Here is a 57671-nt window from a genome sequence, read left to right on the forward strand (position 1 = left end):
CAAAGAGCCTAAAAAAATAAGCCGTCCCTGATATTAAGTCATCATCATACTTAATATTCATCGGGCGGCCTGTATTTTAGTATATTATTAATTTGAATTATAAAATTGTATCTATGGATAAATTATGCTCTTTTGACAAATCAATAAATGTATCTCCACATCGGATAACAGGCTTTGATAAAGCAAATTTATTAATCATTACAACTTCTCCTTCCCGACCGTCGCTTAGACGCACCTTATTGTGGAGATAACATTGCATTATTCTTTCCAAAAATACCATTAAATAACCGGGATCAAATTTTATAAAGCCTTCTTTTTCAAAACTTTCAACTACGTCAAAGGGGCATATGGCTTTCCTGTATATACGGTTTGACGTCATAGCATCGTATACATCAGCAATAGCCACAATTTTTGAAAAATTATCAATCTGTCCGCTCTTGAAGCCGTTTGGATAACCGGATCCGTCACATCTTTCATGATGCATCAGGGCGGCATATTTGATGCGGACATCAATGTCCATATTTTTCAGTACCTGAAAGCCTTTGATAGTGTGAAGCTTTACCTCTTCATATTCGTCTTTGGTCAACTTACCTGCTTTTGCAATAATTTCCCTTGGTACAAGCATCTTTCCGATATCATGAAAAAGACCGGCCAGTGTGACTATCCTCGTTTCTTCTTTGGACATTTTTAGCCAACCGGCAAAAACACTGCATATAAGGGAAACGTTCAGACTATGAACAAAAGTCATGTCATCATAATCTCTAATCCCATGCAACATTTCAAATATATGTATACCGCTTCTGCCTTCGTTAAGAATTCGGTCGGTTTCCTTAAGAAGGTTATCTATATCTACTTCGCTTTCACCATTTGCCATTTTATAAAAGTTATTTTCAATTTCAGATATGGTTTCGACATATGTACGATTAAATTTTTTAAATTCCGGTGTATTACGAAGCTTTTCAAGATAGGATTCTTCCTGGTTGTTAATTTCAATCGGGTCCCGTTTATAAACCGATAAACCACTTATATTATAAAAGCGAAGCTTTGTTATCATCCTTTCATCAAGTCTTGTACCTTTTGTAATAATAAGCTGGTCATTTGAGGTATAAACATCGGCTGCTACTATCATACCGCTTACCGCTTGATCTGTTCTTATTCTAATAGCTTCCACTATCTATCACCCCGATTTTATCATTTGCAAATTACCTGTAAATAAGTATACATATAAATACTAATATTTACAATAGGATTAATAAATATTGTGGATAATTCTATATTACACTGAAATTTTTTATCTATATTTAACATAAAATATGAATAATTTTTATAAATTAATTATAATATCATATAGTTCTTCCACAGTTGCCGCAATATAATCCGCACCGGCTTCTTCCAACTCTTTCCTGCTGCCAAAACCGTATAAAACTCCGATTGAAGCAATGCCTACGGCCTTTGCTCCCAATATATCGTATTTACGGTCTCCCACCATGACTGTCCTGTCCAAATCTGTTATTGCATTCTTCTCCAAGGCATATCTTATAACCGCTTCCTTGTCTGCCCTGCTGCTGTCAAATGTGGCTCCGCAAATATCGTCAAAATAATGTTCCAGATGAAAACTTTGAAGTATTTTAACGGCATATTCTTCAGGCTTTGATGTAGCAACAATAAGATACTTTCCTGCCTGTTTTAATTTAGTCAACAGACTTTCCATACCATTGTAAAGTTTGTTTTGATATATACCTTTTTCTGCATAATATTTTCTGTACTCGGCAGTTGCTTCCTCGGCTTCATCTCTGCTAAATCCGTAATATTCCATAAATCCTTCTCTTAATGGAGGTCCTATATGCTTAGTCAAACTGTCTAAATCTTCAACAAAAATATTCATGGCCCGTAATGCATATTGAATTGATTTTGTTATGCCTTCTTTAGGATTAGTAATAGTTCCGTCCAAGTCCATCAAAATGTAGTCCATATATCTTTCCTTTCATGCCTGTTTTATTTCGAGTATAAATTCAAAATGCTATTATTTAGGCTTTCTAACCTGTTTAATACTTTTTTCTACTTTCTTTCTCGGGATCATAATCTGGTGCCCGCATCCCAGACATTTTAGCCTAAAATCCATGCCTATCCTCAAAATTTCCCATTCATAACTTCCACAAGGATGGGGCTTTTTTAATTTTATTATCTCACCTACATTGAGATCCATTCTTGTCCCTCCCGTTATTTTCTAATCAATATTAGTATCCATAGTATACCATAACCGTCATAAAAATGAAAATCTATTTCCTGTCTGTCGCAAATATAAAAATGAGCAAAACAATTCGCTCCTTTCATTGAAAGGAGCGAATTGTCTTATCTATGTTAAGCAGCCGAATATTTCTGGTATGGTATCAAGGCAGTAATCTGTATGCGCTTGGTAAAATGTGAAAGGGATTCGGTTGCGAATAATCAATGATATGTATACATATCTGATCTTATTTCCCTTTCCAGATTACTGCACTGTATACCAAGTTACTTACTATATTATACTCTTTTTAATCATAAATGGTGACTTATACAAAAATAAATCAAGCCATCATTTATATATTAATTATTCTTCTCCCAGTCTATTAAGAAGCTCTTTACGCTGATTTTCATAACCCGGTTTTCCGAGAAGAGCAAACATATTTGATTTATAGCTTTCTACTCCCGGCTGGTCAAAAGGATTTACTCCCAAAAGATAACCGCTGATACCGCATGCAAATTCAAAGAAGTAGAATAACTGGCCAAGATAATATTCATTTTGCTCCGGCACGTTGACCATCAAATTGGGTACATTGCCGTCCGTATGAGCAAGCAAAGTTCCTTTCATGGCACTCTTGTTTATAAAGTCGACACTTTTTCCTGCCAGATAATTCAGGCCGTCCAAATCTACCTCTTCTTCTTCAAGTATAATTTCAGCCGAGGGTTTTTCCACATTTACTACGGTTTCAAATATAATACGCTGGCCATCCTGGATATACTGACCCATGGAATGTAAATCCGTGGTGAAATCCACCGATGCCGGGTATATCCCCTTTTGATCCTTGCCTTCACTTTCTCCAAAGAGCTGTTTCCACCATTCGGACACATAATGAAGGGAAGGTTCATAATTAACCAATATTTCTATGTTCTTACCTTTTCTAAGAAGAATATTTCTTACGGCAGCATAAAGTAAAGAATCATTTTCTTCAAAAGGAGCCTCCAGGCAGTGCTTTCTCATGCCGGCTGCCCCTTCCATAAGTTTGCTTATATCAGCACCGCTTACAGCTATAGGAAGCAGTCCAACCGCAGTAAGTACCGAATAGCGTCCTCCTATGTCATCCGGTACGACAAAGGTCTCATATCCTTCTGCGGTAGCAAGATTTTTTAATGCACCCTTTGCCTTATCAGTTGTGGCATAAATTCTTTTTGCGGCTTCTTCCTTTCCGTACTTGTCAATCAGCATTTTCTTAAAAACACGGAATGCTATAGCCGGTTCTGTCGTGGTTCCCGACTTACTGATTACATTTATGGAAAAATCCCTGTCACCTATTACATCTTTAAGATGACTCATATAGGTACTGCTGATATTGTTACCGACAAAATATATTTCAGGAGTCTTTCTGATTTCTTTTGAAACACTGTTATAAAAACTATGCCTTAAGAATTCTATAGCAGCCCTTGCGCCCAGATAAGAGCCTCCGATACCTATAACAAGCAGCACATCTGAATCATTCTTGATTTTTTCTGCGGCTTTTTGAATACGGTCAAACTCTTCTTTATCATAATTAACGGGAAGATCAATCCAACCCAGAAAGTCCGAGCCTTGACCTGTACCTTTAATAAGTTGTTCTTTTGCCAAATTTACAGCTTCTTTCATCATATCAATTTCAGCCGGGCGAATAAACTTTTTTGCCGAAAGATAATTGAAGCTGACCTTTTTTGTCATATGTCCCCACTCCTTATATTTTTTAATATAATAACAAACCGGATCTAAAGATTCAATCTTTTGTATGTTCTCAAATATAATAAATGATAATATAATACAGCTTTAATCTCAAGCAAAAAATTCCCTTAAAACATCCTCAATAAGTTTTTCTTCTTCCGGGGACATATTCATAAATAATTTACTCTCATACTTTTCATTATCTTTATCTGCGGCTTCTTCCTTATCCGCAGCTATTTCTTCAATGCTGTCTTTAATTTGTTTTTCCTCCGCAGCAAAATTATCATCCTTAAACGGTTTTTCGCCGGCTTTAACGGTATCATCTGTATACATATCTTCTTTAAGACCTTGTAAATCATCTCTTAAATCATTTATAGATTTTTCTTTCTCTTCTTTCTCCTTGTATCTTAACTCGTTTTGACGCTGCTTTTCTTCAGCCTTCTTTATCAATTCCTCTCTGCGGCGCATAAGAGCTTCTCTTTCTTCCCTGAGCCTGCGAAGCTCTTCTTCTCTGCGTTTAGCCGCAAGCATTTTTCTTTCTTCCTGCAGTCTTCTTTCTTCTTCTTTTCTGGCTTCTTCCAATTTACGTTTTTCTTCTTCTTTTCGTAGTGCTTCCAGCCGTTTTTCTTCCTTCTTTCTTCTTCTAGCCTCTTTTCGGCTTATTTTTTCGCTGCGTTTGTCAGCTTCCTTGTCCGCTTTTGAATCCTTTAACCCAACCGCATTAAGGAAATCCTTTCTGTATTGCTCCAATTTTTCAGGTTGGGTAAGTTCATGTTCCATTCTAACTTTACAGAAATTCTCAAGGTAATCCAGAAGATTTAATCGTATTACCTGTTTTTTTACCGGCAAATTTATCATTTTATCCACAAAAATTAAAACTGCGCCTGCTAAAATACCCACAGCCCCTGTGTATAAAATGTTCTCACGATCCACATCGTAAATAACCCCGAAAACAGCACTAATCGGAATGATTAAGAAGTTAAGATATAAGACTTGTCCACTTAAGTTTTCCCATGTGGATAATAATAATCCACAAAATCTATACTTTGTCATGCTTTTATCCACAAAAGTATCCACATTATTCACACCGATATTAAGTTTATAACAGGTTTCAAATTTCATTTTCATGTGCTTTAATAATTTATTCTTAGTAGTCCCCAGCTTGTCCGACTGTTTTACCAAATATATGTAAACTATATCCAAAATTAAACGGAGGACAATACCCAGACCGCATAAGCCAGAAAAACCATAGATAATATAATTTTTGTCATAAAACTCCCGAATCATAAAAACCCCTCTCTTTTCCATAATTTTACATATATTATAGCTTGTATAAAGCTGTTTGAAAAGAGAGGGATAAAAGAATCGGTAGACATAAACCTATATTAAATTTTATAAAACGATTTCATATTATAAATTTATTATTATTTTCTCAAAATACAACAATTTTCTTTTACCGGTCCGGTTCCAAATCAGGTAAACTGATATAAGTGTCCATTCCGTCATCTGCTATATCAATAGTATAGCTTTTTGTCTGATATCCTTGCTTTATAAATGTCAGAACATGTCTTCCTATAACCTTTTGGAAGCTTCCGGGTGAAACTCCTTTATATTCTCCGTTAAGATAAACCGAAACCCCTTTCGGATTCTGAATATAAATAAGATGCTCTTTATCGACAATGGGGTCCTCATCCGAAGTTTCATCAACCGGTATTTCTATGGTTTCAGCATCATCTTCCCCTGAACTTTGCTCCCTGTCCCAATTATTATATTCAATATAATCTGATTCATCTGTATTACTTCCCGGGATTTCTACAACACTTACGCTTTCCCTGCTCTTAAGTTCCGGAAGAATTATCTGAACTTTCTTTTCCGATTGATCTACTTTAAGGCTGCCGCGATAAGTAGCATATCCTCCTAAAGATACCTCTATTTTATGCTCTCCGTACATAAGCTTAACCGGACTTGCATATAAAGTCAGCTTTCCGTCTATAAACAGATCCGCCCCTAAAGGTGAAATTTCAAACACAATTTGTCCGTATCCCGGCCCCAGGTCTCCAAGGGATACTACCGTTTCTTCATTACGGTTAACGGTAACATTTTTTGTCCCGCTGTATGCCCCGTTTTCGGCAGTCAGATTATAATTCCCTTCACGAACAGTTACAATCATATTTTCAGTAATTTTTTGAACTGCTTCATAGCCTATTGTTACACTGCCTCCCAAAAAGGCGTCACAATCAATCAATCTTACCGTTCCGTGCCCTTTTATTACTTTTACAGACCATACGATTTCATCAATGCCTCTTACAGTCAATACGTCCTGTTCTGTAATATCTTCAAGACTTATAAATACATCATTATCTGTCACAATTGGGGATTCATATGTATACTTTTTGCTTGCTATTTTTATAGTCTTATCTGAAGAATCTATAAGCATATTATTAACCCCTATATATTCCCAGGCTTTTAAAGACGGCTGCAAAGCCAAAATCTTGTTTTTACTGCTTTGACAGGCAATATCAACAATTTGGCCCATCTCAAGCTGGCCTGCGGTTATAGGCTGGCCGTATTTGTCGGTAATATTTGATCCGCCTGTATAATATAAAACTATTTCTTCTTTTTTGTCTATATCAAATAATTTTATAGACTTATCCGATGTATTAACCTCTAACACAAGGGCAGTTATATTTTTGTCCGCTTGATTATATATAGAGGAATTTTCTTCTTCTTTTGTAGCCGGATTGCTGATTGTCTGTCTTAGCACAGGCTTTTTACTTTTTCCGGTTTCCATTAAAGCAATAAATAAAACAAAAGTAAAAAAAGACAGACCGATTAGCAGGCTCATAATCGGCCCGATTTTAATCATGAATTTTTTATTTTTGCCTCTTACATTATTCATTATGGTACCCTCGATCTATATTATCCTATGCATAATAATTTAATAGGTATTATAATTATATCTTAATAATCTGTCTCATACAATCCCTTCAACTTACCCATATTAAAGAATACTTTCCAATTTTCGCAAAAATACAATTCTCTTTGAATTTTGCTCCCCAACACTGCTTAGTTTATTTATATTTCTATCCGATACCCAAACCTTCTTGCCGTTAAAATAAAAATTCGTTATCTTCCAGAATTTTTCCGGATATAATAAAAGAATATATAAAATCCTAAGTTCTCCTTTAGAAATAGGCCGAATCCGGTCATAAGATTCTATTATATTATTTCCATATAAAATATCCCAATCGTTTTTTTCCATAACTTTTCTAATAAATTGGTATAAGTCAGCTATCTGCAACCCAATTCTGGCTTTTTCAAAATTGGTTGTGGCCATTGATTTACTCCACTCGGGGGATATATCGGCAGCCGATATGGATTGATTGTTCATCCATCCTGAAGGACTTGCCTTAGATAAGGCTTCTCCTTTGCTTTTTAACATAATTATATTGTGGTAATTGTAATTGCCGTGTGATACCGACCGATTTTTCACAGCCTCGTCCATAAGTTCCCGGTAAGAAGAATCAGCAAGCTTTTTTGCCGCCTCAATACCCTGGGCATAAAATTCCTCATAATAATTCAAAAAAAGAAGATCAAACTCATTCTTTTGCCTTTTGTCCCTGATGTATCCTCTGACACGCTTAAGCTCTCTGTTTCGTTTTTCAAAAGTTTCCTGCAGGTTACTTTCAATATTATGCTCAATTTGCTCAGCGGTAAAATCCACACCGTTTAATATGCTGTGAATCTTTGCAAGGTTGGCAGATGCCATCTCCACCTGAGAAAGCTCTTTAAGGTTGCATTCCTCACCCCAAAACCAGTTCTTAACTATGTAACGGCACCCGGATTGGTCCTCTGCTATAATGTCATCATCTATAGTTTTGACATACAAATCAATATTATGAAATCCGTGCATATAAAGATGTTCTTTAACAGTATGTTCGAACATTGCACGGTTCCTTGAACCTTCATAGCATTTAAATAATTTAAGGCCACAATCGGTTTCAAGCAAGTAGGCGCCCCTTGCCCTATATATGTTATACACCTTTAAAGGATATTTCTTTAATGCCTCATGACATTTTTCTTCCACAGCAAATCCACCCCCGCAAACTGATAATATCCGTCTACTAATATTATGATATGTCTAATAAATTCATGAATAAAACAAATAATTTTACCGGATAAACTCTAAAAAATTTTATTTTAATTAATTAATCCTAAGGGATGCATACGGTTAAAAAAATTCAAAATACGAGATTTATACCCGGAAATACGAATTTGTACCGGAAAACTTTAATGGCAGTTAACTTAAGCACAATAATAAACTAAAAAAATGTCACAGCCTGTATTTAAAAGACATATTAGCCAAATACAAGCCATGACATTTCTCAGCTCAAACTTAATATTTACGCTCCTATATATTTTAGCTTAAAGCCTCTTTATTTACCGCCCATATTTTTAGCCATATTAAGCAGTGTTTCCTTATTATTAAGAGACGGGTCCTCAATTACGGCTTCCAATAATTGATTTAAGATAACTCCCATTTCCTTTCCCGGCTTAAAACCTGCTTTTATGAGATCCTTTCCGCTTATATTCAATTCTTTGAGACTGACACACTCGTTTTTTGATATTATTTCGGTATAAAGTTTTTTTGCTTCTTCAAGTTCTTTTAACATATCATCAATGATGTCCGGATTTTTTCCGCATATATCAGCATACATCACTTCAAACAAAAGCGGCATATACTCTTTTCCGACCTTTGATGTGGCTTTTCTTATTCCTTTAGGGGTAAGAGAAAAACGGTAATCGTGCCATCTGATAAGATGAACCACCGCTTCCAATGTGTCGTTGTCAAATTTCAAATTTTTCATTATTCTTTTGGCGGTCTCAGCCCCTTTTTCCTGGTGACCGTGGAAATGATGCTGCCCGTCCTCTCCGACGGTGATTGTTCCGGGCTTTTCAATATCATGAAGCAGCATAGTCCAGCGAAGTATAGTCCTCTCCCTGGGGGCTAACCGGCTTTCGCTTATTTTTCCCGCCACAGCACTTACGGTTTTTATGGTATGCTCTCCGACAGTATAAATATGATGGATGTTTTTTTGGGGTGTTTCCATCATCCGGTCAAATTCGGGCATAATTACTTTGCTGATGCCCAGTTCGTACAAGAGTCTAAGCCTGTCTGGATTGTCCGATACCAGCAGTTTGGTTAGTTCCATTCTTATCCGTTCGGCACTGATGTTTCTAAGTAAACCTGCCTTCTCCCGAATGGCTTTTTTTGTATTTTCTTCTATCTGAAAGCCCAATTGTGCACTAAACCGCACTGCCCGCAATATCCTTAAGGCATCTTCTTCAAATCTTTCAGAAGCATTGCCTACGCATCTGATAACTGCATTTTTTAAATCCTCCATGCCTCCGAACAAATCCACAATTCCGCTATGGGGATTATATGCCATGGCATTAATCGCAAAATCCCTTCTCTTTAAATCTTCTTCTAGTTTTGAAGTAAAGGATACTTCCTTCGGATGACGGTAATCTTCGTATTTTCCGTCAATACGGTAGGTGGTAACCTCATAATGGTCCTTATCCAGAAGAACCGTAACCGTACCGTGCATTATGCCGGTATCTACGGTTCTTCTGAATAGTTTTTTTATCTCCTGGGGCTTGGCTGACGTTGTTATATCCCAGTCTTCCGGATCTTTTCCCAGGATCATATCACGAACGCATCCACCGACGGCATAAGCTTCGTATCCATGCTCGTTTAAGGTATTTATAATATAATGGACTTTTTCGGGAATACGAAATTCCATGGTTACCTCCCTATAAGTGCTTAGAAATAACGTATCAAAACATAAAGGGCTATAGCTTTCTAGGAAGCCATTATTAGTAAGCCTTGCCCCAATAAGCCATAACTTTTGCGGGCTTGCCGCAGCATACGCAATGGTCGTCTATATGTTCCTGCTCAAAAGGCATGCAGCGGGAAGTAGCACCGGTTTTCTCCTTAATGGTATTTTCACAGGCTTCATCCATACACCACATAGCCTTGATAAATCCCGGTTTCTCGTTAATGATCTGTTCAAACTCTTCCATATTCCTTGCAACATAAGTATGAGCATCCCTGTGTGCCCTTGCCCTTTCAAGCATATCTGACTGCATCTTTTCAAGCACTTCTGCAGCCTTGCTTTCTATTTCATCCAAGGATACAAATATTTTTTCTCTGGTGTCCCTTCTTACGATAACTGCCTGATTTGCCTGAATATCTTTCGGTCCTATTTCTATTCTTATAGGTATTCCGCGCATTTCCTGCTCACTGAATTTCCAGCCGGGGCTCTTGTCGGAATCATCCACTTTGACTTTAAAGTCCTTACCTAGTCTGTCTTTAAGTTCATAAGCTTTATCAAGGACACCCTCTTTTTTCTGGTTAATAGGTATAATCATAATCTGAACAGGAGCAATTTTCGGAGGAAGCACCAGGCCGCTGTTGTCACCGTGAACCATTATAATGGCACCTATAATTCTGGTTGACATACCCCAGGATGTCTGATGTACATACTGCAATTGGTTGTTTTTATCCGTATATTGAATATCAAAGGCTCTTGCAAAGCCGTCTCCAAAGTTATGGCTGGTACCCGACTGCAATGCCTTGCCGTCATGCATCAGGGCTTCAATAGTATAGGTTTCCTTTGCTCCCGCAAACTTCTCTTTTTCGGATTTTTTGCCCTTTATCATAGGAATAGCCAGTACGTTCTCACAAAAATCCGCATAAACATTCAGCATCTGAATGGTTCTTTCCTGGGCTTCTTCTGCAGTTGCATGGGCGGTATGTCCCTCCTGCCATAAAAACTCCATGGAACGTAAGAAAGGCCTTGTGGTCTTTTCCCACCTTACTACGGAACACCATTGGTTATATAATTTAGGCAGATCCCGGTATGATTGAATTATATTTGAGTAAAATTCACAGAACAAAGTCTCGGATGTGGGCCGAACGCATAATCTCTCTTGAAGAGGTTCAGCTCCTCCGTGAGTAACCCAGGCAACTTCCGGTGCAAAACCTTCCACATGATCTTTTTCTTTCTGAAGCAGGCTTTCAGGTATAAACATAGGCATATAGACATTTTCCACACCGGTCTTTTTAAATTCCGCATCCAACTGCCTTTGGATATTTTCCCATATGGCATATCCGTACGGGCGAAGAATCATGCAACCTCTAACGCTGGAATATTCGACCAGTTCGGCTTTTTTTACTACGTCCGTATACCACTGGGCAAAATCCTCTTCCATTGAAGTTATTTCTTCAACCAATTTCTTTTCTTCTGCCATAATTTTCTCTCCTTTGATTTATTTCAAATTTTATTATCCTCCATACATCAATGCTTATAATTTTATGTAATAAAAAAAGCCCTTCATCCCGCAAGGGACCGAAAGACTCGGCGGTACCACCCTTATTAGCATAATCATATGCTCACTCTTTACCGTTAACGCCGGTTCTACGTTGTACTTGGGGATTCAAATCCTTTCATACAAGGCTCCGAGGCCGGTTCGAAAACCATTGCATAAGAAGCTCACACCAATTGCTTCTCTCTCTGAAATGCATGTATTTTCTACTTTTCCTCTTCAACGCCGGTTTAATGTACTTAATTTTATTCCAGTTTTGCCCCTTTGTCAAGGGTATAAGACATGGGCTCCTTTTCATTCTGCATTCTTATTACCGTAATGATAATTATTAAGCCTATGGGCCCTAATATAAAGCCTGCTACTCCGAACAATTTTAAGCCTATATACATAGAAATCAAGGTATACAAAGGTTTTATCCCGATTCTGCTTCCGATCAGCTTGGGTTCCAAAACTTCACGAATGATTTGACAGATAAGATATGTTGTTATCAAAACAGCCGCAGCATAAATATTACCGTTTATTAATGTAATTATACTCCAAGGTATAAGTATCATACCGGTACCAAGAACGGGAAGGGCATCAAGCAAAGCGACCCCAAGCCCCAACAGCAAAGCATACTCATTTTTTATTAATATAAGTCCCGTTGTAATACATACCGCAACCAGTGCCATTATAAGAAGCTGTGATCTGAAATAAGCCGCTCCTGCATCGGCCAGCCTTGCGGTTACTTTGGTTAAATCTCGATATATATCCGTATTTTTATATTTGCTTTTAATCTCAGGCACTTCCTTGATAATCAAAGCAGCCGATATAAATATAATCAGTAGGATTCCAACAAAACCAACCGCTCCTATAACAATATAAAATGTTCGGGTGGTAATACCGGGGATAACATCCGTCTTTACCTTATCCACTATCCTTAGCATATGTTCATCTACGACTTTACGAACACTGCCTGCAGCCAAACCGAACACCTCATCGCAACTGTTGCAGATATTATCAAGTTTACCCGCCAGAATGCTTAAGTAAGCCGGTATGTTTCTGAAAAAATTAATGGCTTGCTTTATAAAAATATTTCCAATATAAAACAATGCGACAGATAACAGTACAAACAGTGCAATTAAAGAGACCGAACCAGCGACAATTCTAGGTATTTTAACTTTATTATATAAAAATTCGGTAACAGGCCTTACGATCCAACTTAATATATATGCAACGATAAAAGGTAAAATAAGAGGCAAAATAAAGCGGAAACCCAAATACACACCCAGTACAATAATTGCAAGATTTATAAAAAATCTTGTTCTATCATTCATTCCCTCCCATAATTTCATATTATCACCCCTTAACGGATACTAACGGTAAAAGAGAAATATAAAATTTTAATTTCTCTTTTATCATTAGTTTTTGTTATAAGTTTTTTTATATCCTCGGGGATAATTTGAAATAAAAAGGGAATATTAACTTAATCAGAATTTATTTGAGTAATTTGCTTATTGTTTCATTAACTTAATTTACCGTTCTGATTAATATTTAGTCCTTTACAATTTCTATCTGAACAAAACATGCCTTCAAACCAGGCAAATTTTTTATATTATCAAAATTATCTACAATTATATAACTATCGTCCTGCCGTTTAACTTTTATAATTATATCCTTGTCATAAAAAACGGGCGTTTTATTATTTTCTAAAGCAAGCGTATTTTCATTTTCGGCGGAAATAAAAGAACCTGCTTTCTGATTATCATCAAATTTCAGACGGTTTGGAGATACCAGCATTTTCGGCCTATACTGGGGATTTTCATAAAAGGCTTTGGCTTCTTCCATTATTATATCGGCAATTGTCTGAGGATCGCAGTATGTGCTGTCTATAACAAGATCATAATTCGAAAAATCCATATAATTCAAATTATAAATATCTTTATAACGTATGCTTTCTGTTTTTGCCCTCTCTGCAATCAGCCTTTTTGCTTCTTCAACCGACGAATATTTTTCGACCGCTCCTCTTTGGTCATTCATTATACGTTCGGCCGCCACATCAAGACTTACGGAAACAAAAACTTTAAATGAATGCTCAACAAAATGCCATGCAAGCCTTGAATCAAAAATAATGTTTTTATCTTTGTTTTCCCTGGAAATCCTGGCAGTTTCATCATCAATCATATGATCATATTTTCGGTCGCTCATCATAAGCTGATTAAGCTCAAGGGTACTTAAGTTCATCTGTCTTGCAAGCTCTCTTTGAATTTTTCCTGTCGAGTATACCTCAAAATTGTATTTTTCGCTAAGCAGCCTGGCTACAGTGGATTTCCCACTTCCCAAATTGCCTGTTATTGTAATATGCATAAGCTTACCTTCCTTTTAGTTAAAATTCATTAATGTATTATATATAAATTCTTTATAAAATACAACATACAGTCAAATCCATTTTACTATTGCATAGATGTGCAAAAATTTTGCTACTCTGCCGGACTTAAATATGCATGAAAAACTTTTCTAAGAGCTTTTAATTCTATCATCTGTATTCTATATGTAACTTAAATTCTATTTTTAATTTTAATAGCATCTAAATTATAAAAAATAATAACTTCTAAGTCAGTAAAAAATAAGAGCCGAAAGGCATTTTATTTAATTTAACTTTCGGCTTCTTAACTTTCTAATTCATTGTAACCAGATCGGCTTTAAGCATTTCTACCTCATCTTTATCATGGGTAATTATTATAACCGTCTTTCCTTCCGTCATTTTTTTAACATAGCCTATAACCTGTTTTTTTAACTCAAAATCCAATCCTTTAAAGGGTTCATCCATTATCAGCACATCATATTCCGCTAAAAGAGCCCTTACTATGGCTACCCTTCTTCTCATTCCTCCGCTTAAGGAAGAAACCGGTTTCTTCTCATAATCCGTCAGACCAATTTTATTTAAATTCTTATGAATATAATCCTCAGTAAAATCTTTGCGGCAGACCAGAAAAATATTTTTGACAGCATCCCAATGCTCAATAAGCCGGTCTTCCTGGAAAACCGCCGATATTTTTTTGCCTTGAAGCCCTTCAATATGCCCGGAATCGGCTTTTTGGAGGCCCATCATTATATTGGCAAGAGTCGTTTTTCCTTTCCCAGAGGCTCCCATGAGGCAGGTTATTTTTCCGTTTTTAAATGCCATGGAAACATTGTTAAGAACCTGTTGTCCATTGAAACTTTTATTTAAATTAACTACCTTTATATCCATGGTCCGCCCCTTTCTTAAGGTTTATTTGCATACTTTTTATCATGCCCGTAGTTTCCGATAAGTTTAACTACAATCTTTTCAAACAATACGCTTATTATAATTATAACAGTCGTCCAGGCAAAAAGCTCCTTTATCATCAGATAAAGCTTAGCTTCATATAAGTTTAAGCCTATGGAATTGGCAGGCCTTCCGATAACTTCCGCTGCTATACCCGATTTAAAACTAAATCCGAGTCCTACCGAAACAGCGGATTTTAAAAATGGCAAAAGGGCAGGTAAATATATGGCCTTTATCCGTTTCCATCCGCTCAACCTAAATACCTTTGCCATCTCAAGCAGTTTTATATCGGTACTTTTTAATCCATATAAAAGATTGGAAAAAGATATAGGCAATACCATTAAAAAGGCAATCAATACAGAAAGATTTTTAGAACTTATCCATACCAGAGCCAAGATTATAAACGAAGCAACAGGAGTTGACTTGATTATTTTCATTAATGGCGATATCAGTTCATATATAAGCTTACTTTTATAAGAAATCACCGCCAAAACAGCTCCCGAAACAATTCCAAGAAGAAAGCCGATAAAAATTCGTATAAATGAATTAAGAATACTAAGCCAAAATACCTGTTTTGCAGCTAAATCAATTATAGAAAGAAGCACTGAAAAAGGAGAGGGCAAAAACAGTTCCTGGTTAATTATTCTGCAGGCCGCTTCCCATATGAATATCCAAAAAATAAATACAAAAAATCTAATGACAAGTTTATTAATATGCTTTTTGATTGGTTTAGTTTCATGCCCGCTTTTCCGGCCAGCTTTTTCTTTCTTCAACTGCCTGCCCTCCTTTTAAATTAAAACGTTAAAATATTCAAATCCTAATTTTTAAAAAACCGGTGTATAATCAGAAAAATCCAAAATAGATTTTTTCTGCCGGAATTTATATTATAATAACTTCAAATAATTTTTTGTAATTATTGGATATAGTAAAAATCCTCGGCAGGTAATGCTCCGCCAACTGAATTTGGATTTTGTTCGAACAATATATTCAGGTATTTTTCTGCCATTTCCTTCATTTCAAAACCGCTTACAAAAGTTATATTGCAGTAAGGAATGGCTTTCTTTGCAACCGCTTCTTTAAAAAGGCCGAACTTTTCCACCAGTTGTGAAGCAGCGTCCACATTTTCGTTTACGAAATCCGTTGAAGCCTGATATTCCTTTAAGAAATCATTTACGGCTTCAGGATGATTCTCAAGAAAATCTTTGTTTACTACCAGGACTCCGGTAACTACGCCGTTCCCGTCATTTAATACTTTCCATTCCTCATCAATATTTATTGCAATCCGCACCTTGTCGTTATTCATCATTACAGTTGTAACATAGGGCTGAGGAAGCATAGCTATGGCATTATCAGCCTCGCTTAATATTGCGGCTACTTCCGTAGCTTCTGTCTTATATTCAACCGTAACATCCTTTTCCGGATCAATACCATAAGAATTTAGCAGGTAATTTAGGGTATATTGGGGTGTAGTTCCGTATCCTGTGGAGTATATAGTCTTTCCTTTAAGATCTTCCACCTTTTCTATAGAAGTTCCGGTTTCAACTATATAAAGAACACCCAATGTATTTACTGCTGCAAGCTTAATCTGGCCCTTAGTCTTGTTGTAAAGTACCGATGCCAGATTGCAAGGTACGGCGGCGATATCAAAATCACCCTTTATAAGTCCTGCACTGATTTCATCGGCTTCTCCTGCAATAGTAAAATTATAATTATGAAGAGCATTGTTATTTTTGGCATCTTCCATAAGTTTTACCATACCTATTCCGGTAGGCCCTTTTAATGCGGCAACATTTATATTAAGTTTCTCTTTAGTTTCCTCATTTACTGAAATATTTTCATTATTTGTATCTGCTTCTTTATTTTCCTCATTATCAACATCTGTTTCTTTTGTATTATCTTTCTTGTTGTTATCTGTACTATCTTCAGTTTCGTTTACGACATTATTCTGATTTTTAACATCTTTAGAATCTTTTTGACAACCGGTAAATAAAAGGATTAGCAGTATGGTTGATAATACCATCATAAATACAAGTTTTACCCGGTTAGAAATTATCTTTTTTCCAATCATATTATGCCTCCGTTCCTATTTTTTTGAAAATATGGTTTTTACACTGACTCCCTTTAACATTCCCAGCTTGCCTGCAAGGGAGCTGATTACATCCTGTTCGGCATGGAGTACTATGCTTATAATACATATATTTTTCTCGCGAAAAGGAATTCCCATCCTGCCTATGATATGTTCACCGTATTCATGCAAAATTTCATTCAGCTTTTGCACCGAGTCCATATCTTCCACAATAATTCCTATGTGGGCAATCCTTTTATCCATTGTTTCACCTCCGAAAAAAACCCTATGCACAGGCTTTTTGGCCTGCCGGCATAGGGTATAATAATCAGGCTCATATAAGTTCCTTATACTTGGAGCTTCCCCCTAATATAAGGCTTATTTATAAAACTCCTATGCCTTTCTGTCAGGAAATCCTTCTAGATTGGCATAGTTATTCTAGCATTTTGTTAAATTTATGTCAATATTAATCAAAACTTAGTTATAAAAATATGTATAAACCGAAATTATTTAATCATACCTTAAACCGGTATCCAACTCCCCAAATAGTTTCGATATATTGGGGTTTGGAAGTATTGCTTTCAATTTTTTCACGAATTTTCTTTATATGCACGGTTACGGTAGCTATATCACCGATAGATTCCATATCCCAAATCTTCCTGAAGAGTTCTTCTTTGGTAAACACCCGGTTGGGGTTTTCGGCAAGAAAGGCCAGCAGATCAAATTCCTTAGTGGTAAAGATTTTTTCTTCACCATTAACAAAGACTCTTCTTGCTGTTTTATCAATCTTAAGACCCCGTATTTCTATAACCTCGTTTTCTTTTTGTCCGGAGCCGATTAACCGTTCATATCTTGCAAGATGGGCTTTGACTCTAGCTACCAGCTCACTGGGACTAAAGGGCTTGGTTATATAATCGTCAGCTCCCATACCTAAGCCTCGGATTTTGTCTATATCCTCTTTCTTGGCGGATACCATAATAACCGGGATGTTTTTCTCTTCCCTGATTCTCCTGCATATCTCAAAACCGTCCACATTAGGTAGCATTAAATCCAAGATTATCAGATTAAATTCTTCTTTTAGAGCCCGTTCTACCCCAATATCTCCCGTTGTTTCAACTTCAACTTGAAATCCGGATAGTTCCAGGTAATCTTTTTCAAGTTCAGCTATAGCTATTTCATCCTCAATAATTAGAATCTTTTTCATTTTAATCCTCCTGACTGGGATAAGGTATCCTGATTATCCGTACTGCTCTTTTTTAATGTAAAGCTGATAGTCGTTCCTTCATGCCTTCTACTGCAAGCCCAAATCTTTCCCGAATGATCTTCAATTATTTTTTTTGCTATGGCAAGCCCAAGGCCGCTTCCTCCGGTTTTGGTACTTCTGGAAGCATCCGCCCTGTAGAAGCGATCAAATATATACGGCAAATCTTCTTTCGCAATACCCATTCCGTTGTCTTCTATATCTACCTGAACAAACTCACCTCTGTCATTTATGGTTATCTTCACTATGCCTTCAGGCTTGTCCATATATTTTACAGAATTTCCGATTATGTTATGAATAACCCTCTTTAACTGCTCCGCATCGGCAATTACCTTAACATCATTCTCCACAAAATTTTCGTAAATAACTTTTATATTTTTAACTTCAAGTTCCAGTTTCAGATCTTCTACACAGTCTTCAAAATAGTCATTAAGCCTGATGTTGGTAAAGGAATAGGGAATGGTGTTGCAGTCTATCCTGGTATAAAAAGCCAGTTCATCAACCAATACAGATATATCATTGGCTTTCATATATATGGTCTTAAGATATTTTTCCTGCTTTTCTTTAGTATCCGCAACACCATCCAAGAGTCCTTCCGAATATCCTTTAATGGCAGTAAGCGGTGTCTTTAAATCATGGGATATATTGCTGATTAATTCTTTAATATCTTCCTCATATTTAATCCGATCTTCAATCAGTTTCTTTAATCTTAGTCTCATATTCTCAAAGTCATCACAGAGCTGTCCGATTTCGTCATTCGAATCGGATGTTACGCAGTAATTAAGATCCCCTTCTTTAATGTGATGGGTAGCAATCCTTAAGACATTCAAGGGCTTAATTATACTTCTGTAAATCCAAAATATCAGCAATGATGCGGTAAAAAAAAGTATGATTATAAATGATATGGCGCTCTGAATGGCTACGGCTTTTATCTGCGGCATAAGTACATCCAGGTCTGTTATTACATAAATCGTACCCTTGCTGCCGTCTGTATACTCAAAATCCTGTACTTTGACCAAAAAAGGATTTTTTCCGCCCAGATAAATTCCTCCGTCAACTTCGGTGCTGCCGGTACCGTATTCGGGCAGAAGGCCGCTAATTATTTCAAACTTTTCTTTGTTTCCTATATATATAAACTCTTTTTCTTTACGAACTGCAAGAAAGGAATGTTTGGTCCTAAGCAAAGAATTAAGCTCTTCATAATAAGATGGATCACTTAATTTTTCGGGTATATTATGGGAATACAACTTAATCTCATTATATACGCCCCTGGTTATACGGTTAAAAATCTGTATAGGATTTGTAATTACCTGTATAGTCTTGGCCTCCACGTCATACGATGAATTGATGGAATACATCTGAAAACGCACAATTGTACCGGCCGTAACAGAAATTAAAACCATAGGCATGGCTATCATTATGAGAAATGCAATTATTAATCTGGACTTAAGTTTCATTTATCCACCTGTTTCTAATAAGGGCTTTCTCAGATTAGTATAACACAAACAGACCTATCTTGCATCTTAAGTAAATATAATATTTATAAAGTAATTATTAAGTTATTAATTTTTCAAATATACTTTCAGTTCCTCCGCCTTATCGGTTCTTTCCCATGTAAAATCAGCATCGTTTCTTCCGAAATGACCGTAAGCAGCCGTCTTTTTGAATATAGGCCTTCTAAGATCAAGCATTTTGATAATACCTGCAGGGCGAAGGTCAAAATGCTTTCTTACTATTTCAACCAGCTTTTCATCAGGCAATTTGGATGTACCAAAGGTATCGATCATTACCGAAGTCGGCTCAGCAACACCTATGGCATAGGAAAGCTGAACTTCACAGCGTTTTGCCAGGCCTGCGGCTACAATATTTTTTGCCACATAACGGGCAGCATATGCCGCGGAACGGTCTACTTTTGTCGCATCTTTACCGGAAAACGCACCTCCGCCGTGCCTTGCATATCCTCCGTAAGTATCAACTATTATTTTTCTTCCGGTTAATCCGCTGTCACCGTGAGGCCCTCCTATAACAAACCTGCCGGTAGGATTAATATAGAATTTGGTTCTTTCATCCACAAGCTCTTTTGGAAGAACTTCGTCGAAAACATATTTCTTAATATCTTCCCTAAGCCTTTCCATTGTTACGATTTCATCGTGCTGGGTTGACAAAACGACCGCATTAAGATGTACGGGTTTATTGTTTTCATCGTACTCAACCGTAACCTGCGCTTTGCCATCCGGTCTTAAATAATCAAGAATCTTTTCCTTTCTAACCTGGGAAAGCCTGCGGGTTAATTTATGAGCCAGAGAAATAGCAAAAGGCATATAATCTTCGGTTTCATCGGTTGCATATCCGAACATCATGCCCTGATCCCCTGCTCCGATGGAAGCAAGTTCATGATCGTCAGCTAAATTTTCCCTGATTTCCAAAGACTTGTCCACTCCCATAGCAATATCCTGAGACTGCTCATTAAGTGACACAATCACTCCACAGGTATTGGCATCAAAACCGTATTCCGATCTGTCATAGCCGATTTCACGAATAGTATCCCGTACTATTTTTTGAATATCTACATATCCCTTTGTAGTAATTTCACCCATAACAAGCACAAGCCCGGTTGTTATGGCAGTTTCACAGGCGACCCTGCTCATAGGATCCTGCTTAAGAAGTTCGTCCAATATGGCGTCTGATATTTGGTCGCAAATTTTATCCGGATGACCCTCGGTTACCGATTCAGATGTAAATAATCTTTTCATAATATTCCTCCGTTTTTAATATTTTTCATTGAATATAATTATTTGTGAGTAAGAGGGCTTAACGGTTAACAGCAAACAGATTTTGAATTATCTATTAAATAAAATTTTATTTAATAAAACAGGTCCGCAACAAGCGGACCGGATAATACAAAACCAATCCCTCTTATTGTTCGATTTCTCGCTCCGGTTGGCACCTTCCATACCAATGGGGTTGCCGTGGCTTCATCGAGCCTTGTCTCTCCGCCACTCTGAATAAGAGAAATTATAACCATATTCAATTATCTGTACTTAAGATAATATAACGTTATGTTTAACTAGTCAAGTATTTTTTCGACCATTTTTCCATTTAATTCTAATATTTTTCATTATATAGCAAAATTATTTTTTTGATTTTTATCTTTTTTGTACTAAATTTATAGATTTGTAAGAAATATTGCCTATATTTTGTATAGATGATTGACGTTTTAATACATATTTTATATACTTTTATTAAGTTTAAACAGCAATTTACTGTCAGCGCATCCGGTTTTGATGTAAAATTGCTTATATTTATAATATAAACTAAAAAGTTTATTATATAAACTGTAAGTTTTGCTCATCAAAAAATTTAGAAAGGAGCGCCAGTTATACATATCAATGGCATGTGAATCTCTATGAACACAGTAAAGATACTTACATCGCAAGCAGTTCCCGGTATGGTTGTTTCGGAAGACATATACACAAAAGATCTGCATCTTATAATTTCCAAAGGAACCGTCCTTACTGATAAAATTATCACGAGGCTGAATTTCTATTCCATAACCGATTTTTATATTTACTCCGATGAGAACCTGGTTAAAGTAGAAACAGATTATTTTGAAAATACCTTTTACACCGAGCTTAAAAAAAGCGAGTCTTTCAACCGTTTTTACCAGGCTTATCATAACAGTGCCAACCGTATAAAAGATTCCATGGACAGCATTATGGATAATCATAATGAATTTGATGCAGACAAATTATTGTCCGAAGTCCGAAATATATTGTACCATTGCAGCACAAATATAGAGCTTTTTCATATGCTCCATTGTATGAGAGAGTATGATGACACCACTTATATTCATAGTTTGAACGTAGCATTAATTTGTAATATTATCGGCAAATGGCTTCATTTCTCCTCGGAAGATCTTGAGGCTATTACCCTTGCAGGTCTGTTACATGATCTGGGTAAACTTTTTATCCCTAACGAAATAATTACAAAACCAAGTAAACTTAATGACTTTGAATTTTCCATGATAAAAACCCATACTATCAGAGGATATCAGATTCTAAAGAATAAGAAAATAGATGAAAGGGTTAAAAATGCCACCTTAATGCATCACGAAAGATGTGACGGCAGCGGATATCCAAACGGTTTATTAAGCCATGAGATAGACCCCTTTGCAAAATTGGTGGCGATTGCCGATGTATATGATGCCATGACCAGCGCTCGGGTTTACAGAGGACCTTTATGTCCTTTCGAAGTAATAAACCTTTTTGAAACGGAAGGTTATTTAAAATATGATACAAAATATATTTTAACCTTCCTGGAAGGAGTCGTTCAAACTTATATTAATAATACGGTACGACTAAACAACAAAATGGAAGGGCAAATAGTATTTATAAATAAGTTTGACCTTTCAAGGCCGGTAATTTTAAGCAACGGTCAATTCATAGATTTGTCAAAGCAACGAGATTTATATATAGAGGCATTGATCTGATATTTTTCTATTGCCGGCATGCCAGCTATATCAATTGCATAAAGGCAGCGCCTTTGTCAATACTTCTTCCTTAAAAGTACATATATCATTAAAAATATAAATAAGGTTCTATAATAAATGTTGGGGTAAGTGAATCATTTAGTTCACAACCCCAGCATTTTAGTTTATAATAAAAAAACCTCCCAGTGCCAGTCAATAAGTAGACCACCAGGAGGTAAATAAATATGCTTAATAAGCATATCACATCTTTATTAAATTTGGAAGGTATTTTTGTAAAAAAAATCAACCACGCAGATAATTATTTAAAAATTTATATTGAAACAAAAGCCACAACACAGATTTGCCCTTGTTGTCATCAACAAACTAAACAGATACATGATTACCGTTATCAAAAAATTAAAGATTTACCTTTACAGTTCAAAGACTGCTATCTAATTCTTAAAAAAAGGCGGTATCGTTGTAAGTGTGGAAAACGTTTTTATGAAAAATATCCCTTTTTAGCTAGATATCAGCAACGAACCACTCGTCTTACTCAATACATAGCTAATGAATTACGAAATTCGGTTTCTATAAAAGCTGTTGCTGAAAAATCTAATGTATCTCATTCAACGGTCACTAGAATTCTGGATACTATTCATTATTCTAGTTTCCCTTTGAAAGATGCTATTGCTATTGATGAATTTAAAGGTAACGCTGAAACAGGTAAATATCAATGTATTATTGTTAATCCTAAAAAGAATTACATTATGGACATCCTACCTGACAGAACTCAATCTCATCTTTCTGCTTATTTTAGAGAAATGAATCGTAATGAAAGGCATCGGGTAAAATTCTTTGTTTGTGATATGTGGCAGCCATATGTTGATTTAGCTTATAGTTATTTTCCTAATGCTGTAGTAATTATTGATAAATATCATTTCATAAGGCATGTAACCTGGGCAATAGAAAATGTACGTAAAAGAATACAAAAATCCATGTCTCCTACTTTGAGAAAATACTACAAAAGAAGCCGTAAATTAATTCTTACCAGGTATTATAAGTTAAAGGATGAAGATAAAAAAGCCTGTGATCTTATGCTGCTTTATAACGATGATTTAAGGAAAGCTCATATGCTTAAAGAATGGTTTTATGATATTTGTCATAATGAAAAGTATTCTATTCAAAGAAAAGAATTATTTGAATGGATAAAGAATGCAGAAAACTCAGGCATTAAAGAGTTTAAAAAATGTGCAGCAACTTTCCGACATTGGTCAAAAGAAATACTAAATGCATTTAAATATGGCTTAACCAATGGTGTAACAGAGGGATTTAATAATAAAATAAAGGTACTTAAGCGTATATCATATGGTATAAAAAACTTTGAAAGATTTCGTACACGTATCTTACATTCTTGCAATTAAATAAAAATAAATATGACTGGCACGAGGTTTATTTGTCATGCCCAAAAACAGGTATTGGTGAGTCAATTATAAAAATAGGCTCTAAGCCTAGTGTTTTAGCATGATTCAAACATATCATACCCCAACACTTGACAAAGAGCCATAAATAAAAAGGAAGTTTGGACTTAATTGCCAACCTTCCTTTTTGTTTTAAAAAAGCTGTGCCAATTTTTCTATCAGCACAGCAGTTACAATCCTATTAATATTATTAGCTGACCTTTAACTTAAACTTCCTGATGGCTTTGGTATCTCTTGCATCAACTTTTGCAATAGCGGCACCTAATTTCTGCATTTTCCTTTCAAAGTCCTCATAACCTCGTTCAATATATTCTACATTCTCAACAATCGTATATCCTTCCGCCATAAGGCCTGCCATAACAAGGGCGGCTCCACCGCGTAAATCGGAAGCACTCACGATTGCACCGGTAAGGCGCTCTACACCTGTTATTATTGCCGTATTGCTTTCTACCACTCTGATATTTGCTCCCATTTTTGTCAATTCGTCTACGTATTTAAATCTGTTCTCAAAAATACTTTCAGTTACAATGCTGGTTCCGGTAGACAAAGTTAATAAAGTAGTCATCATAGGCTGCATATCGGTTAAAAATCCGGGATACGGCAGGGTCTTTACCTGAGTACTGTTAGGCCTTTTATCGGCAATTACTCTGACCGCATCATCATACTCTATAACCGTAACGCCTACTTCCAAAAGCTTTGCAGTAAAAGCTTCCAGGTGTTTGGGTATAACATTCTTGACAAGAACATCTCCCATAGAAGCTGCCGCCGCAAACATAAAGGTTCCTGCCTCTATTTGGTCGGGAATTATAGAATATTCGCTTCCATGGAGTTTAGGAACACCTTTTATCCGGATAACATCAGTTCCGGCTCCTTTGATATTTGCTCCCATACTGTTAAGGAAGTTAGCTACATCAACCACATGAGGTTCTTTTGCGGCATTCTCGATTGTAGTCTGGCCCTCAGCCATACAGGCTGCCAACATAACGTTTATTGTTGCTCCTACACTGGATTCGTCAAAATAAATAGAAGCACCTTCCAGCTTATCCGCCTTTGCACAAATTAAACCGTGCTCAATTTTTACATCTGATCCCAGAGCTGCAAACCCTTTGATATGGCGGTCTATAGGTCTGCTTCCAATATTACATCCTCCGGGCAATGCCACCTGAGCTTCCTTATATTTTCCCAGCAAAGCTCCTACCAAATAGTAGGAACCCCGTATTTTTCTTACATACTCCGAATCTGCCTTTACAGTGTTGATTTTTGATCCGTTAATTTTTATGGTGTGCTTATTGATTCTTTCAACCTTAGCACCCAAATCTTCAATAACATTAAGCAGTATATCTATATCACTAATATCAGGAACATTTTCTATCTTAACAGTTTCGTCTGTCATAATTGCCGCTGCAATAATCCCCAAAGCCGCATTTTTATATCCGCTTATTTCAACTTCGCCTCTTAAAGGTTTTCCACCCTTTATAATATATTGCTCCATAGCACACCTCATAATTTTTTGTTGTTCTGCAAATATATAATTAATTAATAAAATTTGTTAAATTTTTATCCGCTATTTTGATTATACCACAATGTGGGTTTTTGTAAATCGTTTTTTATGTTTTTAATTTTACTTAAAGCGTTAAATTACTCCATAAAATGCCACGTCTTTTTTTATTGTTTTATATTTATATTTTAAATCATGTTCCTTTTTATATTCCTTTTATTATGTATAAAAGAAAGGAAACCGACTGAAAAAAGAAAGAAACATTACCATTTTATTGTATATGAAAATTTTTCATGTTATAATAAATTTAAAAAAACATTATAGATAAAACAGGTTAACTGCAAAAGTACATTCATACGGTTTTACTGACAAGGAGATGATATTATGCCTAATTACATAACTATTGAATCTGTCAGCGGAGGCGGTAGAAACCTTATTAGGCAGGATTTTAGACAAAGAACAAACCAATTTGTATGGCGGATAAAATTTTCAATTCCTCTTAACCCTTCTACCGTGAACAATAAAAATGTATACATTACCACCGAAAACAATACTCCGTTGTTAACTAATATTCGTTATGATTCGGTAAACAATTATATTGAAATAGAACCATTGGAACCTTATAGTTCCAATGAATCTTATATATTGCACGTCACAACCAATGTAGAATCCAAAAACCGCAAAAGGCTCCCAAACGAAATTACATTACAATTTAAGATATAATATGCATGGTAAAATCCTCAGGTAATAAGGTCAGATATTCAGTATCAGCAACCATTTCCTCGGCTTCATGCCGGGGAATTTCTGTTCCAATTCTAAGATCAGCGGCTGCTATGGCATTTCGTATATATTCGGAGAATTTTTCAAATCTTTTATCCTTATCCTCAACATTTATGATGTTATATAATCCGTTTTTTAACGGTACTAAAGCCGAAGGGTGTAATTTATATCCTCTAAGAGCGATACCGGCATATGCAAATCTCATCAGATCGTCTTCCGAATAAGGTGGTATATGTATCCTGTTATTTATGGATTCTATAATTTTGGGGCATTCTCTAAATAAATTGTTTATATTCTCATTGCTGTCTTCAAATATTACAGCAATATCCCCACTTAAAATTTCTGCCAGCTCCAATACTTTTTCAATAGCAGGCCGCTTAAGCTCACCGGCCCTTTCTATAAGCAAACAGCATTTTCTTAATTCTTCTTTTCTCTCCGTTATATCGGTTTCCGTTAACTTCTGAGCCGATATTTTTAACAGTTTGGACGATCCAAGTTTTCCTGCCTTACTAAGGAAGATGGCTATTTCCTTTGCCAAAGTTGTTTTTCCGGACAAAGGTTCACCGGTTATTATCATTTGCATATTATGGTTATTATCGATAATCAGCTCCAGGCTGTCAGCCAGTTGCTTTTGCAGATCCTTAATATGAATAAAATTACCGAATAAATATCTTAAATTCACATTCAAACGTTCCGATAAATTATCAAGCCGACTTAGGTCCTCGTTAGTTTCGTTCAACTCAAACAAGGCTTCAATTTCTTTTTGCACATCAGCTTGTGCATAATCAGTATCTTTTTCAATTTTATCATAATTGTCCAGTAAGGAATCTACTTCCTTACGCATATTGTCGGTTATCTCACTTAAAACATGATCATCTATTTCATCCTCTGTCGTAGCTTTGCTTTCAACAGACAATTGTCCACTGCTTAGTTCATTTTCTGCTTCATAATCCACATAAATACTGCTATCTTCAGACTTTTCGTTAACTATATTAAGGTTATCCGTATCAATTATTTCACCGTTTCGGCCTTCATATTCAAAATCGTCTTTTTGCTCCTTATTTGCCCTGCTTTTTAGCTTCTGTATTATTTCATCCTTGTTAACTTCACCGGAATAATATGCTTTTAAAATTTTGGCCTTTTCAACATAACTGCCCTCACCAAACATAAGAATTATTTCCGAGCATTCCTGGATACACTCTTTTTCCATGCCTGCCTTATAGTAAAGCTTTGCCAGTTCATACGTCCACTTTTCCAAATAAATATGCTCTTTTAGTTTCTTTAAAGAATTTATCAATACGTCGTACGGTTCTTTCTTTAATTTGTCAATCTTATACCTGTATATATAATAATTGTAATCATTGGGAGCAATCTCTCTGTATTCATTTAGAAATTGTTCGGCTTCCGCAATATTCTTTCTTCCGATAGCAGCAACTACCATCTGATCCAGTACTCGTCTGTTTCTTGATTTTTTATATACACGATAAAGCAGGTCCATGGCTTCATCGTATCTTTCATTATGAATGAATATATCGGCAAAAAGGCTTAGGTCAGCTATATTTTTTACCTTTTTTAACTGTATTGTGTCTAGAATTTTCTGAGCAGAGTCATAATCTCCGTTTTGAACTCTTCTACGAATTTCTTCTGTCTTTATGATAATTCCATAGCTTCCCATTATTCTTCCTCCTTATTAATGGATTAAGCTCTGCTTTACTCCTTTATTCATTACTATACTATCATTTGTGACAAATTTACTCAAGATATAAAGACAAAATAAGAACCTTAACTACAAAAATTTTAAAGATAAGAAATACTGCCGCCTTGCGATCCTGTTAACGCAATAGCGGCAGCCCTGTGATACAGTTTACTTAACGTTCTGCTTTATTTAAGCAACTGCTTTCGTTACGTTTCTTTATAATAATCCAATGTATCTGTCAGCTCTTTTGTAAGCTGAATACTGTCTTTCTGGAGCATCCGATATCTTCCTTCAAGCTCTTTTATTTTCTTTAAACGGTTTTTATTAAACCTTGCAAAGGCTTCTTCAAATACAGGCTGAATAGTCAACTGTTCCCTAATCTTTTTAGAAAACGGACAATAAGTTGCCAAAATTTCCCTGACAGGTTTATTTAACTTTATAGCTCCGCCTGATTCAAAGATAATCCATGTTTCATAATCTATGACAAATATTTCTCTGCTGTTATTTCTGCCTTTTTGAATTTGCAGTTTTATTTTTTCCTTTTTTTCTTCTGACAGATTTTTATTCTTTTTATAGAATTGTATATAGTCCGAATACTCAGACGTCAATGATTTATATTTGATATCGTTCCAGGCAACACCTTCTATGGTTCTGCACATCTCCCAGCGGAATCGGCCGCATACCCGAACCATTTGCAAGAAAAGATCTCCCTCAAAAAGCACCGGGAAAATAAACCTTCCGGGACTGCCCCTTCTTCTTCCCGTAATGTCCTGCCACATTATAGCATTTGTTCCTATCGTCGGCATTAAAATAATATCCGGGAATACTCTTTTTATTATATACTCTTTTTCTATGTTTTTAGATTTGTCGGTATATAAAAGCTCCCAGTCAAAAATGGAAAAATCTATATCTAAAAGCTTGTTTAAAACATCTTTTATCTTTCCGGCAGACAGATAAGCTTTATCCGGTATACTTGATAATGCATCTTTGTGAAGCACAGGAACAAAGACAGATATTTGCCCGCTGGTCAGCCTGTTGTTATAGCGGAACATATTCTGAATTTCATATTCCAGCTTTCTTTCATTATCGGTACTGTATTCATTATACTGTTTATCAGTAATCATTCCTCTGCTCTTCATCGATAAGAGCATCTCGTTATATTCCTGGTCAAATTCATTCTTAGATGGCTCTTTCTTACCTTCATAAATAAGCGTAAGCCATTCTTTTATATTGTAGACATTATCGCAAGGATCATCCTCTTCCAAAAAATAAAGGGATAAAATCTGATCCTTGGTCAAAAGTCTCTCATCCGCATATCCGTATTTTAAAAACATATCAATAATTCTAGGAACATGTTTATCATGATATGCCTTCAAAAACACAGCTTTATACAATACATAGTATGTCTCCGTAAGCTGCTTTCTTATTTTTCTGGCATAGTCATCAGTCGAGAACTTGTCCTTCAAATTTATAAAGTCCATCATGATGCTTTGCATCTGATTTGTTGTATCCTCATCTATTTCCGCATAATCAAGGATTTGCCGGTAAGAATCCGTAAGCTCCTCTAAAACTTTTTCGGCTTCTTCCACTGAATATTTTATAAAGGTTTGAACACTCAACTCCTTATCTTTTGTACCGGTATTTATAAGATGATAAATTTCCTCGATTCGCTTGCGGTTTACGGAAAAATCCCTGCCTAATCTGGTTTTTAAAAATACTTCCAGATTATTTATGTTGTTTATAATATTATCAAGTATGTCTAAAAGCTGCTTGCTGTTGCCGTCCGCATTTACAATTTCAATGGCATGGGAAGCAATCAGGCCGAAAAGACTTTTGTCGCTGTCATCAATTAAGTACTCTGTCCATAAGATAAGTTTCTTTGTGTATGACTTCAAAACATCATTCAACTGGCTGATAAGGTCGGACTGCTCTTCTATCTGGTATAGGGTTATTATATTGCTGACACTATAATATGATTTCATTACATCTATAGGAATCTTTGCATATTCCATATAAAATTCAATTTTTTCATTATCCAGTTCCCGTTCTATTTCCAGGTTGGTCAGATCGTCGACCCACTGCGGTTTTCTTACCGTATATCCAAGTCTTGAGGCAGATTCATAATAAACCTTATAATTGTCGGTAAGTAAATTATAAAGCTCACGTCCGTACCTTATAATACCCTGATAGGTTTGACCCAGCTCATAAATAATTTTGCTTAAGGAGGCTACCATAAAGCCGTTGTAGTCTTTATTTATGGAAAGTATCTTTTCCAAGTCCTCCTTGTGCTCAACCGCAAATAAATATATTATAACATCATCCGACGCCATATATGTACTTTGATATACACCGTGCAAAACATCATTTACTGCAAGAAAAGATCCCGGCCCCACCAAATATCTTGCACCGTCATGATAAACCTGAATATTTCCTTTAACCAAAAGTGCGATACTGTTTAGAGGCTCTCCTTCATTATAAATGACGGTTCCTTTTGATAATTGATTAACTGCATTTAATTTCATCTTTTGCATCAAATGAACCTCTCCAATTCCTGTAGTATGTTTATAGTCTTTTTCTTATTATATACTAAAGGCAAATTAATAAAAAGCCATTTTTTATGCCAACTGCATAAAATAGTACAAAATTCTTATTATAAAGCAACTTTAATACACAATTTTGGCATTATTTGCATATATAACCAACAATAGATTAAAATTTTAGAACAAATAAAACAATATTTTTACTTTATAAAAAAGTTGCAACTTTTTCCCCATTGTATATTATCCGTTTGGGTTCTAAAATTGCAACGGTTTTTATGCGGTATTATTTAAAGCTAAGTTGCCTATATTCTTGCAACATTGGTTTCGTAAGCAGCCTTAATTACGGCCTCTGCAACTGCCTTACTTACCCTTTTATCCAATGCATTTGGTATAATATACTCTTCGTTTAGTTCTTCGTCCGTCACTAAAGAGGAAATGGCATAAGTTGCGGCCACCTTCATTTCTTCATTAATAGTTTTTGCTCGGCAGTCCAAAGCTCCTCTAAATATTCCCGGAAATGCCAGGACATTATTTATCTGATTGGGAAAATCCGAACGCCCTGTTCCGACTATCCTTGCTCCTGCTTCTTTTGCCAGGTCAGGCATAATCTCCGGCACGGGATTTGCCAAAGCAAATACGATTGATTCAGCTGCCATAGATTTTATCATGTCTTTGCTTAGTACATCCGGAGCAGATACCCCTATAAATACATCCGCATCTTTTATGGCATCTTCAAGATTACCCTTTTTTCTTGCCTTATTGGTAACCTTAGATATTTCCTTCTGGGCAGGATTTAATTCTTCCATCCCTTCACAAATAATACCGAAACGGTCAACCATAATAATGTCACTTAGCCCTAAATTTATCAAATGCTGGGCAATAGCAATCCCGGCCGATCCGGCTCCGTTAATAACAACTTTAACTTTTTTAATGTCCTTTTTTACCAGTTTCAAAGCATTTATTAACGCCGCCCCCACAACTATAGCGGTTCCATGCTGATCGTCATGGAATACCGGAATGTCACATATCTCTTTAAGTCTTCTTTCAATTTCAAAACAACGGGGAGCGGATATATCTTCAAGATTTATGCCTCCAAAGCTGCCCGATATCAAATATATCGTTCTTACGATTTCGTCAATATCTTTGGTTCGCAGGCAAATTGGAAAGGCATCTATATCGGCAAACTCTTTAAACAGGGCACATTTTCCTTCCATAACAGGCATACCGGCCTCCGGCCCTATATCTCCCAGCCCTAAAACTGCAGTTCCGTCCGTAATAACTGCGACCAAGTTACCCCTGCGGGTCAGCTCAAAGGACAAATCATAATTTTTTTGTATTTCCTTACAGGGTTCGGCAACCCCAGGTGTATAAGCTATTGACAAATCCTCCTTTGATTCTATTTTTGCCCGGGATATTACTTCAATTTTTCCTTTCCATTCATAATGTTTAGCAAGAGACTTATTTTTTATGTCCATAAAGCCGCCTTTCTATTTTTACAAAAGATACTGAAGATCTATTATTAAATTAGATTAGTTCTCTTCAAAGGGAAATACATATCTGCTTAATCCTAATTCATTGCGCAATTGTATCAGTTCTTTTTGAACAGATTCATTTATAGGGACTCCGCTTTCTTTACGTGACAGCCAAACCAGATGTTCCTTTTCTCCAGCCGTATAAATCCTTTCCTGACCGGGTGCTTTTTTGGAATTTCTTAATTCTCTTAAAATCTCACCGCAGGTCTTTTTAAATTCTTCCAATCCCATAAAAGCCTCGGGATCTATCGCAATAAAGAAATGGCCAAGCGGCATCGGAATTTTTTTGCCTTCTTTATCTATACCTGATAAGGCGCGTAAAAATTGCCCCTGTTGTAAAGCAGCAGATAAAATTTCCACCACCGTTGCATACCCGTAACCTTTATAACCGGCAAGTTCTTCTCCTATACCTCCGAGAGGTGCCAATGCGGCATTTTGGTTGTCTAAATCCTTAAGAATTTGTTTTGAATCAGTTTTTGCTTTTCCGTCCCTTCCGATAACCATGCCTTCCGGTGTATCTTTGCCTATACGGGCATAGTACTCTATTTTTCCTCTTTGGGTAATAGAAGTGGCACAGTCAAGCAAAAAAGGAAATTCCTCGTCTGTAGGCATACCAAAAGTCAAAGGGTTGGTACCCAGCATATTCTCAACCCCAAAAGTCGGTGCTATTGATGGTCTGGCGTTTGTACCTGTTATACCAATACAGCCCTGATTCACCGCCATGGCAGCATAATATCCTGCTATTCCGTAATGGGTAGAATTACGTACGGCCACCATACCCATACCGTACTCTTTTGCTTTACTTATAGCCATGTTCATAGCTTTATAACCGATTACCTGACCCATCCCAAGATGGCCGTCGACAACTGCTGTTGTAGCCGTTTCTTTTATAACTTCAAAATTCGTAACGGGATTTTGAATCCCTGCTTTAATCCGGTCTAAATATATAGGTTTTAAGCGGTTAACCCCATGAGATTCAATTCCCCACTTGTCAGCCTGCAGCAACACATCGGCACATATTCCGGCATCCTCGTCGGGTACCCCATGCTTTATAAAAACCTCCCTGACAAATTCCGTAATGGTCTTCCAGTCAACTATATTTGACTTTTTCATTTTTTTACCCCCAATCAGAATAAAAAGTAAAGCTTTCAAAACACTTTCTGCCAGTTAAGTTTTGCCGATTAAAAGATTATAATTATTATAGTATTTATGCATAAATTTAACAATGTCAAAATCCCAAATCATATAAATAAATTCTGATTCATTCTTAAATTTATATAAATAATATAAAAAGCATCCTAAAGGATGCTTTCTTTAGCTCTTTTTTCTTTTTCCGTCGGTTTTCAGTATGTTATTTTCTTGGAACTTTATGACAAGAATCTTAATCTCAAATTTCCTTCATATACAAAATAAATTAAAGGGACGGATACGTAAAGTATCTATCCCTTTTATATAAATTTATTCCGTGCATTCTGCTTCGAATGCTTACCATAGGCGTTACCTCTACAGTTGACTCGGTCCAGGCTGCCTTACGGCACACAGGAGCTTTTGCTTAGTGCTGCTTCATTCCTGACCTGACACGGTTCACAAAGTCCTGTTGCGTAAGACCCGAACGTCAACATCACTTATAGAGGGCAGCCCTACAATAAGTCACCCTAGGCAGAATATCACCCCTGCTGTAGCGGATTGCAGGTACAGGGCACCGCTATCTCCCCGGCTGCACGGAAACTTTATGACAAATTCATTTAGGTCTTTTGATTCCTGTAAACTAAAGACCGTATGCATAGTATACGATTTATAAAGCGTATTTGTCAACCCTCAAGCTTTGCCAATTTATTACGTATGCGCAGCTCTTTAAAAAATTTCTGCAAAATAGCTGAACATTCTTCTTCTAAGACCCCGGTGGTAATCTCCACCTGATGATTAAATTCCTCCATCTGAAGGATATTTAATATAGAACCTGCGCAACCGGCCTTGGGATTCATTGCCCCTATGACCGCTCTTTTTATTCTGGCCTGGACAATTGCTCCCGAACACATCTGGCAAGGTTCCAAAGTTATATATATTGTACAGTCTTCCAAACGCCAGTCTCCCATTTTTTTGCTGGCCTTATCTATTGCAGTGATTTCCGCATGGGCAAGGGTAGTTTTTTTTGTGTTTCTTTTATTATATCCTCTTCCGATAATTTTATCCTGATAAACGATAACACAGCCAATGGGAACTTCCCCTAAACGGTAAGCCCGTTTTGCCTGCTTTAAAGCTTCTCTCATGTATTTTTCATCTGTCTTTAAATTTTCGTCAGTCATGATTAATTTCCTTTTCTATAGACTGGGTCTTTATAATCTGGTATATTTATTATACACACCAAAAACCCATCAAAAATTATTAATAAAACAGTTTATGAGAATAACTTCTGTGCATATCTGAAAATCAGGTTTTTGGGTTGATCCGCTTAAACATTATACTCCATAAATAAGCCTGTTTGCAACCCGAATCCGTCAATGAAAACAACGAGGTGAACATATGAATTTTCATGGTTTTTATAAATCTACCCTTTTGGATTATCCGAAACACCTGGCTGCTACAGTATTTTCTGGCGGCTGCAATATGCGGTGCCCATTTTGTCACAATGCTTCTTTAGTCTTAAGGCCACATACCCAGCCGGAAATTCCTCAGGAAGAGATACTAAATTATCTTCGTAAGAGGAAAAACATTTTGGAAGGAGTATGTATTACAGGGGGTGAGCCGACCATATATCCCGATTTGCCTCTTTTTATAAGCCAAATCAAAGAAATCGGGCTAAAGGTTAAGCTTGATACCAACGGCACGAATCCTGCTGTGATTAAAAGGTTGACAGAACAAAATTTAATAGATTATATAGCTATGGATATAAAAAATTCCCCGGAGAAATATGCTCTTACTTCAGGAAATTCTGCCATACCCATAGACAATATTAATGAAAGTATATCTTTAATTCTTTCAGGCAAAACGGATTATGAGTTTAGGACCACCATAGTAGGGGAATTGCATACACAGGCCGATATGGAATCTATCGGCAACTGGATCAGGGGTGCAAAAGCATACTATCTTCAGTCCTACACCGATTCCGGCGATGTAATATATCCAGGTTTTACAAGTCCGGACAAAGAAACCTTATACAGGTATAAGGAGATACTGTCTGCCTATGTAGAGTTTGTTGACATACGGGGAGCAGTTTAATCGTTTTATAATCTTACTTCCTGATACCAGTATCCGAAGTCTCCTTGTTTTAATTCCCTTTTTCGGATGGATTTGAAGCTCTCAAATCCAAACATCCTTGCCATAAACCGTTCTCTGTTATGATATATTCCCGGAACACCGATAATATAACGGCACCCATACCGGTCTGAAATTTCGGCAAATATCAGATGATGATAGCAATAGTACCCGTGAAGCAAAAAGCTGTTATTGCTTAAATTCCAAAGGCTCGAAGGAAGGGTGCCGATATCTTTTGGTTCAATTTTTACACATCTTTTTATTTCATTATCTTCAAAAGGATAAATCCTCGGGTAATTATTAAATATTTTTTCTATAATCTGATTTTCTTTTTTCCCTTCACTTACAACCGGGTGAGTTTTATTTTGAGATAAACTATCCGCAGCTTTTTTTCTGTCTTCTTCAGAGCGTTTGAATTTGTCTACCTGTTCCCAAGGATTTATCGGCTTTTCGTATCGGACTGCCCCCAACCTTTCTCTGCTCTTATACCCTCTCGGAAGCGTATATAATGGCATACGGATACCGTTTTGCTTCTCCTTTTCTTCGTAATAATTATCGGTTTTTCCTTGCCCGGCAGCAATCTGCTTCTTTTCATTATCCATATTGCCTATAGGGACTGCATCTTTATAATCGGTCTGTTCTTTTTCAACTTCTTTTTCCTCTACATCCTCTTCATCTTTCGCCGTCATTAAGTCTGTATCTGTTTTTTCTTCTTCCAATACTATAGACTCAGAACTTACGTGCTTATCTGTTTCTGTTTTTTCATTGGCAATCGTCGGTATACTTCCTGTAACTATACTTTTATCAGCATCCTTACCTTCGGCAGCTCTTATTTCTCTTGCCTCTTTATTATCTACATCAACAATTTCTTTATCACTTTCCTTACTTTCTGCACCAGCCTTATCCTCATCATCGGCTTTTTTATCCGTACCTGTTTCTGCCGCTATAATTTCTTCTGTCACAGTCTGTTTGTCTGCAAAAAATTTTTCTACGGCTGCTTGCTTGTCTGTATTAGATGTAACTTCAGTTTCTTTTTGTTTTTCTTCAACTTCTTTTTCTTTTATATCATCTTTTCTGTCCATAAAAGCGACAGCCAAATTACCGGCCTGATCCTCTTTCTCTTCGGCGATCTCATTTTTTAGTCCCGTTTTTTCAGGTTTTGGATTCATAGCCTTTAAAACCTCGTCCAATAAAATCGGTTTATCATCCCACTGGGTAGCATAAAACTCACCGCTGTTAAGAAACAGAAGTATCCCACCTATATCGGAAAAATTAAGCCCCGTATTCATAATGTTATTTTCATTTACGGTAAGCCTTCCTTCCATTATCTGATTTTTTGCTACACAATCTCCGATATAAATTAACTCCATATCTACGGCGGGTCTGTGAATCAGATAAGTTGGAAAAATACCATCAGGCAGTCCTTCTGCCTGCATATAAATCTTAAATCTGCATTCCCCGTTTCTTGCATCTACCCGTGCATAACCTACATTTTTCTTTTTTATACCGTTTGTGTATAAATACATGTAAGATATAAATCTTTTATAATCAGCCAAATAATCACGCCCCCTTGCCACACATAATAATTGGGTTGTTTCATGATTCTTTTTAATATATTCCATAAATATGCTTATTATGCCAATTTATAATTATTCTGCCTGACCATTTAAATCGAAATTTACTTAGACATACGGTAACAAGCCGGTTTAATTTTATAAAGCAATTGAAATTCAATATATATTAAAAATCCCTCCGAAACAGATTTACAGTTAATAACCTGGTCTGCTTTGGAGGGATACATTATTTAGTTTACCCACTTAAAATATTATACGGCATTACCCTGTTAAATGTTCAAAATAATTATATAATCCTTATTCTGTAATATCCTGAATCATACAGTGGATTTCCTGCAGGGAACGAACACCTTTTGCGGTGTTATGTTTAATTTCTTTTATACCTTCAATTGTCGCCTTGGCGGCAGCCATGGTGGTTACATAGCTGATTCTGTTTTTTATGGCTGCTTTTCTTATATAACTGTCGTCGTCCGCTCCCTTTTTATCGATAGGTGTATTGACAATAATATCAATTTGTCCGTTGGCAATAGCATCCAAAATATCCGGCCTGCCTTTCCCAAGCTTATGTATTTTTTCGGCAGGAATACCGTTTTTGACTATCTCATCAAAAGTTCCTTTTGTGGCCAAAATTTTAAAACCGCAATCCGCAAAGCCTTTGGCCACTTCGAAAAGTTCGGCCTTATCCCGATCATTTACGCTTATAAGTACGGTTCCCGATAAAGGCAGCCTGTGATTGGTAGCTTCCTGTGCTTTATAAAAAGCTTCTCCAAAAGTTTCGGCAAGCCCCAGGACCTCACCGGTTGAGCGCATTTCAGGCCCCAGTACCGGGTCCACTTCGGGGAACATATTAAAGGGGAATACCGCTTCTTTAACCCCGTAATGGAAGAATTTCTTTTCTTTCAGGTTAGGAACCGGAGATGGAAGGCCTAAAAGCTGTCCTACCATTATCTGTGTGGCCAGTCTTACCATCTGTATATTGCAAACTTTTGATACCAGAGGCACGGTTCTTGATGCTCTCGGATTTGCCTCCAGTACATATACAATTCCGTCTTCAATGGCATACTGAATGTTCATAAGCCCACAAACATTCATTTCTTTTGCTATCTTTATCGTATATTCCTTTATGGTATCCAAATTTTCTTTTGAAATATGCAAGGAGGGTATAACGCAGGCGGAATCACCGGAATGTATACCTGCCAGTTCTATATGCTCCATGACTGCGGGTACAAAGGCATGGGTTCCGTCGCTGATTGCGTCGGCTTCACATTCCATGGCATTATGAAGGAAACGATCAATTAAAATCGGACGGTCGGGTGTAACACCCACGGCTGCATTCATATAGATTTTTAAATCTTCATCGTCACGGACTATTTCCATACCGCGGCCTCCCAGGACATATGAAGGCCTAACCATAACAGGATATCCTATTTTCCTTGCAATCTGCAAAGCTTCGTCAACATTCACTGCCATACCGGCTTCCGGCATGGGTATACCCAGCTTATTCATTATTTCACGGAATCTGTCCCTGTCTTCTGCCAGGTCTATAGTTTCGGGCGATGTTCCTAAAATATTAACACCGTTTTTCTTAAGTTCCGCGGCCAGATTAAGCGGTGTCTGCCCGCCGAATTGGGCGATAACCCCTAATGGCTTTTCCTTTTCATATATATTTAAGACATCCTCTATAGTAAGCGGCTCAAAATAAAGCCGGTCTGAAGTATCATAATCTGTAGAAACCGTTTCCGGATTGCAGTTAATTATAATAGTTTCGATCCCCATATCCCTAAGGGCAAAGGCAGCATGGACACAACAGTAATCGAATTCGATACCCTGGCCGATACGGTTAGGCCCGCCGCCTAAAATTATCACTTTATTGCCGGATGATGACGGCTCTTTATTATCCTGTATATGATAAGAGGAATAATAATATTTTGCATTTTGGGTACCGCTTACATGAATGCTTCCGAAAGATGCCGTAATGCCGGCTTCTATCCGGGCTTTTCTTATGATATCTTCCTCCACATTAAGCAGCTTGCTCAAATATTTATCCGAAAATCCGTTAAGCTTTGCCTGTCTTAATACGTCCGCAGGGGGAACCTGACCCTTAAATTTCTTGAGTTTCTCCTCTTCTTCCACCAGTTCTTTCATCTGTTCAATAAAATACGGTTTTATCTTAGTAAGTTCATGTAATTCTTCTATCGTAGCCCCTTTTCTTATGGCTTCGTACATTATAAATTGCCGCTCACTGGTAGGAACATGGAGCATATCAAGAAGCTCTTCTTTTGTTTTTTCTGCAAAGTCTTTTGCCCCACCCAGGCCGTATCGGCCGATTTCAAGGCTTCTTATGGCCTTCTGGAAAGCTTCTTTATATGTTTTTCCTATACTCATAACTTCCCCTACGGCCTTCATCTGAGTCCCCAGTTTATCTTCAGCCCCCTTAAATTTCTCAAAGGCCCAGCGGGCAAATTTAATAACCAAATGCTCACCGTCCGGAACATATTTATCAAGAGTACCGTACTTTCCGCAAGGTATTTCATCAAGAGTAAGCCCTGCCGCAAGCATAGCTGAAACCAAAGCAATAGGAAAACCGGTAGCTTTTGATGCCAATGCGGAAGAGCGGGATGTTCTTGGATTTATCTCAATTACCACTATACGGCCACTCTTAGGGTCATGAGCAAATTGTACGTTGGTTCCTCCTATTACTCCTATGGCATCGACAATTTTATAAGCCTGCCTTTGAAGTTCGGCCTGCAGCTCCTTTGAAATGGTCAGCATAGGGGCGCAACAAATAGAATCTCCGGTATGTACTCCCAAAGGATCTATATTTTCAATAAAGCAAACGGTAATCATATTTCCGGCCGAATCCCTTACCACTTCCAGTTCCAGTTCGTCCCATCCAAGCAAGCATTCTTCTACCAGGACCTGACCGACCATACTGGCCTGAAGCCCTCTGGCAACAACGGTCTTTAATTCATCCACATTGTATACCAGGCCGCCTCCGGTGCCTCCCAGGGTATAAGCGGGCCTGATTACCACCGGATAAGAAAGTTTCTCAGCTATATTTACAGCTTCTTCAACGCTGTATGCCACTTCGCTTCTTGCCATCTCTATTCCCAATGAATCCATGGTCTTTTTAAATTCAATCCTGTCTTCTCCCCGTTCTATGGCGTCAACCTGAACTCCTATTACTTTTACATTATATTTCTTCAATACCCCTGCTTTTTCCAGTTCTGAGCATAAATTTAGGCCGGATTGTCCCCCAAGGTTAGGAAGGAGTGCATCAGGCCTTTCTTTTTCAATAATATGGGTAAGCCTTTCCACATTCAAAGGCTCAATATAGGTTACATCTGCCGTTGATGTATCCGTCATAATAGTTGCAGGATTTGAGTTTACCAAAATTACTTCATATCCCAGTTTTTTCAGCGCCTTGCAGGCCTGTGTACCCGAATAGTCAAATTCACAAGCCTGTCCGATGACAATAGGTCCGGATCCTATTATCAGTACCTTATGAATGTCAGTCCGTTTACTCATATAATCCTCCTTAAATATCTTATACGATAAAGATAAATAATTATAAATAAAATTATATTTAATAATTTATATCTACAGAAACTTCAAATGAAATTTCTATAGAATAAATGGGCAAAAAAAATTTGTAAAATTTTATAAGAGTCAGTTTTATATTTTTATATATATTAATTTAAAACTTATAAATATGCAACATCTATTTTTAAAATCGTATAAAAATTTATCTAAGAATCTTTATGAGTTCGCGGAAAGATAATTGGATATGGCTATAAATTGCTCTAAAGTCAGGGCTTCCCCCCTGATATCCCTGGGCAAGCCAAGAGCATCCAAAGCTTCGGTTATCGTATTTTTATCAAAAGTCAATCCCTCATAATTGGTCACCGAATTTATAAAGGTTTTTCTTCTTTGGTTAAAAGAAGCCCTAATCAAGGCAAACAAAAGGCTTTCATCTTTCACTTGATAAGGAGAATTATCGTAAGGTATCAGATTAATTACCGCCGACCCGACCTTGGGACGGGGCAAAAAGCAATTGGGAGGTACATTGGCTACGATATAAGGTTTGGCATAATATTGAACCGCCAAAGATAAAGCCCCGTAATCTTTTGAACCGGGAACGGCTTTAATACGGTCAGCCACTTCCTTTTGAATCATTACCGTTACACCGGAAAGCGGGATATGATTTTCAAACAGGTTCATAATAATCGGAGTTGTTATATAATAAGGAAGATTAGCCACAACCTTAATAGGCTTATTATCATTAAAATCCCTGACTAGAGAAGCAATATCAACTTTAAGTATATCTTCGTTTATAATTGTAACATTATCATAAGGGGCTAAAGTTTCATTCAAAATGGGAATCAGATTTTTGTCTATCTCAACCGCCACTACCCTGCCGGCACTTTCACAAAGATACTGAGTCAAAGTTCCTATTCCCGGCCCTATTTCCAGAACAAAATCCTCTTTTGAAATTTCTGCGGCATTTATAATCTTTTCCAAAACATGAGTATCGATTAAAAAATTCTGTCCGTATTTTTTCTGAAACACAAATCCGTATTTATTTAAAATATCAATTGTATTTTTAGGAATCCCCAGCTTGTCCATCTTTTACCCTTTCGTCTTAAAATAAAACTTTTTGGCATTCTCGTTTGTAATACGGATTACAGTATCATAATCCGTATTTTTTATTCTGGCAATTTCCTGCACTATCAAAGGAAGATATAATGAACTGTTTCTATTTCCTCTGTGCGGCACCGGTGCCAAATACGGGCAGTCAGTTTCAAGCACCAGCTGCTCCAAAGGAGCGTATTCGACAACTTCTTTAAGTTTCTTTCCGTTGGTAAAGGTAACTACTCCGCCGATACCCAGATAAAATCCCATATTCAGATATTGTCTGGCCTGTTCCACCCCGTATCCGAAGCAATGAAGTATGGCTCCTAATTCATCTGCTTTTGCTTCCTTCATCATATTATAGGTATCGTTTGCGGCATCCCTGCTGTGAATTACCAGGGGCAGATTAAGTTCTCTTGCCATCTCCATCTGCCTTGCAAACCATTTTTTCTGGATTTCCCTGTCGGGAGTATCCCAGTAATAATCTAAACCAATTTCTCCGACAGCCACAACCTTTTTATGCTTTGCTTTCTTTTTTAGCCAGATAAAAGTTTCTTCATCCAAATTCATGCTATCTCCGGGATGAATTCCTACGGTAGCATAAATATAATCATAAGTTTCCGCCAGATTCAGGCATTGATCCACCGTACCAACGGAAGAACTGACATTTACAACATACTCTATATTATGTTTGGGAAGACTTTTAAGGATATCCTCTCTGTCTTCGTCAAACGCCTTATCTTCATAATGGGCATGGGTTTCAAATATCATTGGTCTTACCTCTTTTTTCATTTATTATGCCGTGCAATCCAGTCTATTATATAACAGCTTTTATTATAAAACAATACTGCTTCCGTTTGTTAACAATTCTTTACAATTTTGCCACAATTTTGTACCAGGTACCTGACACTCTTAACAATTTCCTTCATGGACGAATCTTAAATTCCTACGGGCAACATCCGCCAGACGATATACGGTTTTTACCGGAGTCGGCTCTTTGTCTGACATCTTCCATCGAGGGAAGAAGCGGGTTATATGAAGGGGTATATCGGGGCTGATTTTGGATAGCCATTTTGACAAGGCTTCAATTTCTTCTTCACTGTCATTTTCGCCGGGAACTATAAGGGTTGTTACTTCCACATGACAGGCTTTGGCAGCAATTTTAATGGTGTTTTTAACCGTATCCAAATCTCCCTGAAGCTTTTTATAAAACTTATCCGTAAAACCTTTAAGGTCTATGTTAAAGGCATCTACTATATCAAGAAGTTCCCGGAGAGGTTCTTCACATATATACCCGTTTGTTACAAGCACATTTTTAAGGCCTCTTTTTTTTGCAAGAAGTCCGCAGTCTTTTACAAATTCGTAACCTATCAGAGGTTCATTATAAGTATAAGCTATGCCGATATTACCCCTTACTTTAAGTTCGTTAGCTTTTTCAACCAATTCTTCGCAGCTTATATTAATATAATCTATATCCGTTTCTTTAGCCATAGATATTTCACAGTTCTGGCAAAAAGGGCATCTCAGATTACAGCCGTAACTCCCGACAGACAATATTTTGCTTCCGGGATAATAATGATACAGCGGTTTCTTTTCTATCGGGTCAAAGGCTAAAGAAGTAATCTTTCCGTAATTTTCGCAAATTACCTTTCCTCCCCGGCAAGCCCGGCCCCCGCAAAACCCTGTTTGGCCTTCACTAAGTTTACAGCCGTGGGGGCATACATTGCACTGCACCTTCACCACCTTTGTACCTCCCATCCTTCTTTAGGTACGTTATTTATGCCTTACCACTTCAAAACGCTCGATTTTTATTTCTTCGTTGTCTTTTATTCCCGCTTTTTTCTTTGCTATGGATATTTGCTTTTCCACGGTGTCAACTCCTTCCAGGTTCGGAAGAAGCAAACCTCTTTTTCTTCCGGAACTAACTATAACTCCATATCTTTTTACATCCAGTTCATCTATTGACAATACCGGTTCCGGTTCAGACAACACATCCACACTATAAGACAAATCATCCAGTTCATCTTTACTTACCGGAGGAAAACGGGGATCATTAAGTCCGGCACTTACGGCATTTCTGATTATCTCTTCGGCAATGCTTCCCGTAACCGGCGATATAGTCCCGATACAGCCTCTTAACTGGCCGTATTTTTTCAGGGATACAAATACACCCGCTCTTTTTTTTGTCATTTCATCCGGAAGACCTTCGGGAATCTTTGCATATTTTCCTGTTTTAACATAGGTTTCAAGCGACAGTCTGGCAAGTTTTACGTAAGCATCTTCATTCTTTTGCCTTACCTTGGAAAGTTTAGCCTGTTCTTCCTTAAAAGCAATATCAAAATGCCTTGTATCATCCTCACCTGTTATTTTATAGGCACATATACCGTAACCTACACCAAACGGACCTTCATACGACAGAAAATCCGCCTCTACTTTCAGCCCGCTTAAGGCTCCTGCCATAATGATAAATGACCTAAGACCGCATTCTGCGGCAGCTTCCGTAAAATCGGGTGAAAATTTTAAAAATTTAAGAAAATTGCTGTTTTTCATAGCCTCGGTTATTTCTTTGTCAAAGCGAACCCCCTCCTCGGCATATCCGTAAGGGCCGTCTTCTTTAAGCTTATGGGATAAGTCACCGCTGGCTACAAATACTATTCTTCTGTTTAGCTTGTCCGATATTTCCTTTATACATCTGCCAAGCCGGTAATGGTCCAAAACCGAAAGGCCTGACAGGCCGATGCGAACCAATTTATACTCCTTTAAATATTGGTTTATAAAGAACAGCGGTACCATGGTTCCGTGATCCAAATTCGGTTCCCTTTCTCCCATGGTGCCGGCATCTAATCGCTTTCTTTCCGCCAAAGCTTCAAGTTCTTTTACAAATTCTTCGTCATATTCAACCGAAAAAGAAATATCCCTGGCTCCGAACCGTCTGAAATCCCCTTTTGCCCCGCTTCCGGGAGATATATGAAAATAGTCGGAATACATAACCGAATGCGGTGTTGTTATGATAATTGTATCGGGTTTAAGTTCGGCTATCCTCCTTGCCACTTCATGATAGCTGTCGATGGTTTTTTGAATTTTCTTTTCTTCCCCTTTTCCAATCTGGGGTATTATCAAAGGCGGATGAGGAACAATAAAGGCACCTAATATGGACATAGCTTTGCCCTCCTTTTTTAGAAGTCCCATATAAATATATATTTCATGTATTTAATGGTAATGTATGCTTTCTTTTTATAGATTTTACCTCTTTTTATTACATTATGCAAACATTACAAGTCCCGAAACTGTAAAGCTATCAGTAAAAAACTATATTTGTTATAATCACGCTTGCTACCGTACCTACCAGTGTGGCAAACAGGGCTCCGGCTAAAGTATACCTTGTTTTTTTAACCCCTGCAGCCATAAAATAAACCGCCATTGTATAAAATATGGTTTCCGTACTACTTAAAATAATTGAAACCAGCCTTCCCAAATAAGAATCCGGCCCATACTCTTTAAAAATATCCAATAGAAGGCTTGTGGCTGCCGATGACGAAAACATTTTTACCAAAACTACGGGTAAAAGTTCCGAAGGAAAATGCAGCTTATCCGTTATAGGTTTTAAAAGACCTGAAAGAAGGTCTAAAGCCCCTGAAGCCCTTAAAATTCCTATAGCAACCATAAGGCCGATTAATGTTGGTAAAATATCAAAAACCACTTTAAAGCCTTCCTTGGCCCCTTCGATAAATTCATCAAAAATATGTGTCTTTGTAAGCAGACCTAATCCTATTACATAAAAGAAAATAAAAGGTATTATATAGTCTGATATGTATACAATGAAATTCATATAAATCCCCTCTTTAATATAGCTATACCTTTTTATCCTTTTGATATTATTCTCATTTATATTTTTTTACTAATAATAAACCAAGTTCTGCTATATATTATCTTTTCATGCTAACAGGCTTATCTGTTTCTTGTCATTATAAAGTGTCTGAAGACGGTTTCCATTAATTTAATAAAAATCTTCATTCTGCTTTTTGAAAACCAATTTTCTTTTTAGCGTTTTCTTTCTTTTAACTTGCTTAATTTTCTTGCTACGGTTGCAAAAATAACTCCTGCCAATGTAGATATGCTTGTGGCAACTATTCCCGACATCAAAATTTCCGCAGGATTTGCGGATCCATACTGGCTCCGGTAAGCAATTATATTAACCGGAATCAGCTGAAGTGAAGAAATATTTACAATCAACAGGGTACACATGTCACAGCTTGCAGTTTCTCTGTTCCCGTTCAGCTTTTTTAATTCTCGCATAGCCATTAAGCCCATGGGAGTGGCTGCCCAACCGAGTCCCAAGATATTAGCTATCATATTTGATGCAATATATTCATTGACAATATGCCCTTTGGGCAAATCGGGAAAAAGAAAGCGGATAACCGGCCTAAGAGCTTTCGTAAAGGATGCAACCAATCCACATTTTTTTGCCACCTGCATCATACCTGTCCACATAGCCATTATTCCAAGCATAGTTATACACAAAGAAACGGCTTCTTTTGAGGAGTTAATTGTTGCATTGCTTACATCGGCGATATTACCTTTTAATGCTCCTACAACAATACCTATAAGTATCATAAAGCCCCATAAATAATTTAACATTTAAAAATCCGCCTTTATGCTATCTTTTAATAAACTATATTCAATAATCCGATAAAAATGTTCTCAGATTCTTGCAAATAATTATAGTGGGGTTTGAATCCCTTTTACATATATTGTTTAAAATGTGCTATCTTTTGACAATTATTTTAATTGACATTAAAAATATACTGTGGTAATGTATATAAATGCTATATACAAAAAATGTAAGCCTATATTGGCTATTTCGACAAGTGTATAGCAATATCCCAATATACCTGATAAAAGGAGGCAATTATTATGAAAGGAACAGGCATTGTAAGAAGGCTCGATGAGCTGGGAAGAATAACACTTCCTATCGAGCTTAGAAGAACTTTGGACATTGGTGAAAGAGATCCCCTTGAAATTTATGTCGATGAAGGTCGTATTATTCTTCAGAAATATGAACCTGTCGATATTTTCACGGGCAGCAAAGAAAATCTTATCGAATATCGCGATAAGAAAGTTTCCAAAGAAACAATTATTGAGCTGGCAAAATTAGCCGGAATCATCGAATAGTACATAATCAAAATATCAAAGGGGTGTCCCAATTAAGGGACACCCCGAATTTATATCATTCATAATTTAATTTCACCGAAAATTTTGTACCGGCCTTTATACTGTAATATTCACCCGTAGGTCCGTTGTCATGATATATCTTTCCGATCACATAATAACCCGGAAGATCCGTAATTTCCTGTCCGTTTTCATCTAGATAAAGCCTTGGTATTCCCTCATCCGCGGTATAACTTACATACCCTTTTTCTTCGTCATTTTCATAGAAAACTTTTTGCATTTGCCCGTCTTCAAGTCCGTTTGTGAACATGCCGCTGGTTTTTACGGTCTGTTTTACCTGATTTCCTTCATTATCCCTTACGTATTTTTCTTCAACCGTTTTACCCATCCCGTTTGGCATATTATAGCTCCATTCTCCCTGATAATAATACCAACCGGTTTCTTTATCGGGATTCATTATAAACTGAATTCCTATCCCTTCTTTCATTTCGTCCCTGAAACCCCCGGCATAGACATTATTCTCATCATATATCATCATACCGTATGCCATGGGCAGTTTTACATCACCGGAAGGACTGAAATAATAAGGTGCTAACGGAGCTATCACATTTATAAAAAATTCATCTTTCATAATTCTTGTTACTTCTTCGATATCGGCCACATTTAAAGCAATATAAAGCTCGTTTAATATCCTTTCCTTCTCCTGTTTTTGCCGAATGAGCTCATTGGTTTTATCAAGCAATTCCCGGGCAGTTTGACTTTTATAACTCCTTAAGTAATTACTAAGTATGGCTCTTGCTGTATCATATTCATTCAGGGATAAATACAGTTCAGCCATCTGATTATATGCCGTATCGACCTGCGGCATTAGCCTTATGGCTTCGGCATAATTATTTAGTGCTTCTTCATAGTTTTCCTGATATATATATTCCGATGCCTGATTTAAAATTTCATCATATTTTTTTTCTATTAGTTTTTCTTCTACAAATTCCAGTTTTGCATCTAATTTAACCGATTCCGTTAAAGCCATTCCTTCCTGTATTTCTTCTTTTGCCATATCATAATTTTCTAAGGCAATATAGGAATCCACAATTTTTAAATATATTATCTCTTCCTTACTTTTAATCAGTTTGGCCTTTTCATATTCTTTAATAGCCTTTTCATACTCTCCGTTGGAAAAGAAAGTGTCTCCGTATGAAATTAACTGATAAAAATTGTAATCGGCTTTTCTTGCCGTAATTTCTTCTATCTTTTCCTTAACTGATGTTGATTTTCTTTCTTCATACCTGTTTCTTAATACCTCTAAAGCCTTGTCATAATTATGAATACCAGCATATGCTTCCGCCAGGCCTATGGCCAAGGCTTCTTTGTTTCCGAATTTCATTGACATAGCTTTCAGGTAAGCCTCAATAGCTTCTTCATAACTTCCGGCCTCCAAATATTCCTGTGCCATTACAGCCTGTTCTTCATACCTTCTCCTTAACATATAAGTGTTATATGTTATAAGGCCGGCAATAAGTAAAAGAAAAACCGTCAATACTATAACCCATAGTTTTTTATTCCGTATAAATAATTCCTTATTCATTGCTACACCTCCAAAAGACAGATTTCTTAGCAATCGTTTCCGTCTATTACTGCCTTATAGACGTCCCTCTTGCTTATTCCTCTGTCTTTTGCAACCATTTTCATTGCTTCTTTTTTATCAAACCCCTGATCTGTGTATACCTTCAAATGCTCTATAATGGTTTTATCCCCCCACAAGTTTTGCTGATCAGCTTCGATTTCTTTAACAGATTTTCCCTCAATTATTATTAAATATTCTCCTTTAGGTTCTTCCTGCTCATATATGGCAATGGCATCTGAAATACGGGTTCTTAATACTGTTTCGTGAATTTTGGTTAATTCTTTGATAACAGCAATCGACCGGTCCCCCATAGTCTCATATAATTCTTTCAATGTCTTTAAGAGCCTGTGGGGCGCTTCGTACAATATAATTGTACGGGTATCATTAATAAGTTCTCCGATAATTCTTTGCCTTTCTTTTTTATCGGCCGGAAGAAAAGCTTCAAATGCAAATCTTCTTGTTGAAAGTCCCGATAGAGTCAGTCCGGTTATTAAAGCACAGGGGCCGGGTAGAGAAGTAACCTCAATCCCTGCTTCGTAAGCCATTTTTACCAGATCCTCACCTGGATCTGAAATAGCAGGGGTCCCTGCATCGGTTATCAGTGCAATGTTTTTTCCGGATAATAACAGCTCTATAAGATACCTGGCTTTTTCCTTTTTATTATGTTCATGATAGCTTGTTACAGGTGTATCTATTTCATAATAATTAAGAAGCTTCCGACTGTGTCTTGTATCTTCGGCAGCAATCAGATCTACTTCCTTTAATGTTTTAACTACCCTAAAGGTAATGTCATCCAGATTGCCGATTGGGGTCGCACAAATATATAATTTCCCGGCCATATTTACCATACCTTCCCATCCGCTACAGTAATACCTGTCATAATTTAGTTGTTTACTTTTTATTGTACCCGTATATTTCCAGGATTTCTTCCGTATAATATCCCGGTTCTTTGTATACAATTAAGGGGGCCTCTACCAAAAGGTTTCTTCCGCCGCCTTTCACAAATTCCAGCAGCACCATATTGGGTTCTTTATTTATATAAGGATAAACCAATCTCATGCGTTTAGGCTCCAATTTATACAAACAGCATGTATTAATAATATCAACCAGCCGAAAGGGTCTGTGAACCATATAAAATCTTCCGTTAGGCTTAAGAACCCCGGCGGCTTCCCGTACCACATCTTCCAGAGTACATAAAATCTCATGTCTTGCTATGGCTTTTGCCGAATTCGGATTTACAAGACCATGGCTGTGGTTCATATATGGAGGATTGCTGGTAACAACATCAAAGGAAGCCATACCAAATATTTTAGAGGCCTCCTTGATATCACCATACACAATATCAATTTTATCTTCCAGTTTGTTTAGAATGACGCTTCTTTTTGCCATATCGACGCTTTCTTCCTGAATTTCCAGCCCTGTAAAATGTCTGCCCGGTGTTTTAGCCTCCAAAAGGATGGGAATTATACCGGTTCCCGTTCCTAAATCAAGCACGGTTTCGCCGGATAGAACTTTGGCGAAACCGGACAGAAGTACGGCATCCATTCCAAAACAAAACTGATTTGTACTTTGAATTATTTTATAATCATTTCTGTGAAGCTCGTCCAATCTCTCGCCGGGCTTCAAAATTATATTTAAATTATCCATATTATTCATCATCAAGAAGGGATTTACCTTCTTCTTTCTCCAACAGTTCCAGTTCTCTTAATTCTTCGTCTTCAATGTTATTATTATTTTTCTCCTTTTTCTTTTTCGGAGTAAATATAAGGTCTTCCGCCTTGTATTCCCGAACTTCCTTTTCGTCATTTTCCAAAGTTACAATCACTTTTACCAACTGTTTTAATACGCTGACGCTTTGAACCTCACCCTGCAGGTTATCATTGGTAGTAACAATATCACCTACGTCAGGAAGTTTAGCATTCAGTTCCTCATAAGCTTCCTGCTCATTTTTTAAGCAGCACATAAGCCTTCCGCATACACCTGATATTTTAGTCGGGTTAAGGGAAAGATTTTGCTCTTTGGCCATTTTAATTGAAACCGGCGTAAATTCCGACAGATGAGAGTTGCAGCAAAGGGTCCTTCCGCATATGCCAATACCTCCCATAATTTTGGTTTCATCTCTCACCCCGATTTGTCTAAGTTCAATTCTGGTCTTAAAGACCGATGCCAAATCCTTGACCAGTTCCCTGAAGTCAATTCTTCCGTCAGCAGTAAAGTAAAACAATATTTTATTGTTATCAAATGTATACTCAGTATCTATAAGCTTCATTTCCAAACCGTGTTTTTTTATCTTTTCAAGGCAAATCTTAAATGCCTCTTTTTCCTTTTCTTTATTTCTTCTTTCTATTTCATCATCTTCAGGAGTAGCTTTTCTTATCACTGGTTTAAGAGTCTGAATAATTTTTTCATCTTCTATTTCCCTTAATCCCAAAACCACTTTGCCGTATTCTATTCCTCTGGCTGTTTCAACAATTACATTATCGCCGACATTTATATCAAAACCTGCAGGATCAAAATAATATATTTTTCCTGCTTTCCTGAATCTTACTCCTATAACTTTAGCCATTGTAATTCTCCTTTATATGAAGTAACATCAATTCTATTGTTATATCTAAATTAACATTGGCTGTTAATTTAGCTTTTGCCTCATCCATAGACTTGATGATATTTTCAATTTGGTCATAGCTTCTGGTATTAGCCTGTTTCTTAATAATCTGATATTCATCTTTAAAAAGCATTAAATTCGGATCATTACTTGCCTTCAGAATTAAAACATCTCTGAACCAAAGCAGCATGATATCGATGTATTCAAAAACAGTCTCTTTATTCTCAGATATCGTCTTTATACCGGATATAATCTCATGAAGTTCCATATCATCCAAATATCTAAGTATATGGAATATGTCTTCCTTTTTCTTTTCAAAATCCTCCGAAGATGCATACTTTATAGCCTTGCCCACATTTCCGCCCGAAAAATTTGCTGCTATTTCCGCCTTATAATCAGGTATCCGATATTTTAACATTAAAAGTTCTTTGATTAATTCTTTATTTACAGGCTTTAGATCCAAAATAACACATCGGGACAGAATAGTAGGTAAAAGCGTATTGATATTGCAGCAAAGTAAAATAATTATCGCATATTCAGGCGGTTCTTCTATTGTTTTTAGCAGGGCATTCTGGGCATTTTCCGTCATTTTATCTGCTTCTTCAATAATATATATTTTATAGCGGCTTTGATACGGTTTAACCATAATGTCCGCATTTATCCTAGTCCGGATTTCATCCACACCAATGCTGCTTTTTTCATTGTTTATCCACAAAATATCCGGATGATTTCTGCTGTCTGCCTGTATGCATGACTTGCATTTATTGCAGGAATTTAAGCCCTCTTCTGTACATTGCAGTGTTTTTGCAAATGACAAGGCCAAAGTTTTTTTGCCCATGCCTTCTTCTCCGTGTAAGATATATGCATGGGAAACTTTTTTTAACCTAATGGCGTTTTGCAAATGTTTTATAATCCTCTTATGTCCTATTATTTGATTAAAATCCTGCATTTAAACACTCCTATAAAATTTAAGTCAACAAATCTATTAACATCCCTCTTATTTCATCAATTTTATTTAATATCAGAATATGGTCTTTTTCGTCTTTTATAAGTTCAGCCGCCAGCTCGTCCAGTTCTTTGTTGACTAATTTTATCATGGTATATACTCTGTGCCTGCCTTTTCTGTCAAGGAAGTTTTCTCTTGTAAACTTATGTGACCGGCTTACAATCTCGTTTAAAAAACCCCTGATCAGTTCCCTGTAATGCTTCATATCCCTTATGTCCATACGTTTTCCAAGTTTTTTGCCCTGGGCGGTTATTTCTTCAAGCATAAGATTAAGTCTGGCCTGAAGATTTTGATCTTCTATCTGAGAAATCAAAGTAAACTTAAAAGAACCGTCTGATTGCTGAACCGTCGGCTTATTTGTAGGTTGATACACCTGTTGCAATTGATTTACTTTTATATCCATAAGCTGCTCCTTTGTAATATTGGGTAAGCTGATCCGTGTATTGTGATTATACCACAATTCACCTAGGGTTTACAGTATGTTTATATAATAACCTTTCTTCCGATGTAATATTTTATATCGTTTGTTATTTCCTGAATACACTTATCGATATCTGTGTTTTGGTATCTCTTTTTTATACCATAGGCAGCTATATTTTCTTCCGAAAAATCTATGCTGTCTGCAAGAAATCTTCTGCACAGTTCAGTGTATTTTGGATTTTCCTGTTTTTGCTCTCTTAGTAAAGCCCTCATAAGCCTTGTGCCGTCATCTACTTCAATATAGATGGGAATGACTTTATCATGGCCGAAATAGTCTCTGATTTGCCCGTAGCTTTCTAAAGTCCCCATCATCAGATAATCATTCTTATCAAGGTCTATTTGTCCGTCATTGACCGTAAAGTAACGCCATATACCGTGTACGGTATTATACGAACGATGTTCAATTATTTTATTTTGATTTTTAAGTTCTTCAAACTTTTTTTCATCTACAAAATGGTACTCCACTCCGTCAGTTTCCGAGACCCTTATGGGTCTGGTTGTATACATAACAACCGTCTTTAAGCCTAATTCCTTATTTTCCAAAAGTTTTTTATATATGGTATCCTTACCGGATGCACTTTTCCCTATAATAATAAAAATTTTTGGCATAATATTCGGTCCTTTCTTATGTCTTGCCTTTTATTGTCCGAAATTCAATAATTATATTATACCCTAATTGAATACTTCTTTGGTAAAATTATTATGATCTCATCTTTTTACATTTCATAAATATTGAAAAAGTCTCAACCTAATATAATATCCGGCCGAGACTTTTTGTCAATTTTATTACAAAATGTTTCCTTTTATATTTAAAGCCTTTTTCTCATGTTTTTGCTTGTACATATTTACATCAGCTTCTACCAAGCATTCTTCGACAGTAGTATTTTCATCAGGCTGAATAAGGCTCCATCCATAGCTTACATAAACATTGAAATTATATTTGCCGCTTTGATTAAATTTTTCAAGCTCTTCTATAAACCTTTTTATAAACCTTTTTCCCTTATTTTCATTATATTCCAGCCCTATTATTATAAATTCGTCACCGCCAAAACGTATACATATTTCATCGTCGTCAGCCGCATATGCCAAAGCATCAGCCACTGTCTTTAATGCAATATCTCCTCCTGCGTGGCCAAAATTATCATTTATCATTTTTAATTTATCCAAATCGACGGTCATAACCATAAGTTTAACCTTTTTTTCAACCGCCTGCTTTAAATATTTTTCGCCCAGGGTTTCAAGTCCTCTCCTGTTATAAAGACCTGTCAGTTCATCCCTGATATACATATCTTCCAGCTTATAGACAAGCCTTTTCAATTCGTTATGTACCCTGATATTCTCCAAAGCATTGCTTACATTTATCATCCATGCCTGGAATGTAATCATGTATGTCTGAATTTTTTCAAATGCTATAGCCACATATCCAAAGTCTATGTCACGATGATGAAGCATGGTAAAGAAATATATTAAAGGTTTATCATCAACAAACTGTGGGGGAATTAAATATTTTCTTTGAAATTTTATTTTGCTGTAGTCCACACGGTTTTTTATCCCCACTTCCATAATCATTTCTTCATCCCGGCTTCTTTCAATATCCGCTTCATCTTCTTTTATACTCAGCCAATCCTTGTAAAGACACATATAAAAATCTGTAAAACCTATATTTTCGTATACATAATATCTGAGCCTGCTGTCTATTTCTTCTAATTTTGTAATTCCGGTTAGATCGGCTGACATATATGCATTTCTGGTTACTTCCCTTTGCAAAGCCTCATTTCTAGTATACAGCCTTCTGTTACGGCCTTTCTTTTCGGATTCTGCCTTGTATTTACACCCGCAGGATTCTCTGAATATTGTTTTCGTTTCTATGTATGAATCTTTTTTTTCCTTAATCCCGCGGTTAATACGGTCAATCTTGTCTACCGCTTCCATGCCCATCAAATCAACCGGAACCAAAGCTGTTGTTATAGAGGGATAGAATTCGGATGCATCTATTGTATTATCGCATCCTGAGACTGCAATGTCTTTCGGTACCGATAAGCCATGTCTTTCCAATGCCTGTATAACGGTGATAGCCATATAGTCGTTGGCGCATATAATGGCTTGTGGCAGTTCCATGGAAGAAGACAGCCAATAATCAACGGCCTCATTAGGCTTTCTCTTCCAAAAATCCCCGTAATATATTCTTTCTTCTTCAACGGGTATATTGTATTCTGCCAGTATCCTTTTATAACATTCAAGCCTTTTTTCAGAATCAGGAAAACCTTTAGGCCCTGCCAAAAAGTTCAGCCTTGTCATTCCGTGGTCTACGATAAAATGCCTGATTATTTGCTCCAGAACCTTATAATCGTCAACTAAAACATTATAATACTCATCTATTCTTCTTCTTACACTAACAACAGGGCAATGGCTTCTTTTGCGAATATTCTCCCTTATTTTTTGTTCCAATCCTTCTATGGCCATAGTATCAGGAGCTAAAATGATACCGTCAAGGTCCTCGTAGCTTGGCAAATCAGCTATCTTCATTTCCCCTTTGTCGTATTCATTTTTACCGTAACTTTCAAAATTGGTAAAAAAAGCAACGTTATAATCAAGCTCCCGAGCCCGTAAAGAAATGCCCCTGCTTAGGCGCTCCTGAAACTCACCGTTAATTTGAGAGATAAATACACCTATTGTTTTTCGTCCGTTGAAAAACACCTATCATTCTCCTTGTTCATAGCATCATTCGAACGTGGCTAAAAAAATAATTCCTTCTTACTATAATATTAATATATTTCATATTAAAAAACAATAGAATTCTCTCAATTAGATAAACTGTTTAAATCTGTCGAATTATTATGATAAAATCATCCTATCGTTTGCGAACTCACCTTTGCTGACACTTTCAAATTTCTGCAAAAGATCCGCCACTTTAAGCTTGCTCTTTTCTTCTCCGCTTACATCATAAATTATATTTCCTTCATACATCATAATTAAACGGTTTCCGTACTGAATGGCATGCTTCATATTATGGGTTACCATTAAGGTTGTCAAGGAATTGGCGGTTACAATCTGTTGTGTAAGCTCCAGGACCCTCTCGGCAGTCTTAGGGTCCAGTGCAGCCGTATGTTCGTCAAGTAACAGAAGTTTTGGTTGCTGTAATGTAGCCATAAGAAGAGTTAATGCCTGTCTTTGCCCTCCGGAAAGTAGTCCTACCTTGGTACTCATTCTGCTTTCCAGGCCCAAATCAAGGTTTTTTAACATTTCCATATAAAGTTGTTTTTCTTCTTTTGTTATTCCCCATTTAAGTCCTCGGCGTTTTCCTCTCCGGTAGGCCAAAGCCAAATTTTCCTGTATTTCCATATTTGCTGCGGTACCCATCATAGGATCTTGAAATACCCTGCCCAAATATTTGGCCCTTTTGTATTCCGGAAGATTTGTTATGGGTTCGCCGTCAAGCAGTATCTTACCGCTGTCCGGAGGATAAACACCGGCAATAAGGTTAAGCATAGTGGATTTTCCTGCTCCGTTGCCGCCGATAACCGTAACAAAATCCCCTTTTTTAAGATGTAATGACAGGCCGTTTATTGCCAATTTTTCATTGACTGTATTTTTGTTAAATGTTTTATATATATTTTCTAGTTTAAGCATTATTTATGTACCTCCTTACGTACAGATACCCTTTTTTTATCCAGGAAATTAGGGATAGACAAGGCTATAGCGACCACAACAGCGGTAAACAGCTTCATATCATTTGTATCAAAGCCCAGGCGAAGAACCATGGAAATAATTATCCTGTAAAGCATAGAACCGCACATAATTGCAGTCATCTTTACGGCAAAATTTTTAGCCTTGAAAAACAGGACTTCTCCCAAAACTATAGATGCCAGGCCTATAACAATAGCTCCCTGACCCATTGATACGTCAGCATAACCTTGGGTTTGAGTAACCAGTGCTCCGGATAAAGCGATAAAGCCGTTACTGATTGCAAGGCCTATTATTTTTGTCATATCCGTATTAACTCCCTGCGCCCTTACCATGGTTTCATTATTTCCCGTAGCCCTGACACAACAACCGATTTCAGTACCGAAGAGCCAATAAAGAAATGCTATGGTTGCTACCGAAAAAATTATGCTTACCACAAAAACAACGGAGGTTTGAAGCGTATAATCCCTGATACCCAATTCGGTTGCTGATGGCAACATATCCTTTATAACGGAAATCATAGTCGGCTTACCTATAAGCGAAACATTGGGTTGTCCCATTATTTTTAAATTTATTGAATATAAGCCGAACATAGTGAGAATACCGGACAAAATGGAAGGAATTTTAAGTTTAGTGTGTAAAAGACCGGTAACAGTTCCGGCAGCCATACCGGCAAGCAAAGAAACTAATAAGCTTATGTAAGGATTCCAGTCAAAGACAACAACCAGGACCGAACTGATACTTCCTCCCAGGGCAAAACTTCCTTCGCAGGTAAGATCTGCTATATTTAAAATTCTAAATGTAATAAAAACTCCGAGAGCAAATGTAGTCCATGTCAAGCCCTGAGCCACGGCACCAAATAAAGACAGGAGTAAATTCATAATATCCATTCCCTTCGTCAAAAATGTTTAGATTAAGTAAATTATACTTCAAAAGGAGGGGTATTAAAATCCCCCTCCCATACGATATGGTAAATTTAGGACTTTTACTGTTCCAATAATTCCTCCGGAATTTCAATTCCCAATTGTTTAGCCACTTCTTCGTTTACGGTCAGAGTATATTCATCATCCGGAAGATATGCTATAGGCATAGTTGCCGTATCTGCTTCTTTTCTTAATATTTTTACAGCCTGTTCACCGGTTAACCATCCGAGCCTGTAATAGTCGATTCCGTATGTGGCAAGGCCTCCGTTATTTACCATACCTTCTTCTCCACAGAAAACAGGTAACTTGTTGGAATTTGCCACCATGGCTACCGTCGGCATACCTGTTGCTATAGTATTATCCGTAGGAGCATAAATAGCATCTACTTTTCCAACCAATGACTGGACTACCTGCTCGATTTCATTGGTATTGGAAACCGTAGCTTCAATCATTTCAAGATTAAACTCTTTTGCGGCTTCTTTAGCCATTTCCACCTGAATCTTGGAATTGCTTTCGGCAGAACAATATAATACCGCTACTTTTTTGGCATCCGGAAGAAACTTGGTAATAAGTTCTATCTGCTTTCTTACCGGAGTTAAATCCGAAGTTCCTGATACGTTTCCTCCGGGTTTTTCATTGGACTCAACAAGACCTGATCCTGCCGGATCTGTTACGGCAGTTACCAGAATCGGAATATCTTTTGTTGCATTGGCAACAGCCTGAGCGGCAGGAGTGGCGATTGCCAGTATAAGATCACATCCGTCGTTTACAAGCTTT

48 protein-coding genes, 1 other RNA gene, 1 riboswitch and 1 other annotated feature (1 of these 51 running past the window's edge) are annotated in these 57671 nt (G+C 36.9%); of the genes, 5 read left to right on the forward strand and 44 right to left on the reverse strand.

Going from position 1 to position 57671, the window contains the following annotated elements:
• Positions 1–97 precede the first annotated feature (97 nt).
• The 18 genes from HHT355_RS12065 to metK form a co-directional block, all read right to left on the reverse strand.
• Positions 98–1171 carry an HD-GYP domain-containing protein gene (locus HHT355_RS12065; RefSeq protein ID WP_103203702.1) on the reverse strand — a complete coding sequence of 358 codons (1074 nt, stop codon included), beginning with the start codon at positions 1169–1171 and terminating at the stop codon, positions 98–100.
• A 153-nt stretch (positions 1172–1324) separates the two neighbouring features.
• The gene (locus tag HHT355_RS12070; protein ID WP_103203703.1) at positions 1325–1972 is read right to left on the reverse strand and encodes an HAD family hydrolase; all 648 of its coding nucleotides are present in this window, start codon (positions 1970–1972) and stop codon (positions 1325–1327) included.
• Positions 1973–2023: 51 nt separating this feature from the next.
• Complete coding sequence (locus HHT355_RS12075) at positions 2024–2206, reverse strand: DUF951 domain-containing protein (RefSeq protein WP_103203704.1); 183 nt, start codon at positions 2204–2206, stop codon at positions 2024–2026.
• A 384-nt stretch (positions 2207–2590) separates the two neighbouring features.
• Positions 2591–3949: a glucose-6-phosphate isomerase gene (locus HHT355_RS12080; RefSeq protein WP_103203705.1), complete on the reverse strand. Its 1359-nt coding sequence runs from the start codon at positions 3947–3949 to the stop codon at positions 2591–2593.
• 108 nt (positions 3950–4057) lie between these two features.
• The gene (locus tag HHT355_RS12085; RefSeq protein WP_103203706.1) at positions 4058–5233 is read right to left on the reverse strand and encodes a hypothetical protein; all 1176 of its coding nucleotides are present in this window, start codon (positions 5231–5233) and stop codon (positions 4058–4060) included.
• 166 nt (positions 5234–5399) lie between these two features.
• Positions 5400–6845 carry a PEGA domain-containing protein gene (locus tag HHT355_RS12090; protein WP_103203707.1) on the reverse strand — a complete coding sequence of 482 codons (1446 nt, stop codon included), beginning with the start codon at positions 6843–6845 and terminating at the stop codon, positions 5400–5402.
• A gap of 102 nt (positions 6846–6947) precedes the next feature.
• A complete protein-coding gene (locus tag HHT355_RS12095) occupies positions 6948–8033 on the reverse strand; it encodes a protein kinase family protein (RefSeq protein ID WP_103203708.1) in 1086 nt (361 codons plus the stop codon).
• 349 nt (positions 8034–8382) lie between these two features.
• Positions 8383–9750, reverse strand: coding sequence for a CCA tRNA nucleotidyltransferase (locus HHT355_RS12100; RefSeq protein WP_103203709.1), 1368 nt, complete (start codon positions 9748–9750; stop codon positions 8383–8385).
• Positions 9751–9823: 73 nt separating this feature from the next.
• Positions 9824–11260, reverse strand: coding sequence for a proline--tRNA ligase (gene proS / locus HHT355_RS12105; protein ID WP_103203710.1), 1437 nt, complete (start codon positions 11258–11260; stop codon positions 9824–9826).
• Between the two features lie 90 nt (positions 11261–11350).
• Positions 11351–11567, reverse strand: a binding site (T-box leader).
• Positions 11568–11580: 13 nt separating this feature from the next.
• Positions 11581–12669 carry a sporulation integral membrane protein YtvI gene (gene ytvI / locus HHT355_RS12110; protein ID WP_103203711.1) on the reverse strand — a complete coding sequence of 363 codons (1089 nt, stop codon included), beginning with the start codon at positions 12667–12669 and terminating at the stop codon, positions 11581–11583.
• 199 nt (positions 12670–12868) lie between these two features.
• On the reverse strand, positions 12869–13681 hold the full coding sequence (locus tag HHT355_RS12115; protein WP_103203712.1) for a cytidylate kinase family protein: 813 nt from the start codon (positions 13679–13681) through the stop codon (positions 12869–12871).
• Positions 13682–13991: 310 nt separating this feature from the next.
• Positions 13992–14567 carry an ATP-binding cassette domain-containing protein gene (locus HHT355_RS12120; protein WP_103203713.1) on the reverse strand — a complete coding sequence of 192 codons (576 nt, stop codon included), beginning with the start codon at positions 14565–14567 and terminating at the stop codon, positions 13992–13994.
• A gap of 14 nt (positions 14568–14581) precedes the next feature.
• Entirely contained in the window at positions 14582–15397 is an 816-nt protein-coding gene (locus HHT355_RS12125) for an ABC transporter permease (protein WP_242967672.1), read from the reverse strand.
• A gap of 140 nt (positions 15398–15537) precedes the next feature.
• On the reverse strand, positions 15538–16692 hold the full coding sequence (locus HHT355_RS12130; RefSeq protein WP_242967673.1) for an ABC transporter substrate-binding protein: 1155 nt from the start codon (positions 16690–16692) through the stop codon (positions 15538–15540).
• Between the two features lie 15 nt (positions 16693–16707).
• On the reverse strand, positions 16708–16953 hold the full coding sequence (locus HHT355_RS12135) for a TM1266 family iron-only hydrogenase system putative regulator (RefSeq protein WP_103203714.1): 246 nt from the start codon (positions 16951–16953) through the stop codon (positions 16708–16710).
• Positions 16954–17203: 250 nt separating this feature from the next.
• The gene (locus tag HHT355_RS12140) at positions 17204–17893 is read right to left on the reverse strand and encodes a response regulator transcription factor (RefSeq protein WP_103203715.1); all 690 of its coding nucleotides are present in this window, start codon (positions 17891–17893) and stop codon (positions 17204–17206) included.
• The gene (locus HHT355_RS12145) at positions 17890–19407 is read right to left on the reverse strand and encodes a sensor histidine kinase (RefSeq protein ID WP_103203716.1); all 1518 of its coding nucleotides are present in this window, start codon (positions 19405–19407) and stop codon (positions 17890–17892) included. The genes HHT355_RS12140 and HHT355_RS12145 overlap by 4 nt, the downstream gene beginning before the upstream one ends.
• Before the next feature lie 105 nt (positions 19408–19512).
• Positions 19513–20706: a methionine adenosyltransferase gene (gene metK, locus HHT355_RS12150; protein ID WP_242967675.1), complete on the reverse strand. Its 1194-nt coding sequence runs from the start codon at positions 20704–20706 to the stop codon at positions 19513–19515.
• A 157-nt stretch (positions 20707–20863) separates the two neighbouring features.
• Positions 20864–20962, reverse strand: a riboswitch (SAM riboswitch).
• Between the two features lie 394 nt (positions 20963–21356).
• Between metK and HHT355_RS12155 the strand changes: the two genes are divergently transcribed.
• Both HHT355_RS12155 and HHT355_RS12160 read left to right on the forward strand, forming a co-directional pair.
• A complete protein-coding gene (locus HHT355_RS12155) occupies positions 21357–22439 on the forward strand; it encodes an HD-GYP domain-containing protein (protein WP_103203718.1) in 1083 nt (360 codons plus the stop codon).
• A 224-nt stretch (positions 22440–22663) separates the two neighbouring features.
• Positions 22664–23839 carry an ISL3 family transposase gene (locus HHT355_RS12160; protein ID WP_103201453.1) on the forward strand — a complete coding sequence of 392 codons (1176 nt, stop codon included), beginning with the start codon at positions 22664–22666 and terminating at the stop codon, positions 23837–23839.
• Positions 23840–24086: 247 nt separating this feature from the next.
• On the opposite strand, the gene HHT355_RS12165 is transcribed toward HHT355_RS12160, so the two are convergent.
• Positions 24087–25388 carry a UDP-N-acetylglucosamine 1-carboxyvinyltransferase gene (locus HHT355_RS12165; RefSeq protein ID WP_103203719.1) on the reverse strand — a complete coding sequence of 434 codons (1302 nt, stop codon included), beginning with the start codon at positions 25386–25388 and terminating at the stop codon, positions 24087–24089.
• 390 nt (positions 25389–25778) lie between these two features.
• Here HHT355_RS12165 and HHT355_RS12170 point away from each other — a divergent pair, with 390 nt between their 5' ends.
• Complete coding sequence (locus tag HHT355_RS12170) at positions 25779–26117, forward strand: Ig-like domain-containing protein (protein ID WP_103203720.1); 339 nt, start codon at positions 25779–25781, stop codon at positions 26115–26117.
• On the opposite strand, the gene HHT355_RS12175 is transcribed toward HHT355_RS12170, so the two are convergent.
• From HHT355_RS12175 to tadA, 6 genes are all read right to left on the reverse strand, one after another.
• Positions 26107–27849: a hypothetical protein gene (locus HHT355_RS12175; RefSeq protein ID WP_103203721.1), complete on the reverse strand. Its 1743-nt coding sequence runs from the start codon at positions 27847–27849 to the stop codon at positions 26107–26109. The genes HHT355_RS12170 and HHT355_RS12175 overlap by 11 nt on opposite strands.
• 227 nt (positions 27850–28076) lie before the next feature.
• On the reverse strand, positions 28077–30401 hold the full coding sequence (locus HHT355_RS12180; RefSeq protein ID WP_103203722.1) for a cyclic nucleotide-binding domain-containing protein: 2325 nt from the start codon (positions 30399–30401) through the stop codon (positions 28077–28079).
• 311 nt (positions 30402–30712) lie between these two features.
• The gene (locus HHT355_RS12185; protein ID WP_103203723.1) at positions 30713–31885 is read right to left on the reverse strand and encodes an NAD(P)-dependent malic enzyme; all 1173 of its coding nucleotides are present in this window, start codon (positions 31883–31885) and stop codon (positions 30713–30715) included.
• Between the two features lie 54 nt (positions 31886–31939).
• Complete coding sequence (locus tag HHT355_RS12190; protein WP_103203724.1) at positions 31940–33055, reverse strand: Ldh family oxidoreductase; 1116 nt, start codon at positions 33053–33055, stop codon at positions 31940–31942.
• 350 nt (positions 33056–33405) lie between these two features.
• An RNA gene (ffs, locus tag HHT355_RS12195) (signal recognition particle sRNA large type) lies at positions 33406–33667 on the reverse strand.
• A gap of 86 nt (positions 33668–33753) precedes the next feature.
• Positions 33754–34248: a tRNA adenosine(34) deaminase TadA gene (gene tadA / locus HHT355_RS12200; protein ID WP_103203725.1), complete on the reverse strand. Its 495-nt coding sequence runs from the start codon at positions 34246–34248 to the stop codon at positions 33754–33756.
• 217 nt (positions 34249–34465) lie between these two features.
• Here tadA and HHT355_RS12205 point away from each other — a divergent pair, with 217 nt between their 5' ends.
• Complete coding sequence (locus HHT355_RS12205; protein WP_103203726.1) at positions 34466–35161, forward strand: anaerobic ribonucleoside-triphosphate reductase activating protein; 696 nt, start codon at positions 34466–34468, stop codon at positions 35159–35161.
• Positions 35162–35166: 5 nt separating this feature from the next.
• Here HHT355_RS12205 and HHT355_RS12210 read toward each other — a convergent pair whose 3' ends face one another.
• From HHT355_RS12210 to HHT355_RS12245, 8 genes are all read right to left on the reverse strand, one after another.
• Positions 35167–36753 (reverse strand): DUF6128 domain-containing protein, encoded by a 1587-nt coding sequence (locus tag HHT355_RS12210; RefSeq protein WP_103203727.1) that lies wholly within the window; start codon positions 36751–36753, stop codon positions 35167–35169.
• Between the two features lie 315 nt (positions 36754–37068).
• Positions 37069–40299 (reverse strand): carbamoyl-phosphate synthase large subunit, encoded by a 3231-nt coding sequence (gene carB / locus HHT355_RS12215; protein WP_103203728.1) that lies wholly within the window; start codon positions 40297–40299, stop codon positions 37069–37071.
• A gap of 231 nt (positions 40300–40530) precedes the next feature.
• On the reverse strand, positions 40531–41397 hold the full coding sequence (gene rsmA, locus HHT355_RS12220) for a 16S rRNA (adenine(1518)-N(6)/adenine(1519)-N(6))-dimethyltransferase RsmA (protein ID WP_103203729.1): 867 nt from the start codon (positions 41395–41397) through the stop codon (positions 40531–40533).
• Positions 41398–41400: 3 nt separating this feature from the next.
• Positions 41401–42174: a TatD family hydrolase gene (locus HHT355_RS12225; RefSeq protein ID WP_103203730.1), complete on the reverse strand. Its 774-nt coding sequence runs from the start codon at positions 42172–42174 to the stop codon at positions 41401–41403.
• A 141-nt stretch (positions 42175–42315) separates the two neighbouring features.
• Positions 42316–43143 (reverse strand): AmmeMemoRadiSam system radical SAM enzyme, encoded by an 828-nt coding sequence (gene amrS / locus HHT355_RS12230; protein WP_103203789.1) that lies wholly within the window; start codon positions 43141–43143, stop codon positions 42316–42318.
• Between the two features lie 33 nt (positions 43144–43176).
• Positions 43177–44562: an AmmeMemoRadiSam system protein A gene (gene amrA, locus HHT355_RS12235; protein WP_103203731.1), complete on the reverse strand. Its 1386-nt coding sequence runs from the start codon at positions 44560–44562 to the stop codon at positions 43177–43179.
• A gap of 139 nt (positions 44563–44701) precedes the next feature.
• Positions 44702–45232, reverse strand: a complete 531-nt coding sequence (locus tag HHT355_RS12240; protein WP_103203732.1) for a spore maturation protein — start codon at positions 45230–45232, stop codon at positions 44702–44704.
• 212 nt (positions 45233–45444) lie between these two features.
• Positions 45445–46041 (reverse strand): nucleoside recognition protein, encoded by a 597-nt coding sequence (locus tag HHT355_RS12245; protein WP_103203733.1) that lies wholly within the window; start codon positions 46039–46041, stop codon positions 45445–45447.
• A gap of 276 nt (positions 46042–46317) precedes the next feature.
• On the opposite strand from HHT355_RS12245, the gene HHT355_RS12250 reads away from it, so the two are divergent.
• The gene (locus tag HHT355_RS12250; RefSeq protein WP_103203734.1) at positions 46318–46575 is read left to right on the forward strand and encodes an AbrB/MazE/SpoVT family DNA-binding domain-containing protein; all 258 of its coding nucleotides are present in this window, start codon (positions 46318–46320) and stop codon (positions 46573–46575) included.
• A gap of 55 nt (positions 46576–46630) precedes the next feature.
• On the opposite strand, the gene HHT355_RS12255 is transcribed toward HHT355_RS12250, so the two are convergent.
• The 11 genes from HHT355_RS12255 to HHT355_RS12305 all read right to left on the reverse strand — a co-directional run.
• Positions 46631–48157 (reverse strand): tetratricopeptide repeat protein, encoded by a 1527-nt coding sequence (locus HHT355_RS12255; RefSeq protein ID WP_103203735.1) that lies wholly within the window; start codon positions 48155–48157, stop codon positions 46631–46633.
• 26 nt (positions 48158–48183) lie between these two features.
• Positions 48184–49035 carry a 16S rRNA (cytidine(1402)-2'-O)-methyltransferase gene (rsmI, locus tag HHT355_RS12260; RefSeq protein WP_103203790.1) on the reverse strand — a complete coding sequence of 284 codons (852 nt, stop codon included), beginning with the start codon at positions 49033–49035 and terminating at the stop codon, positions 48184–48186.
• Between the two features lie 52 nt (positions 49036–49087).
• The gene (locus HHT355_RS12265; RefSeq protein WP_103203791.1) at positions 49088–49843 is read right to left on the reverse strand and encodes a tRNA1(Val) (adenine(37)-N6)-methyltransferase; all 756 of its coding nucleotides are present in this window, start codon (positions 49841–49843) and stop codon (positions 49088–49090) included.
• Between the two features lies 1 nt (position 49844).
• Positions 49845–50762 carry a PSP1 domain-containing protein gene (locus tag HHT355_RS12270; RefSeq protein WP_103203736.1) on the reverse strand — a complete coding sequence of 306 codons (918 nt, stop codon included), beginning with the start codon at positions 50760–50762 and terminating at the stop codon, positions 49845–49847.
• Positions 50755–51750, reverse strand: a complete 996-nt coding sequence (holB, locus tag HHT355_RS12275; protein ID WP_103203737.1) for a DNA polymerase III subunit delta' — start codon at positions 51748–51750, stop codon at positions 50755–50757. The genes HHT355_RS12270 and holB overlap by 8 nt, the downstream gene beginning before the upstream one ends.
• A 19-nt stretch (positions 51751–51769) precedes the next feature.
• On the reverse strand, positions 51770–52210 hold the full coding sequence (locus HHT355_RS12280; RefSeq protein WP_103203738.1) for a YaaR family protein: 441 nt from the start codon (positions 52208–52210) through the stop codon (positions 51770–51772).
• A gap of 80 nt (positions 52211–52290) precedes the next feature.
• Positions 52291–52896: a nucleoside/nucleotide kinase family protein gene (locus tag HHT355_RS12285; protein ID WP_103203739.1), complete on the reverse strand. Its 606-nt coding sequence runs from the start codon at positions 52894–52896 to the stop codon at positions 52291–52293.
• A gap of 177 nt (positions 52897–53073) precedes the next feature.
• Positions 53074–54984, reverse strand: coding sequence for a substrate-binding and GGDEF domain-containing protein (locus tag HHT355_RS12290; protein WP_103203740.1), 1911 nt, complete (start codon positions 54982–54984; stop codon positions 53074–53076).
• A gap of 138 nt (positions 54985–55122) precedes the next feature.
• Positions 55123–55917, reverse strand: coding sequence for an ABC transporter ATP-binding protein (locus HHT355_RS12295; RefSeq protein WP_103203741.1), 795 nt, complete (start codon positions 55915–55917; stop codon positions 55123–55125).
• Positions 55917–56852 (reverse strand): ABC transporter permease, encoded by a 936-nt coding sequence (locus tag HHT355_RS12300; protein WP_103203742.1) that lies wholly within the window; start codon positions 56850–56852, stop codon positions 55917–55919. Before HHT355_RS12300 ends, HHT355_RS12295 begins: the two co-directional genes overlap by 1 nt.
• A gap of 104 nt (positions 56853–56956) precedes the next feature.
• A protein-coding gene (locus HHT355_RS12305) for an ABC transporter substrate binding protein (RefSeq protein WP_242967677.1) crosses the window boundary here: on the reverse strand, positions 56957–57671 show its 3' portion. 209 nt of this gene lie beyond the right edge of the window; the window shows 715 of its 924 coding nt (coding positions 210–924); its start codon lies beyond the right edge, outside the window — the gene reads right to left on this strand; the stop codon is at positions 56957–56959.

It is taken from the genome of Herbinix hemicellulosilytica (assembly GCF_002904165.1).
Lineage (GTDB): Bacteria > Bacillota > Clostridia > Lachnospirales > Lachnospiraceae > Mobilitalea > Mobilitalea hemicellulosilytica.

What these genes read in the sequence shown, in the direction of transcription:
- HHT355_RS12070 (WP_103203703.1), bottom strand. Translation starts at nt 1,972, where the DNA reads ATGGACTACATTTTGATGGACTTGGACGGAACTATTACTAATCCTAAA.
- HHT355_RS12075 (WP_103203704.1), bottom strand. Translation starts at nt 2,206, where the DNA reads ATGGATCTCAATGTAGGTGAGATAATAAAATTAAAAAAGCCCCATCCT.
- HHT355_RS12080 (WP_103203705.1), bottom strand. Translation starts at nt 3,949, where the DNA reads ATGACAAAAAAGGTCAGCTTCAATTATCTTTCGGCAAAAAAGTTTATT.
- HHT355_RS12085 (WP_103203706.1), bottom strand. Translation starts at nt 5,233, where the DNA reads ATGATTCGGGAGTTTTATGACAAAAATTATATTATCTATGGTTTTTCT.
- HHT355_RS12090 (WP_103203707.1), bottom strand. Translation starts at nt 6,845, where the DNA reads ATGAATAATGTAAGAGGCAAAAATAAAAAATTCATGATTAAAATCGGG.
- HHT355_RS12100 (WP_103203709.1), bottom strand. Translation starts at nt 9,750, where the DNA reads ATGGAATTTCGTATTCCCGAAAAAGTCCATTATATTATAAATACCTTA.
- proS (WP_103203710.1), bottom strand. Translation starts at nt 11,260, where the DNA reads ATGGCAGAAGAAAAGAAATTGGTTGAAGAAATAACTTCAATGGAAGAG.
- ytvI (WP_103203711.1), bottom strand. Translation starts at nt 12,669, where the DNA reads ATGAAATTATGGGAGGGAATGAATGATAGAACAAGATTTTTTATAAAT.
- HHT355_RS12115 (WP_103203712.1), bottom strand. Translation starts at nt 13,681, where the DNA reads ATGCATATTACAATAACAGGCAATTTGGGAAGTGGGAAATCCACTGTA.
- HHT355_RS12120 (WP_103203713.1), bottom strand. Translation starts at nt 14,567, where the DNA reads ATGGATATAAAGGTAGTTAATTTAAATAAAAGTTTCAATGGACAACAG.
- HHT355_RS12130 (WP_242967673.1), bottom strand. Translation starts at nt 16,692, where the DNA reads ATGATTGGAAAAAAGATAATTTCTAACCGGGTAAAACTTGTATTTATG.
- HHT355_RS12135 (WP_103203714.1), bottom strand. Translation starts at nt 16,953, where the DNA reads ATGGATAAAAGGATTGCCCACATAGGAATTATTGTGGAAGATATGGAC.
- HHT355_RS12140 (WP_103203715.1), bottom strand. Translation starts at nt 17,893, where the DNA reads ATGAAAAAGATTCTAATTATTGAGGATGAAATAGCTATAGCTGAACTT.
- HHT355_RS12145 (WP_103203716.1), bottom strand. Translation starts at nt 19,407, where the DNA reads ATGAAACTTAAGTCCAGATTAATAATTGCATTTCTCATAATGATAGCC.
- HHT355_RS12155 (WP_103203718.1), top strand. Translation starts at nt 21,357, where the DNA reads ATGAACACAGTAAAGATACTTACATCGCAAGCAGTTCCCGGTATGGTT.
- HHT355_RS12160 (WP_103201453.1), top strand. Translation starts at nt 22,664, where the DNA reads ATGCTTAATAAGCATATCACATCTTTATTAAATTTGGAAGGTATTTTT.
- HHT355_RS12165 (WP_103203719.1), bottom strand. Translation starts at nt 25,388, where the DNA reads ATGGAGCAATATATTATAAAGGGTGGAAAACCTTTAAGAGGCGAAGTT.
- HHT355_RS12170 (WP_103203720.1), top strand. Translation starts at nt 25,779, where the DNA reads ATGCCTAATTACATAACTATTGAATCTGTCAGCGGAGGCGGTAGAAAC.
- HHT355_RS12175 (WP_103203721.1), bottom strand. Translation starts at nt 27,849, where the DNA reads ATGGGAAGCTATGGAATTATCATAAAGACAGAAGAAATTCGTAGAAGA.
- HHT355_RS12180 (WP_103203722.1), bottom strand. Translation starts at nt 30,401, where the DNA reads ATGCAAAAGATGAAATTAAATGCAGTTAATCAATTATCAAAAGGAACC.
- HHT355_RS12185 (WP_103203723.1), bottom strand. Translation starts at nt 31,885, where the DNA reads ATGGACATAAAAAATAAGTCTCTTGCTAAACATTATGAATGGAAAGGA.
- HHT355_RS12190 (WP_103203724.1), bottom strand. Translation starts at nt 33,055, where the DNA reads ATGAAAAAGTCAAATATAGTTGACTGGAAGACCATTACGGAATTTGTC.
- tadA (WP_103203725.1), bottom strand. Translation starts at nt 34,248, where the DNA reads ATGACTGACGAAAATTTAAAGACAGATGAAAAATACATGAGAGAAGCT.
- HHT355_RS12205 (WP_103203726.1), top strand. Translation starts at nt 34,466, where the DNA reads ATGAATTTTCATGGTTTTTATAAATCTACCCTTTTGGATTATCCGAAA.
- carB (WP_103203728.1), bottom strand. Translation starts at nt 40,299, where the DNA reads ATGAGTAAACGGACTGACATTCATAAGGTACTGATAATAGGATCCGGA.
- rsmA (WP_103203729.1), bottom strand. Translation starts at nt 41,397, where the DNA reads ATGGACAAGCTGGGGATTCCTAAAAATACAATTGATATTTTAAATAAA.
- HHT355_RS12225 (WP_103203730.1), bottom strand. Translation starts at nt 42,174, where the DNA reads ATGATATTTGAAACCCATGCCCATTATGAAGATAAGGCGTTTGACGAA.
- amrA (WP_103203731.1), bottom strand. Translation starts at nt 44,562, where the DNA reads ATGTCCATATTAGGTGCCTTTATTGTTCCTCATCCGCCTTTGATAATA.
- HHT355_RS12240 (WP_103203732.1), bottom strand. Translation starts at nt 45,232, where the DNA reads ATGAATTTCATTGTATACATATCAGACTATATAATACCTTTTATTTTC.
- HHT355_RS12245 (WP_103203733.1), bottom strand. Translation starts at nt 46,041, where the DNA reads ATGTTAAATTATTTATGGGGCTTTATGATACTTATAGGTATTGTTGTA.
- HHT355_RS12250 (WP_103203734.1), top strand. Translation starts at nt 46,318, where the DNA reads ATGAAAGGAACAGGCATTGTAAGAAGGCTCGATGAGCTGGGAAGAATA.
- HHT355_RS12255 (WP_103203735.1), bottom strand. Translation starts at nt 48,157, where the DNA reads ATGAATAAGGAATTATTTATACGGAATAAAAAACTATGGGTTATAGTA.
- rsmI (WP_103203790.1), bottom strand. Translation starts at nt 49,035, where the DNA reads ATGGCCGGGAAATTATATATTTGTGCGACCCCAATCGGCAATCTGGAT.
- HHT355_RS12265 (WP_103203791.1), bottom strand. Translation starts at nt 49,843, where the DNA reads ATGGATAATTTAAATATAATTTTGAAGCCCGGCGAGAGATTGGACGAG.
- HHT355_RS12270 (WP_103203736.1), bottom strand. Translation starts at nt 50,762, where the DNA reads ATGGCTAAAGTTATAGGAGTAAGATTCAGGAAAGCAGGAAAAATATAT.
- holB (WP_103203737.1), bottom strand. Translation starts at nt 51,750, where the DNA reads ATGCAGGATTTTAATCAAATAATAGGACATAAGAGGATTATAAAACAT.
- HHT355_RS12280 (WP_103203738.1), bottom strand. Translation starts at nt 52,210, where the DNA reads ATGGATATAAAAGTAAATCAATTGCAACAGGTGTATCAACCTACAAAT.
- HHT355_RS12285 (WP_103203739.1), bottom strand. Translation starts at nt 52,896, where the DNA reads ATGCCAAAAATTTTTATTATTATAGGGAAAAGTGCATCCGGTAAGGAT.
- HHT355_RS12295 (WP_103203741.1), bottom strand. Translation starts at nt 55,917, where the DNA reads ATGCTTAAACTAGAAAATATATATAAAACATTTAACAAAAATACAGTC.
- HHT355_RS12300 (WP_103203742.1), bottom strand. Translation starts at nt 56,852, where the DNA reads ATGAATTTACTCCTGTCTTTATTTGGTGCCGTGGCTCAGGGCTTGACA.